38 protein-coding genes and 3 tRNA genes are annotated in these 40,803 nt (G+C 68.6%); 24 read left to right on the top strand and 17 right to left on the bottom strand.

The features are described from left to right. The 6 genes from PKD89_RS16085 to PKD89_RS16060 form a co-directional block, all read left to right on the top strand. Positions 1-1,070: fasciclin domain-containing protein (locus PKD89_RS16085; RefSeq protein WP_324332534.1), on the top strand; the 1,070-nt coding region annotated here is incomplete at its 5' end. Positions 1,071-1,220: 150 nt separating this feature from the next. After that, complete coding sequence (locus PKD89_RS16080) at positions 1,221-2,627, top strand: NAD-dependent malic enzyme (protein WP_289011195.1); 1,407 nt, start codon at positions 1,221-1,223, stop codon at positions 2,625-2,627. A gap of 34 nt (positions 2,628-2,661) precedes the next feature. Continuing rightward, a complete protein-coding gene (locus PKD89_RS16075; protein WP_289011196.1) occupies positions 2,662-3,360 on the top strand; it encodes an HAD family hydrolase in 699 nt (232 codons plus the stop codon). A gap of 157 nt (positions 3,361-3,517) precedes the next feature. Continuing rightward, a tRNA-Glu gene (locus PKD89_RS16070) sits at positions 3,518-3,590 on the top strand. A gap of 236 nt (positions 3,591-3,826) precedes the next feature. After that, a tRNA-Asp gene (locus PKD89_RS16065) sits at positions 3,827-3,904 on the top strand. Between the two features lie 56 nt (positions 3,905-3,960). Further along, positions 3,961-4,036, top strand: a tRNA-Phe gene (locus tag PKD89_RS16060). Positions 4,037-4,130: 94 nt separating this feature from the next. On the opposite strand, the gene PKD89_RS16055 is transcribed toward PKD89_RS16060, so the two are convergent. Genes PKD89_RS16055 through PKD89_RS16045 form a run of 3 tightly spaced genes read right to left on the bottom strand, consistent with a single transcriptional unit; the run spans position 4,131 to position 6,429 of the window. Next, positions 4,131-5,099, bottom strand: coding sequence for a DUF2017 family protein (locus tag PKD89_RS16055; RefSeq protein WP_289011198.1), 969 nt, complete (start codon positions 5,097-5,099; stop codon positions 4,131-4,133). Further along, complete coding sequence (clpS, locus tag PKD89_RS16050) at positions 5,096-5,389, bottom strand: ATP-dependent Clp protease adapter ClpS (protein ID WP_287375507.1); 294 nt, start codon at positions 5,387-5,389, stop codon at positions 5,096-5,098. Before clpS ends, PKD89_RS16055 begins: the two co-directional genes overlap by 4 nt. Then, positions 5,386-6,429 (bottom strand): COX15/CtaA family protein, encoded by a 1,044-nt coding sequence (locus PKD89_RS16045; protein ID WP_289011199.1) that lies wholly within the window; start codon positions 6,427-6,429, stop codon positions 5,386-5,388. Before PKD89_RS16045 ends, clpS begins: the two co-directional genes overlap by 4 nt. Positions 6,430-6,520: 91 nt before the next feature. On the opposite strand from PKD89_RS16045, the gene PKD89_RS16040 reads away from it, so the two are divergent. The 8 genes from PKD89_RS16040 to PKD89_RS16005 all read left to right on the top strand — a co-directional run bounded on the left by PKD89_RS16040 (position 6,521) and on the right by PKD89_RS16005 (position 15,173). Continuing rightward, positions 6,521-7,462, top strand: coding sequence for a heme o synthase (locus tag PKD89_RS16040; RefSeq protein ID WP_287375512.1), 942 nt, complete (start codon positions 6,521-6,523; stop codon positions 7,460-7,462). A 147-nt stretch (positions 7,463-7,609) separates the two neighbouring features. Beyond that, positions 7,610-9,241: a cbb3-type cytochrome c oxidase subunit I gene (locus tag PKD89_RS16035; RefSeq protein WP_289011200.1), complete on the top strand. Its 1,632-nt coding sequence runs from the start codon at positions 7,610-7,612 to the stop codon at positions 9,239-9,241. Beyond that, positions 9,238-9,816 carry a cytochrome c oxidase subunit 3 gene (locus PKD89_RS16030; RefSeq protein ID WP_287390977.1) on the top strand — a complete coding sequence of 193 codons (579 nt, stop codon included), beginning with the start codon at positions 9,238-9,240 and terminating at the stop codon, positions 9,814-9,816. Before PKD89_RS16035 ends, PKD89_RS16030 begins: the two co-directional genes overlap by 4 nt. Before the next feature lie 13 nt (positions 9,817-9,829). Then, on the top strand, positions 9,830-10,720 hold the full coding sequence (locus PKD89_RS16025) for a hypothetical protein (protein WP_289011201.1): 891 nt from the start codon (positions 9,830-9,832) through the stop codon (positions 10,718-10,720). Between the two features lie 34 nt (positions 10,721-10,754). After that, positions 10,755-11,918 (top strand): cytochrome c oxidase subunit II, encoded by a 1,164-nt coding sequence (gene coxB, locus PKD89_RS16020; RefSeq protein ID WP_289011202.1) that lies wholly within the window; start codon positions 10,755-10,757, stop codon positions 11,916-11,918. A 22-nt stretch (positions 11,919-11,940) separates the two neighbouring features. Next, complete coding sequence (ctaD, locus tag PKD89_RS16015; protein ID WP_287390983.1) at positions 11,941-14,040, top strand: cytochrome c oxidase subunit I; 2,100 nt, start codon at positions 11,941-11,943, stop codon at positions 14,038-14,040. Further along, positions 14,033-14,683, top strand: coding sequence for a cytochrome c oxidase subunit 3 (locus PKD89_RS16010; protein WP_289011203.1), 651 nt, complete (start codon positions 14,033-14,035; stop codon positions 14,681-14,683). The genes ctaD and PKD89_RS16010 overlap by 8 nt, the downstream gene beginning before the upstream one ends. Before the next feature lie 13 nt (positions 14,684-14,696). Continuing rightward, on the top strand, positions 14,697-15,173 hold the full coding sequence (locus tag PKD89_RS16005) for a cytochrome C oxidase subunit IV family protein (RefSeq protein WP_287375532.1): 477 nt from the start codon (positions 14,697-14,699) through the stop codon (positions 15,171-15,173). Positions 15,174-15,194: 21 nt separating this feature from the next. Here PKD89_RS16005 and PKD89_RS16000 read toward each other — a convergent pair whose 3' ends face one another. The 3 genes from PKD89_RS16000 to PKD89_RS15990 are packed head-to-tail and all read right to left on the bottom strand — an operon-like array spanning position 15,195 to position 17,993. Further along, positions 15,195-15,920: an ABC transporter permease gene (locus PKD89_RS16000; protein ID WP_287375535.1), complete on the bottom strand. Its 726-nt coding sequence runs from the start codon at positions 15,918-15,920 to the stop codon at positions 15,195-15,197. Further along, positions 15,917-16,903, bottom strand: a complete 987-nt coding sequence (locus PKD89_RS15995; protein WP_287375538.1) for an ABC transporter ATP-binding protein — start codon at positions 16,901-16,903, stop codon at positions 15,917-15,919. Before PKD89_RS15995 ends, PKD89_RS16000 begins: the two co-directional genes overlap by 4 nt. A gap of 49 nt (positions 16,904-16,952) precedes the next feature. Further along, positions 16,953-17,993: an alpha/beta hydrolase family esterase gene (locus tag PKD89_RS15990; protein ID WP_289011205.1), complete on the bottom strand. Its 1,041-nt coding sequence runs from the start codon at positions 17,991-17,993 to the stop codon at positions 16,953-16,955. 127 nt (positions 17,994-18,120) lie between these two features. On the opposite strand from PKD89_RS15990, the gene PKD89_RS15985 reads away from it, so the two are divergent. Next, the gene (locus PKD89_RS15985; RefSeq protein WP_287390987.1) at positions 18,121-18,825 is read left to right on the top strand and encodes an HAD hydrolase-like protein; all 705 of its coding nucleotides are present in this window, start codon (positions 18,121-18,123) and stop codon (positions 18,823-18,825) included. A gap of 18 nt (positions 18,826-18,843) precedes the next feature. Beyond that, complete coding sequence (serS, locus tag PKD89_RS15980; RefSeq protein WP_289011207.1) at positions 18,844-20,136, top strand: serine--tRNA ligase; 1,293 nt, start codon at positions 18,844-18,846, stop codon at positions 20,134-20,136. Here serS and PKD89_RS15975 read toward each other — a convergent pair. Further along, positions 20,133-20,738 (bottom strand): Maf family protein, encoded by a 606-nt coding sequence (locus tag PKD89_RS15975; RefSeq protein WP_289011208.1) that lies wholly within the window; start codon positions 20,736-20,738, stop codon positions 20,133-20,135. The two genes, serS and PKD89_RS15975, sit on opposite strands and share 4 nt — an antisense overlap. Before the next feature lie 3 nt (positions 20,739-20,741). Then, positions 20,742-21,953 carry a tRNA dihydrouridine synthase gene (locus PKD89_RS15970; RefSeq protein ID WP_425591258.1) on the bottom strand — a complete coding sequence of 404 codons (1,212 nt, stop codon included), beginning with the start codon at positions 21,951-21,953 and terminating at the stop codon, positions 20,742-20,744. A 119-nt stretch (positions 21,954-22,072) separates the two neighbouring features. On the opposite strand from PKD89_RS15970, the gene pdxH reads away from it, so the two are divergent. Further along, the gene (gene pdxH / locus PKD89_RS15965) at positions 22,073-22,729 is read left to right on the top strand and encodes a pyridoxamine 5'-phosphate oxidase (RefSeq protein ID WP_287390993.1); all 657 of its coding nucleotides are present in this window, start codon (positions 22,073-22,075) and stop codon (positions 22,727-22,729) included. Here pdxH and PKD89_RS15960 read toward each other — a convergent pair. The 4 genes from PKD89_RS15960 to PKD89_RS15945 form a co-directional block, all read right to left on the bottom strand. Beyond that, on the bottom strand, positions 22,681-23,694 hold the full coding sequence (locus PKD89_RS15960) for a cytochrome c biogenesis CcdA family protein (protein WP_287375555.1): 1,014 nt from the start codon (positions 23,692-23,694) through the stop codon (positions 22,681-22,683). The two genes, pdxH and PKD89_RS15960, sit on opposite strands and share 49 nt — an antisense overlap. Positions 23,695-23,722: 28 nt before the next feature. Beyond that, positions 23,723-24,499: a TlpA family protein disulfide reductase gene (locus PKD89_RS15955; protein ID WP_289011209.1), complete on the bottom strand. Its 777-nt coding sequence runs from the start codon at positions 24,497-24,499 to the stop codon at positions 23,723-23,725. Positions 24,500-24,607: 108 nt separating this feature from the next. Further along, positions 24,608-24,982 carry a WhiB family transcriptional regulator gene (locus PKD89_RS15950; RefSeq protein WP_287390996.1) on the bottom strand — a complete coding sequence of 125 codons (375 nt, stop codon included), beginning with the start codon at positions 24,980-24,982 and terminating at the stop codon, positions 24,608-24,610. A gap of 165 nt (positions 24,983-25,147) precedes the next feature. Beyond that, positions 25,148-25,327: a hypothetical protein gene (locus PKD89_RS15945; protein WP_287375561.1), complete on the bottom strand. Its 180-nt coding sequence runs from the start codon at positions 25,325-25,327 to the stop codon at positions 25,148-25,150. Between the two features lie 329 nt (positions 25,328-25,656). On the opposite strand from PKD89_RS15945, the gene PKD89_RS15940 reads away from it, so the two are divergent. Continuing rightward, positions 25,657-26,439, top strand: coding sequence for an acyl-ACP thioesterase domain-containing protein (locus PKD89_RS15940; protein ID WP_287391000.1), 783 nt, complete (start codon positions 25,657-25,659; stop codon positions 26,437-26,439). Between the two features lie 56 nt (positions 26,440-26,495). On the opposite strand, the gene orn is transcribed toward PKD89_RS15940, so the two are convergent. After that, positions 26,496-27,044, bottom strand: a complete 549-nt coding sequence (gene orn / locus PKD89_RS15935; protein WP_287391002.1) for an oligoribonuclease — start codon at positions 27,042-27,044, stop codon at positions 26,496-26,498. A 131-nt stretch (positions 27,045-27,175) separates the two neighbouring features. Between orn and dut the strand changes: the two genes are divergently transcribed. After that, on the top strand, positions 27,176-27,604 hold the full coding sequence (gene dut / locus PKD89_RS15930) for a dUTP diphosphatase (RefSeq protein WP_349257369.1): 429 nt from the start codon (positions 27,176-27,178) through the stop codon (positions 27,602-27,604). Here the strand turns inward: dut and PKD89_RS15925 are convergent. Then, entirely contained in the window at positions 27,589-28,209 is a 621-nt protein-coding gene (locus PKD89_RS15925) for a hypothetical protein (RefSeq protein WP_289011212.1), read from the bottom strand. The two genes, dut and PKD89_RS15925, sit on opposite strands and share 16 nt — an antisense overlap. A 74-nt stretch (positions 28,210-28,283) precedes the next feature. Then, positions 28,284-29,711, bottom strand: a complete 1,428-nt coding sequence (locus tag PKD89_RS15920; RefSeq protein WP_289011213.1) for a hypothetical protein — start codon at positions 29,709-29,711, stop codon at positions 28,284-28,286. Between the two features lie 266 nt (positions 29,712-29,977). Between PKD89_RS15920 and PKD89_RS15915 the strand changes: the two genes are divergently transcribed. Further along, positions 29,978-30,832, top strand: coding sequence for an SDR family oxidoreductase (locus tag PKD89_RS15915; protein WP_287375574.1), 855 nt, complete (start codon positions 29,978-29,980; stop codon positions 30,830-30,832). A 135-nt stretch (positions 30,833-30,967) separates the two neighbouring features. On the opposite strand, the gene PKD89_RS15910 is transcribed toward PKD89_RS15915, so the two are convergent. Further along, entirely contained in the window at positions 30,968-31,447 is a 480-nt protein-coding gene (locus PKD89_RS15910) for a MauE/DoxX family redox-associated membrane protein (RefSeq protein ID WP_287391007.1), read from the bottom strand. 304 nt (positions 31,448-31,751) lie between these two features. On the opposite strand from PKD89_RS15910, the gene leuA reads away from it, so the two are divergent. Next, positions 31,752-33,431, top strand: a complete 1,680-nt coding sequence (gene leuA, locus PKD89_RS15905) for a 2-isopropylmalate synthase (RefSeq protein WP_287375578.1) — start codon at positions 31,752-31,754, stop codon at positions 33,429-33,431. A gap of 123 nt (positions 33,432-33,554) precedes the next feature. On the opposite strand, the gene PKD89_RS15900 is transcribed toward leuA, so the two are convergent. Continuing rightward, the gene (locus PKD89_RS15900) at positions 33,555-33,962 is read right to left on the bottom strand and encodes a nitroreductase/quinone reductase family protein (protein WP_349257367.1); all 408 of its coding nucleotides are present in this window, start codon (positions 33,960-33,962) and stop codon (positions 33,555-33,557) included. Positions 33,963-34,208: 246 nt separating this feature from the next. On the opposite strand from PKD89_RS15900, the gene PKD89_RS15895 reads away from it, so the two are divergent. The 3 genes from PKD89_RS15895 to PKD89_RS15885 all read left to right on the top strand — a co-directional run bounded on the left by PKD89_RS15895 (position 34,209) and on the right by PKD89_RS15885 (position 40,555). Next, positions 34,209-34,967 (top strand): TetR/AcrR family transcriptional regulator, encoded by a 759-nt coding sequence (locus PKD89_RS15895; RefSeq protein WP_287391011.1) that lies wholly within the window; start codon positions 34,209-34,211, stop codon positions 34,965-34,967. 64 nt (positions 34,968-35,031) lie between these two features. Further along, entirely contained in the window at positions 35,032-35,835 is an 804-nt protein-coding gene (locus PKD89_RS15890) for a VIT1/CCC1 transporter family protein (RefSeq protein WP_287391013.1), read from the top strand. A gap of 13 nt (positions 35,836-35,848) precedes the next feature. Then, entirely contained in the window at positions 35,849-40,555 is a 4,707-nt protein-coding gene (locus tag PKD89_RS15885; RefSeq protein ID WP_425591257.1) for a DEAD/DEAH box helicase, read from the top strand. Positions 40,556-40,803 lie beyond the last annotated feature (248 nt).

Raw genomic sequence — 40,803 nt, 5'->3', positions numbered from 1 at the left:
CGGCGTCCGAGACCACCTCGGCATCCGCCGACACGACCGCCGCCGGGTCGGCATCCGCTGCATTCTCCGAGGACAACTTTGGCCCCGGTTGCGCCGACGTGCCAGCGGAAGGCGAGGCCGGCAGCTTCGATGCGATGGCCCAGGATCCGGTGGCTACGGCTGCGTCGACCAACCCGCTACTGTCCACCCTGGTCACCGCGGTTGACGCCGCCGGCCTGGTCGACACGCTGAACTCGGCCGAAGCCCTCACCGTGTTTGCCCCGGCGAACTCGGCGTTCGAGGCCATCCCCAAAGAGACCCTCGACACGCTGCTTGCCGATCCGACCGGCGATCTCGCCACGATCCTCCAGGTGCACGTGGTCGAAGGCAAGATGAGCGCCGACGACCTCATCGACGCCGGCACCGTCACGAGCCTCGAGGGCAGCGAGCTGAAGATCAGCGCCGAAGACGACACGATGATGGTCAACGACGCCAGCGTGGTCTGCGGCAACGTGCAGACCGCCAACGCCACCGTCTTCATCATCGACTCGGTCCTGATGCCCGGGGATGCCGGTGCTGAGGCTGGCGGCGAAGAGGCCTCGGCGTACTCCGAGGACAACTTCGGCCCTGCCTGCGCTGATGTGCCAGCAGACGGCTCCGGCAGTTTCGAGGGCATGGCTGCGGATCCCGTGGCCACCGCTGCGTCGAACAACCCGGCGCTGTCCACCCTGGTCACCGCGGTTGACGCCGCCGGCCTGGTCGACACGCTGAACTCCGAGGAGGCACTCACCGTGTTCGCCCCGGCCAACTCGGCCTTCGAGGCCATCCCCAAGGAGACCCTCGACACGCTGCTCGCCGACCCGACCGGTGATCTCGCCACGATCCTCAAGGTGCACGTGGTCGCTGGCAAGATGAGCGCCGACGAGCTGATCAAGGCCGGCAAGGCCACGAGCCTGCAGGGCACCGAGCTGAAGATCACCGCCGACGGCGACACGATGAAGGTCGACGACGCCAGTGTGGTCTGCGGCAACGTGCAGACCGCCAACGCCACCGTCTTCATCATCGACTCGGTCCTGATGCCGGCGAAGTAGTCACCGTCCTCCCAACGAAATGGTTGGGATGGTGCACGCGTCGATGCCGGAGGCCGCAAGGTCTCCGGCATTGGCGCGTCCGGAGGGAAAACCCCCCCCTGCGATGGTCGACTTCCGTGGCACCTCGCCCGTGCAAGTAGCGTGAGAAAAATGGCTGACACTCCCACACCCGCCTATTCGCTGCGCATTCGCGTCCGCATGGAAAACCGACCCGGCATGCTGGGACGGCTGGCCATGGCGATCGGGGAGGTCGGCGCCAACATCGCAGCCCTCGATGGCTTCGAGGTGAAGACCTCCCACCTGGTGCAGAACGCTGTTGTCTACTGCTCGGGCGAGGCCCATCAGAAGGAGGTGCTCGAGGCGGTCAATGCCATCGACGGCATCGTGGTGCTCGAGTGGTCCGACCAGGTCTTCGACCTGCACGAGGGCGGCAAGATCGAGCTGAGGTCGCTGTCGGAGCTGCGCGACATCGACGACCTGTCGATGGCTTACACCCCTGGCGTGGCCCGGGTCTGTATGGAGATTTCGAAGAACCCGATGCGCGCCCACGACCTGACGATCAAGGCCAACACGGTGGCGATCGTCTCCGACGGCACCGCCGTCCTCGGCCTGGGCGACATCGGCCCCGAGGCCGCCATGCCGGTGATGGAGGGCAAGGCGCTGCTGTTCAAGCACTTCGCCGGGGTGGATGCCTTCCCGATCTGCCTCAACACCAAAGACCCCGCCGAGATCATCGAGACGGTGGCCCGGCTGGCGCCGACCTTTGGCGGCATCAACCTGGAGGACATCGCCGCCCCCGGCGCCTTTGAGATCGAGGCGGCGCTGGTCGAGCGCCTCGACATCCCCGTGTTCCACGACGATCAGCACGGCACCGCCATCGTCACCCTGGCCGCGCTGGACAACGCTCTGCGAATCGTCGGCAAGCGCATGGATGATCTGAAGATCGTCGTGTCCGGGGTTGGGGCCGCCGGGGTTGCGGTGTCCAAGATCCTGATGGATGCCGGCGTCTCCAACGTGGTCGGGGTCGACTCTCAAGGTGCGGTGCACACCGGCCGGGAGAACTTGAACCCGTCCAAGAGGTGGTTCGCCGAGCACACCAACCCGGAGGCGCTCGCCGGCAGCCTCACCGACGTCATGGGTGGCGCCGACGTGTTCATCGGGCTCTCCGCCCCGAACGTGTTGACCCGCGAGGACGTGCTGAGCATGAAGGCGGACCCGATTGTGTTCGCCATGGCCAACCCCGACCCGGAGATCCGGCCCGAGTTGATCGCCGACATCGCAGCGGTGATCGCCACCGGCCGCTCGGACTTTCCCAACCAGATCAACAACGTGTTGGCGTTCCCCGGAGTGTTCCGTGGGGCGCTCGACGCCAGGGCCACGGAGATCACGTCTGGCATGAACCTGGCGGCCGCCCACGCCATCGCCACGGTCGTTGGCGACGACCTGGCCGCCGACCACATCATCCCCTCGGTGTTCGACACGAGGGTCGCCGATCGCGTGGCGGCAGCGGTGAGCGCGGCGGCGCGCAGCGAAGGGGTGGTGCGAGATCGCGCCTGAAGCTGTTCGGGCTGGCCGTCCACCGTTGCGGGCGGTGACCTATGACTTCTGGAACACCCTGATCGGGGAGCACCATTCGCCGTCGGATCAGCGGGTTGACCGGGTGATGGTGGCCCTCGCTTCGGTCGAGGCCGACGTCGCCAGGGAGGCGCTGCTGGCCGCCACCGCCGCAGCGGAGGACTTCTACGAGGTTCGCTGGCGGGAGAACCGTCCGTTTTCGCCCGAGGAATGGTCGGCCCAGGTGCTCGGCGAGTTGTCGATCGATGACCCGTCCGCCCACGATGCAGTTGCCGCTGAGCTTCGCCGAGGCCTGTCCGTCACCGAGCGGACGCTGGCCCCGAACGCCGAAGCCACGCTCCGCACCTTGAGTGACGCCGGGATCAAGCTGGGCATCGTCTGTGACGTCGGCATCACGCCGTCGGTGACGTTGCGGGGCTACCTCGAGCACTTTGACGTACTGAAGTACTTCGACCACTGGTCGTTCTCCGATGACGTCGGCGTGTACAAGCCCGACCCCCGAATCTTCACGCACGCTCTCGAGGGGCTCGGCGTGGAGCCTGTCGAGGCGGCCCACGTCGGGGATCTGCGTCGCACCGACGTGGCTGGTGCTCTGGGCATGGGTATCACGTCGGTGCGGTATCGCCACTGGCGCGACGATGTCACCGAGGCGCCCGAGGCCGAGGTGCTCCTCGACGACCACACCAACCTGCCCGGCATCCTCGGCGTCGCCTGAACAAGGACTCCTCAGCTGCGTCGCCGAGCTACATCGCTCCAGCGGCTGCGGTGGAACTCGGAAGCCGAAATCGAGACCACCCACCGTGCGGTTCACGGCGCCGGCTACCGGACGGGGGCCGGGCGAAGCTATGATCGGCCGTTCCCGCGCGGGACTGGCCCCCATCGTCCAGCGGCCTAGGACACCGCCCTTTCAAGGCGGCAACACGGGTTCGAATCCCGTTGGGGGTGCTCACCGTCGTCGGGATCCCTGGTAGTGCGCCTCTGCTCGCTGGGTCGTGGATGGGGGTGCCCGTCGAGCCCTCGTCGAGGACCATCGAAGCGAGATTCGGTGTCTCAACGCCTGACCGAGGAGACCACGACGTCGCACTGATTTTGGCAGCTGCGCTGTCAACTGGCGGAGGGCAGGTGGGGATCGGGTAGAGTGTCGTCTCCCGAGCGGGCCTGGCTCGTTTGGGATAAGTGCTGGTCCCGTGGTGCAGTTTGGAGTGCACGCCGGCCTGTCAAGCCGGAGGTCGCGGGTTCAAATCCCGTCGGGACCGCCACCACAGTTACCGGATCCGAGGGCCTTTCGGCCCCCGGGACCGGCTTCTGTGGTTACGGTCGGGTAGCTCAGTTGGTAGAGCGGTCGCCTGAAAAGCGATAGGTCACCGGATCGACGCCGGTCCCGACCACCAGATGACAAGGCGGGCCGAACCTCCGGGTTCGGCCCGCTTCGCGTCTCGTTCGCTGTGGAGCGCTGCGTCCGTTGTTCAACCTGCGTTCGCACTGTCAGAGCTGCGTTCGCAGTGCGAGGACGGCCTCATGCACCAAATTGCCGAGCACGGCGTAGGTGCGCCAGGCGGGAAACGTGGCCGACCAGGGCGCCGGCGGCGCCTGCTCGTCGTCGGTGATGTCCAGTTCGGCTGCCATCACCAGGCGCACATCGTTGAGGGTGCGCATCCACACAGCCAGGGTTTCCGCGTCGATCTCGCGGTCCTCGAGGGAGGCCTGAACCCGTTCGAGCGCCGAGCTGCGCGTCGCGGTCAGGTCGACCTTGGTCAGCGAAGAGAATTCGACGGAACGAGCCGCTGATGCGTCGTCGCCGTCGCCATAACCGGGCGGATACAGCGGTGCCAGCGACGGCCCGTCCTCGGACAGCCGCTGGTGCTGTTCGGCGAGGACCCTGCGCAGCAGGGCACGTTCGCCTCTTCGCAGCCGCACCCGGAACCGGGAGTCTCCCACCGGATGAAATCGTCTCCACATTGCTCGATGGACCTCCTCGCCGGTACGGCGTAACCAGGCGCTCTGTTGGGTGACCGCCGACTCGTCGGTGGCCTCGGCGACGATGGCGGCGATCACCGCACCGTCGTGGGTGGCGCCGAGCAGCCTGGCCAGATCGTCCCCGGCCAACTGCCGATCGTCGGCCAGTTCGACCACGACCCCCAACGCGTTGGCCAGGACGGCGATCAGCTGGGCATGTTCGAAGCGTTCGCCGCCGCCAGGGTTCTGATGCGACAGTTCGGGCAGGGCTTCGGTCAGGCGGAGCGCCAGCGCACCGGCGGCGGCGGCCAGCCGACGGGGCACCTGCTCTTCGCCCGCCCACGAGCTCCAGGCCAGGGTGGTTCCGGGCGCCACCTCGGAAACGTCGGAGTCGTCGGCGTCGTCCTCGGACCCGTCACCGTGCTGGGTGTCGTCGAGGGCGAGCACCGGCACGAACCACGGCTCATCGGTGTCTGGCGGGCCGCCCGGCGTAGTCACTTGTCGTGTTCCATCGTCGCCCACAGCCCATGTTCGTGCAGGCGCAGAACATCGAGCTCGCAGCGCTCCCGGGTGCCGGTGGCCACTGTGGCCCGGCCGAGTTGGTGGACATCGAGCATCAGCTTGGTCGCCTTCTCCTTGGAGAAGCCGAAGAGGCTCTGAAAGACGAACGTCACGTACTCCATCAAGTTGACCGGGTCGTTCCACACGATCACCACCCATGGCCGGTCAAGATCGAACGACTCGTCCACCTCGACGCGTTCAAGGGTGTCCGGAGCGGACGTGGTCATGTCGCCTCCGGGGCGTGAAAGGCGGGGCCGGGGGTTAAGAGTGCCGTTCGGGTGATTGCCACGACCAGGAGGGTGACCCCGACGATGTGGGCGGCCACCAACACCGGCGGCACTCCCAGCGCGTACTGGGTGTAGCCGACGGCGCCCTGGGCGAGGGTCAACAACACGATCACCTGCGTGCGGAAAATCGTCGGCCCGTCCTTGCTGCGGGCTGCTTCAAACGCCAGCCACACCACCGCGCCGACCAGCAACCAAGCGGTGGCCGAGTGCACACGCACCACCGATGAGATGTTGAAACCGAACCGTGGGGCGTTCGCGTCGCCGGCGTGCGGCCCGGTTCCCGTGGCAATAGGGCCGGTCACCAGCACGGCCAACAGCGCTCCGCCCGCCGCCCAGGTCGCCGCGGTGACCCGCGGAAAAGCGCCGACCGGCTTGGGCATCGGGCCGCCGGCGTCGTCGAGCGATCCGGCGCGCACATGAAGCACGGTGGCCGACCAGACGAGCACCATCGAGATGAGAAAGTGACCGATGACCACGGCAGGGTTGAGGTCGGTGAGCACCGTGACGCCGCCCCACACGATCTGGGCGACCACGCCGGCGACCAGCGACCATGCCCACAGGGTGAGGTTGCGCCGGTAGGGCCGCCGACGCAGAGCGCCGAGAACCGCAGCGATGACGGCGACCGAGACGGCGCCGGTGAAGAGGCGGTTGGCCTGCTCGATGCCCTTGGCCCCCGACAGCTCCCCGATCACCTCGGTATCGGAGCACCGCGGCCAGTCCTCGCAGCCCAGGCCTGACCCGGTCAGGCGCACGGCTGCACCGGTGAGCACGATGATGCCGAGCAGGAGCAGCGCTGCGAAGGTGAAGCGCCGATAGGCCCGGGGGCTGACCGGTTGGCGAATGAGCGCCGCGACTTGCTGAGCAACGCGACGGAGGCGGTGGTCGGCATCAGGTGCTGCATCACCCTTCCGGGCCATAGCGCCGTCGGATCCCTGTCCGATCGGGGGCGACGGTGTCGGAGAAATCGGCCCTGGGTTCACGGCGATCAGGCTAGTGCTGGGTGGTGTGAGCTCCAGCGCTGACGCATCGTTGCTTGGCCACCGGCCGTCCTGGGGGCGTACCCTTCGGACCATGCGGACGGCCAGCACCCTCACCAACCATGCGCCGTCGGGCAACGGTGCGGCCAGCGCCACCGGCTGGAGAGCGGTGGCGGCCTATGTGGCGCTCACCAAGCCCCGCATCATCGAGCTGCTGCTCATCGAGACCGTGCCGGTGATGATCGTTGCCCAGCGGGGCCTGCCATCGCTGTGGCTGATCCTGGCCACGGTCGTCGGCGGCACGCTGTCGGCGGGTGGCGCCAATGCCGTCAACATGTATATCGACCGCGACATCGACGCCAAGATGGAGCGCACGGTCAATCGCCCGTTGGTGACCGGGGCGGTGACGCCTCGCAATGCGCTGGTTTTCGCACTGGTGATCGAGGTGATCGCCATCGCCCTGCTGTGGTTTGCGGTCAACCCCCTGAGCGCCCTCCTGGCGTTCGCGTCCTTCGCCTTCTATGTCGGCATCTACTCGATGTGGCTCAAGCGGCGGTACAGCTCCAACATCGTGATCGGCGGTGCCGCCGGGGCCGGCCCGGTACTGATCGGCTGGGCGGCCGTCACCGGATCGCTCGGCTGGGCACCCTGGCTGATGTTCCTGCTGATCTTCCTGTGGACACCGCCCCACTTCTGGGCGCTGGCGGTCAAGTACCGCGAGGACTACGCATCGGTCAACGTGCCGATGCTGCCGTCGGTGGCCAGCTTGAACACCACCGCCCGCAAGATCCTGGGTTACACGCTGGCGCTGGTCGCCGTGTCGCTCGTGCTGGCCCCGGTCGCCGACCTGGGTTGGGTCTACCTGGCCGCAGCTGTGATCAGTGGAGCGGTGTTCCTCTGGTCTGCGGTGGCCGTGCTGCGGTCCCCAACACCCGCCACGGCGATGCGGCTCTTCGGCTGGTCGATCACCTACATCACCGTGCTGTTCGGGGCGATGGCCGTCGACCAGCTCGCCGGGTTCGCCTGGCCGCTATGAGGCAACCACGTTGGGCTGGCCCCGGGACAGCGCACGGTTTTCCACCCTCCACCCCCCCGGGAGTAGTGTCGTGTCGTCCGCGCTGCCGGATGCAGCACGGATGTACGCCGCTGAGCGATCTTTCTGACGTCGAGGTAGGGAACGGATATGGCAGTAACCGAATCTACGGTTGAGGCGCCCCCTGCCGCACCGGCTGAACTTGGCCCGGCGGATCGGGATGGTTTCATTTCGTCGGCGCAGGCCGAGCTGACGGCGATCGAGCGCTTCATCGGCACGGTCGACCACAAACAGCTTGGGCGTCGCTACACCGTGACCGCCTTGGTGGTCACCGCTGTGGGCTTCATCGTTCGTGCCCTCGGGTGGGCCGGCGCCAACGGTGGCGACGCCCTGCTGGGCGACTGGTCGCTCCAGGTGCGCGAGTCGGCCGATATTGCCGTCGTCGTGCTCGGCGTGCTCGCACTGATCGTCGGCATCGCCGTGTACGTCGTACCGCTGCAGATCGGTGCCCGCGGTATCTCCTTCCCCCGCCTGGTAGCGCTGTCGTACTACTCCTGGCTGGTGTCGACCGTGCTGTTCGCCGCCTCGATGCTCGGCGATGGCGGCATCGGTGGAAATTCCCTCGAGATGGGCCGGTTGGGCGTGTTTGCGCTCATCGCCGGTGCGGTGTCGATCCTCGGCGGCATGATCGCCGTGATGACCACGGTGCTGACGCTCCGTGCCCCGGGCATGAGCCTGGCACGCACCCCCATGTTCGCCTTCTCAATGCTGGTTTCGGGAGCCCTGTGGCTGGCGACGGTGCCGGCGATCGTGGCGGTCGGCGTGCTGATGCAGGCCAATCGCTCCAATGCCGGGGCGATCAAAATGGATTCGGTCGACAACCTGCGCTTCCTCGGCTGGCAGCCCACGGTCTGGATCCTCGCCATCCCGGTCATCGGGCTTGCCGTCGACATCGTCCCGGTCGCCACCGGCAGCCGGCTGATGCAGCGCTTCGCCTTCCGCGGGCTGCTGGTCATCCTTGGCGTCGCCTCCTTCGGGGTGTGGGCGGTCGACCCCGCCCTGAGCTTCAACACGTTCGTGTGGATCGCCTTCTCCGGCTTGGCGCTGTTGGCGGTGCTGGCCAGCCTTGGGGGCCTGCTTCCCGAGCTCCGTCGCCTGGACGGGGCACCGTCGGCCCCCGGCGCCCTGATCGGTTCGCTGGCGGCGTTGGCGCTGCTGACGCTGGCCGGCATCCTCGGTGGCCTGGCAGCGGTCAACACCATCGGCAGCGGAGAGGACGGCCTGTTGGGCCTTCCCGCCATCAACGGCCTGATCAGCGCACAATCCAACGTCATCCTGGGAGCATCGGTCGTCGGGCTGCTGACCGCCCTGGCCTTCTGGGGGGTCAAGTTCACCGGAACCCTTCCCGCCATGGGTGCAGCTGCCGGCTTGGCCCTGCTCGCCGGGTTGGGTGCAGTGATCGCCGGTGCCGGTGGCGTCGTCGACGCCATCGCTTCGATCGACGGTGGAACGGGTTCCGGTGAGTTGGCCGCTTGGCTGATCGCCGCCGGCTCGATCGTGCTCGCCCTCAGCCTGCTCGGTGCGGCGGGCGTTCTGATCGTTGGGCTGCGCGCCGGCGAGACCGGTCCCGCCGACCCGTTTGACGGACACACCCTGGAGTGGCTGACCGCGTCACCGCCGTCCACCATGAATTTCGATGACGAGTTGCCCGAGGTGACGTCCGCCTCGCCGCTGCTGGATGCGCGTGAGAAGGCAGCGGACGTCGAAGGGAGCGACCGATGAGTTCCATTCCCGCCGAGCTGGCGCCACCTGTCCTGCCCAAGCGTCGCCAGACGGTGATCGGCGCGGCGCTTGCGGCCGGTTCATCCGCCATGTTGGTGGTCATCCTGTTGGGTAACTACCTGGAGATCCGGTCGGCGTCGGACAACTTCTTTGATGGCGTGTCGATGCCGCTCACCCAGCCCAACGTGATGTTCTGGGGTCTCGGCCTGTCGGTGTTGTCGATGCAATGGGCGGTCTGGGCGATCGCCCGGGACGAACGGTCTCAGGCCTACTGGGCGATTGGGATCACGGCGTTGCTGGGGCTGGCATTCCTCAACAGCACCTGGTACCTCCTGGCCCAGAGCGACCTGGCGGTCGGCACCCAGCCCGAGGCCGGTGCCACTTTTGCGGTGGTCGGCGCCCACGTGGCGATGACGATCGCCGGTCTCCTCATGCTGGCGGTGATGGCGTTCCGCACGTTCGCCGGACAGTTCTCGAGCCGCTACCCCGACGGTTGGTCGGCGACGGCGGTCTATTGGCACACCATGGTCGGCGTGTTCGTACTCGTTTGGTACGCCGTCTACATCACCAAGTGAGGCGAACGATCTCATGATCAACACAGGGTCTCGTACCTATTTCGGTCTTGCCATCGGCGCCTTCATCTCGGCTCTGCTGTATGGCTTCATTACCAACACCATGGACGTCGGTGCGTGGACCACGCTCGGTGGATCGGGTGGGGTCGACGCCATCCTCGGGCCGCTCACCTTTGGCTACAAGGGCGGGGTGGGTGACCACTTCGGTTACGCCGCCCTGATGGGTTTTGCCGGTCTCAGCGTCGGCTTGGGCGCGATCACGACGGCGTTTCGGGACGGCGACGCTGAGGCGATCGTTCAGGTCGAAGCGTCCGACCAGGCCTTCGCCGATCAGCCGCCGATGGGCGTCGTGCCCTGGCCCGCACTGTTCGCCATCGGCATCGGCATCGCCGTCGTCGGTCTGTCCTTCTCACCGTTTCTGTTCGGCCTGGGGCTCTTCGTGGCGGTGTTGGTCGGTGCCGAGTGGACCCTAACCGTGTGGAGCGAGCGCACCTCGTCGGACCCCGAGGTCAACCGGGCCGTACGCGGCCGGGTGATCTGGCCGCTCGAGGTGCCGGTCGGTGTGGCCGCAGGCCTGGCGGTGATCGTCTTCTCGATGTCTCGGCTGTTCCTCGCCACCGCCGGCCTCGGCGCAGCGATCATTGCCGGAGCGCTCGCGCTCATCGTGTTGACCATGGCCTTCGTGCTGTCGGCCCGGCCGTCGATCAACCGTGGCCTGGTGCTGGCGGTCGTGTTGGTGTTCGGCGTCATCGTGATCGGCGCCGGCATCTGGGGTGGGGTTGCCGACAACAACAAGGATCACAACACTGAGGAGGGGGCCGCCTCGTCGACGGCGGCACCCGGGGGCCAGACTGTTGGCTCGTTGCTGTACCCGTCCGCTTCCGCAGCATCCGCTGCGGCGTCCTGACCTGATCGATCCACCCCTACCGATGGACCATTCGATGAACTTTCTCAGCAGACTCCCAGCACCGGCCCGCCGGGCTGGCCATGTCCTCCTTGGCGTCGCCTTGGTTGGCGTGCTCGTGTCATGCGGCAACCAGGACACCTACCCGCTGACGACCCTGAGCCCCAAGGGCAAGCAGGCCGATCAGATCCACACGCTGGTCAAGCCGATCTTCTTCATCGCCGCCATCGTCTTCGTGCTGGTGGAGGGCCTGATCGTCGTCATCGTGATCAGGTACCGCCGTCGGCGCAACGAAGGCGACGGTGAGGGCGATCCCAAGCAGGTTCACGGCAATACGCCGCTGGAGCTCACCTGGACCGCGCTGCCCGCTGTCATCCTCGCCGTGCTGTCGGTCACCAACGTTCAGACGATCTTCGCCTTGCAGGATCGCGAGCCGGACGCCGTCAAGATTGACGTCTTCGGCCAGCAGTGGTGGTGGGAGTACCGCTACGACACCAACGACGATGGTGAGTTCGACATCATCTCCGCCAACGAAATGGTGATCCCGGCCGGCCGCCCGATCGAGCTGAACGTTCAGAGTCGGGACGTGATCCATTCCTTCTGGATCCCTGCGCTGAACGGCAAGATGGACTCCGTCCCCGGCCGCACCCAGTTCCTGGGCTTCCAAGCCAACAAACCTGGAGTGTTCCAGGGCCAGTGCACCGAGTTCTGTGGGCTCTCCCACGGCTACATGCGCATGGAGGTCAAGGCGCTACCGCCCGCCGAGTATGAGGACTGGGTGCAGAGCCAGCAGGCGCCGCCGGCCGAGCCGGCGGGCGAGCTCGCCAAGGAGGGTCGCACAGCGTTCCTGGCCCAGTGCGCCTACTGTCACCAGGTCAACGGCCTCACCTCCGAGGGCGAGTATTCCGATGAGGGCCCGGTGAACGACTACAAGGGTCTCGACGGTGCGGCGCTGCCGACCGTGCGACCCGGCGTGGCACCCAACCTGACCCACCTGATGAGTCGGAACCGATTCGCAGGCAACATGTTCCCCCTGTACTACGAGGATGGAACGCCTGACGAAGGCAAACTCAAGGAATGGCTGGCCAATCCGCAGGCGATGAAGCCGATGATGCCGGACAACCTCCAAGGAATGCCGAACCTCAACCTCGACCCGGCAACGATTGATGCCTTGGTCGCCTACCTGATCACACTCGACTGAGCAACGGATCGAAGGAACCACCATGACGATCGTTGAACCAGAAAAGACCAACCTCCCCGCCACAGTCGACCCAGATGGGCCTGGCTCGGGCGATCTGGTACCAGCCGGCAACGGCACGGGTCCCAGCCGACCGCTGGGCGTGTTTACCCGCCCCAGCAGCACCACCGGGTGGCGCTCGTGGATCACCACGGTGGACCACAAGCGCATCGGCATCATGTACAGCTGCACGGCGATGGTGTTCTTCATCGTCGGCGGCGTCGAAGCACTCCTGCTGCGCACCCAGCTGGCTGCCCCGAACCAGACGCTGTTGTCGGCCGACCTGTACAACCAGGTGTTCACCATGCACGGCGTGACGATGATCTTCCTGTTCATCATGCCGATGGCCTCTGGCTTCATGAACTACCTCATCCCGCTGCAGATCGGCGCTCGGGACGTTGCGTTCCCTCGCCTCAACGCGCTCAGTTATTGGATCTACCTCTTCGGCGCCCTCTTCGTGAACACCTCGTGGTTTCTTGGCGGCGGTGCCAACGGCGGCTGGTTCAACTACGCACCCAACTCCAGCGTGGTCTTCTCGCCGGGTCACGGCATCGACTTCTACGCCGTTGGCCTGCAGATCGTCGGTCTCGCCTCGCTGATCGGTTCGATCAACCTGATCGTCACCGTGTTCAACATGCGGGCTCCCGGCATGACCTGGTGGCGCATCCCGACCACCACCTGGATGTCACTGGTCACCCAGTTCCTGTTGGCCTTCGCCATCCCGGTCATCTCGGTGGCGCTGTTCCTGTTGACCTTCGACCGTCGCTTCGGTGCCACCTTCTTCAACGGCGCCAAGGGCGGTGACCCGCTGCTGTGGCAGCACCTGTTCTGGATCTTCGGCCACCCGGAGGTGTACATCATCGTGATGCCGGCCTTCGGGATGGTGTCCGACATCATCCCGGTGTTCAGCCGCAAGCCGCTCTTCGGTTATCGCTTCGTCATCTTCTCGGGGATCGCGATCGGTTTCCTCGGCTTCGGCGTGTGGGCCCACCACATGTTCGCTTCGGGCATGGGCCCGATGTCGGTCACAGCGTTCTCGCTGGCCACGTTGACCATCGCCGTACCCACCGGTGTGAAGGTCCTCAACTGGATGGCCACGATGTGGGGCGGACGCATCCGCATGACGGTGGCGATGATGTACGCCATTTCCTTTGTGGCGATGTTCACCATCGGCGGGTTGTCAGGCGTGACCCACGGGTTCGCTTCGGCCGACACCCAGCAGACCGACACGTACTACATCGTCGCCCACTTCCACTACGTGATCTTCGGTGGTGGCGTGCTCGGCTTCCTGGCGGCCACCTACTACTGGTATCCCAAGATCTTTGGGTACATGCTCTCCGAAGGCGTGGGCAAGGTGGCGTTCTGGTTCGTGTTGATCGGATTCAACGCCACGTTCGGCCCGATGCACGTCCTCGGCATGGAAGGCATGAGCCGGCGGATCTTCTCCTACAGCGACTACCAGGGCTTCAACCTCTGGAACTTCGTGGCCACGCTCGGCGCCTACACGATGGCGATCGGTGTCGCCCTGTTCCTGTGGAACGTGTACTCGAGCTACCGGGCGCACAAAGCCAACCCGGTCGATGTCGGACCGGACCCCTGGGACGCCCGCACGATCGAGTGGACCATCCCGTGCCCGACGCCGGTGTACAACTACGACCCGATCCCGACCGTGCACGAGATCGACGAGGCCTGGCACCTCAAGTACGGCCACGACGAGGACGGCCGCCCGGTGCGTATCGCCAACATGGAGGATGTGGCCCAGAAGGGCGATTCGGTGGGCGTGCACCTGCCCTCGCCGTCGTTCCAGCCCATCCTGTTGGCCTCGAGCCTGCCCTTCATCGGCTACGGCGTCATCTTCAACCTGTGGTTCGCCGTGCTGGGCGGGGCCCTGTTCATCGCCGGCTTCGTCGGCTGGATCCTGGAACCGTCGGATGATCCGGACGCCGGTCACACCGGGCTTGACGGGCACGACCACGACCCCTCCGACGACTCCAAAGCGGCTTTGCCCGAGGGCAACGAGGCGGAGGACGGCGATGACGTCGAAGCCGAAGACGTCGTGAGTACCAAGGAGACCGCCAATGTCTGACACCCTCACCGCTTCCGGGGCTTCGGCCCCGGCATCGGCGGAGCCCGACGACTACAGCGGGCATGCCACCAACACCGGCATCTCCAACCCGAAGCTGGGCATGTGGGTGTTCCTGGGGTCGGACTGCATGCTCTTCGGTGGCCTGATCGCCACCTACATGCTGTACAAGAACCGTCCCATGGCGCCGGGCATCGTCGGTAACGCCGAGCCCATCTCCGACGTGTTCGACATCGCCTTCACGTCGGCCAGCTCGTTCGTGTTGTTGATGAGCTCGCTGACGATGGTGCTGGCGGTCACGTCCATCGCCCGCGGTGACCATCACAGGCTGCGCCTGTGGCTCGGCACCACGGCCTTCCTCGGCGCCATCTTCATCGGCGGGCAGGTGTACGAGTTCACCGAGTTCGTGCGCGAGGGCTTCGGCTACACCACCAACGTTTCGACGTCGTCGTTCTATACCCTCACCGGGTTCCACGGCGTCCACGTCACCTTCGGCATCCTCATGTTGTTGACGATGATGGTGTTGTCCTTCAAGGGCCGCATCCCGCAGTCCAAGGCCGAAGGGGTCGAGATCGTCGGCCTGTACTGGCACTTCGTCGATGTGGTGTGGATCCTCATCTTTACCGTCGTCTACCTGATCAATTAGTAGGAGCGTCCACGTGAGCACGTCCAGCCCCGATGAAGGCACCGAGACCCTGCCGAGCTCGCCGTTCAGCGAGCACGACACCCTGACCGCCGAGGAGGCGGCCAACCTGAGGGCCGATGAAGGCCTCAACCGGATGGTGCACCATTCCGACATGATCTACATCAAGGTCGGCGCAGTGCTGGCGGTGCTGACCGCCATCGAGATCGCGCTGCCCGAACTGCTCAACAACGGCAAGATCTACGGCCCGCTGCTGATCGCTTTGATGATCATCAAGTTCGTCATGGTGGCCGGGTTCTTCATGCACCTCCGTTACGACGGCAAGGAGCTGAGCGGCCTGTTCTACGGCGGCGCCATCCTGGCGGTCATCGTCTACGTGGCCGTCCTGTCGACGTTCTCGTTCTGGACGGACTCCGGCAACCAGAACTTCACCTCCCCGCCGCCGATCCAGACGACGGTGCCGCTGGAAGACCCGGCCGCCCCGGGCGGCTAGCGAGCCCGGAGGGGCGGCGCTTCAGCCGTCCCAGCGGAACGTACGGGCGGCTACGAGTGGCGCGATGATGGCCCATCCGGCCAGCACGCCCCAGAGCCAGCCGGTGGCGAAGCTCTCGGGACCCATCGTGGTCACGGTCAGGCCGGCCAGCGGAGCTGCGGGAAGAGCGTGTGCGACCGCTGCAAGCGGCGCCGGGAACTTGTCGATCGGGACGACCATGCCCCCGATGAGCAACAGCACCAGATACAAGCTGTTGGTCGCTGCAAGGTTGGCCAGGGCGGGTAGGCGTCCGGCGAGAGCCAACCCGATCCCGGCAAAAGCTGCGGTGCCGAGGGCGAGTGCGACCAGTCCGAGCGGCCAGGTCGGGGGTGGGCGCCATCCGAGCGCAGCGCCCACCATCGCCAGCACGGCCACCTGACCGACCTCGATCGTGGCCACCGTCGCCACCTTGGCTGCCAACCAGCGACCCCTGCCCAGCGGGGTCGAGCCGAGCCGCTTGAGGACGCCGTAGTTGCGATCGAACCCGGTGCCGATCCCTAGGCTGACCATCGAGGTGGACATGACCGCCAGGGCCATCGTCGCCGGCGTCAGGTAGTCGACCGCGTCGACCCCGTCGAAGCGCACGACATCGATCTGGGAAAAGAACACCAGGATGCCCAGTGGGATGCCCACCGACACGAGCAACTGTTCGCCCTGGCGCATCGCCAGGCTGAATTCGGCCCGCCACTGCGAGAGGAACGGCCTCATCGGGACTCCTCGCCTGGAGCGGATCCCGACGGATCCGGTACGGGCGGGTCGGACGCTCCCGGGGGCTGTCCTGCGTCGGTCACCTCGCCCGTCAGGCGAAGGAACACGTCATCGAGGCGTTTTCGGCCCGCCCGAAGATCGGCCAGGCTTACGTCCCAGTCCGCCAGGGCGGAGGTGAGCGTGGCGACGAGCCGGGGCGTGCCTGCCGCCGCTACGACGTACTCACCTCGGCTTGCCTCGGTGACGAGGGCGCCGAGGCGGCTGGACAGCTCGGCGGTGTCCAGGCCGGGGTCGGCACCGAAGCGCACCTCGTCACCCGATTCGAGGCGCAGGAGGTCGTCCGGGGTGCCAGAGGCGACCGCCACGCCCCGGTCGATGATCACGATGTGATCGGCCAGGCTTTGGGCCTCGTCCAGATCGTGGGTGCTCAGCACGACGGCAACCCCGTCGTCGCGCAGCTGCGCAATCAACGAACGGATCAGTAGTCGTCCTTCGAGGTCGACGCCGGCTGACGGCTCATCGAGAAAGGCGATCCGGGGCCGCCCGATCAGTGCGAGGGCAAGGGAGAGGCGCTGCTGTTCGCCGCCCGACAGCTTTCCCCAGGTTGAGCGGGCCCGATGGGCCAGGCCGACCTGCTCGAGCAGACGGGCAGGATCGAGCGGGTCGGGGTAGAAGCCGGCGAACTGCGCCAGCACGTCGCGGGGGCGCTGGTGGCGGGGAAGCCCCGCGCCCTGCAACATCACCCCGATGCGCTCGGTGAGGGCCTGGTGATCGGCCACCGGGTCCAACCCGTCGACCCGCACCTGGCCCGACGACGGCCGGCGGTATCCCTCGCAGCATTCGATCGTCGACGTCTTGCCCGCTCCGTTGGGTCCCAGAACGGCGGTGACGGCACCGAAGCCGGCGGTGAGCGACAGGCCGTTGACCGCGATGATTCTGCCGTAGCGGACCGTGAGGTCGTCGACCTCGACTGCGATTGTCACGATCGCTGACGTTACTGCCGGCCGCCGAGGGACCGGCAGCCGGCTCCCGTCAGTCGGTCGGCAGCTGGAAGCGACCGAAGAACTCCCACATGGCGGCCGAGGCGTCCAAGTTGGTCGTGGTCGGCCCCATGATGGCGCCGAGCTGAGCGTTGAGCTCGCTGCCGGGCCAGGTGTGGCCGCCGCCCTCGACGATGTCGAAGACGACGTCGGCGTCCTTCGGGCAGTCATAGGTTCGCCGCACAACGTCGTCTTCGATCCGGTCATCGATGACGTCGTCCTCACAGCCGTTGCGGACGGCCCATTCGTCAACCGACTGCGGATAGCCCTCGCCCTGCAGGTCCGCCTCTGGCACGTTGGAGACGTCCGCGTCGCCGCTGAGCAGACCTCCGAGGTTGCCCACCCCGCCGTTGAACAACAAGATCGGGTCGGCGGTGCCGTGGAAGGCCAACACCGGCACCGGACGCTTGGTGGAGTCGCAGGTCGCCATGACCCCGGCCACCGGAGCGACGGCAGCGAAGCGGTCGGGGTAGGCGCAGGCGATCGCCGAGGTCATCATGGCGCCGTTGGACAGCCCAGTGGCATACACCCGGGAGGTGTCGATGCACTGCTCAGCACCGATGGTGTCCAACATGTCGCCGACGAAGGCCATGTCGGGGTTGGCTGCGGGGTCGGGGGCGATATCCCAGCTGATCGGATTGCCCCGCCCGTTGGGGACGACGGTGATGAACCCTTCCTCGGTCCCCAGCTCGGGCAACCTGCTGGCCTTGGCCGCCAGCTCGGCACCTTCCATCAGGCCGTGAAAGTCGAAGACGACCGGCGCCGGCGCCTCGTCGGTGCCATCGGGAACGGTCAGCAGGTAGTAGCGCTCCTCGCCTGCCACCTCCATCGTGGTCTTCGCTGCCTTGACCGCAGGGTGCGGGCCCGAGTCGCACCCTGCCGACGGCGTGGCCGCTCCGGGTTCGGCCACGTCCTTGGACCCGCCTTGTGCGTCGTCCGCCTTCGAGTCGCGTCCGGCGGCCGCTGTCTCGTCCATCGGCTTGGCGGTGGTCTCGCCGTCTCCCGAACACGAGGCCATCAGCACCAGCGCCACGGCGGCCGTCGCAGCTCGACCGACGGGGACACAGCGACCGACCGAACGGCGCGACGGACCGGTTGACTTCGACCTCGACAACATGGCTCACAGCGTAGGGGGAGACCTCCTCCCATAACGTGAGCGGATGCAGCACGAGTCCATGGTTCCCAGAATCGCACCTTCGCTCGGCCCTCTCGACGGAGCCATCGTGTTGCTCGACGTGGACGGCACACTGGTCGACTCGGCGCCGGCGATCACCTGGTGCCTGGCCCGGGCCATCGAGTCGGTCGGCCTGGACGCGCCCCCGGTCGACGTGTTGGCGGCCGACATCGGCCCCCCGCTCGAGGACACGCTGGCCGCCCACGGTGTCGCCCCGGCGGGCTTTGAGACGGCCAAGGCGACCTACCGCAGTTGCTATGCCACCGAGGGTTTGGCGCGCAGCGTGCTGTACCCGGGCATCGTCGAGGCCCTGTCCAACCTGCGTAGCGGCGGGGCTCGCCTGGCGACGGCCACGTCGAAGCGGGTGGCGATGGCCACCGATGTGTGCCGCCACCTGGGTATCGCTGACTACTTCGAGGTGATCGGCGGCGCCGGCGAGTTCGATCGGCTGCACAAGCCCGAGATCCTCGGCTGGACGCTGGAGCGGATGGGAGGGGAAGCACCGGGCCGCACAGCGATGGTCGGCGATCGCCGCTACGACGTGGCCGGGGCGCTGGCCCTCGGCCTGCCCGCCGTCGGCGTCGGGTGGGGATACGGCACCAGCGACGAGCTGGTCGCTGCCGGCGCAGCCATGGTGCTCGATGCCCCGGAGCAGCTTCCCGCCGCCCTGGCGACCGTCCTCACCGGCTGAGCCACTACCGTCTCGGTCATGCTGGACGTCCGCTCACTTCGTAACGATCTCGACGGCGTGACCGCGGCGTTGGCCCGTCGGCGCGACGAGTCACTGGGAGCAGAGGTGGCCACCGCAGCGGCGCTCGATGCCGAGGTTCGCGCCCTCAACACCGAGCGGGACCAGCTCCGTAGCCGGATCAACGCGCTGTCACAGCAGGTTGGTGCGCTCTTCCGCGACGGCCGGCGCGAGGAGGCCGAGGGGCTCCAGGCGAAGAGTCGTGCGCTGGGCGACCGCGAGCGGGAGCTCGACTCGGCGGCCGAGACCAAGGCGACCGAGCTGCGGTCCCTGTTGCTGGTCATCCCCAACGTCCCCCATCCCGACGCCCCCGACGGTGCCTCCGACGGCGACAATCCGGTGCTCACCAGCGGCGGTCCAGCGATCGACAGCTACGGCGAGGCCCAACGCGTGCCCCACTGGGACATCGGGGCGGCGCTTGGCATCCTCGACACCGAACGGGCCACCAAGTTGAGCGGCGCCATGTTCAGCCTGCTGCGGGGCCCCGGCGCCACGCTCAGCCGGGCGCTCACCCAGTACGGGCTCGACCTCAACGCCGATGCCTTCGTCGAGGTTCGTCCGCCGTCGCTGGTCACCTCCGAAACCCTGACGGCAACCGGCCAGCTGCCCAAGTTTGCCGACGACGCCTACCACCTCGAGCGCGACGACCTGTGGGCGATCCCCACCGGGGAGGTGCCGCTCACCTCGATGCACCGCGACGAGACGCTGGCCGAGGCCGCGCTGCCGATCCGCTACATGACCGCCACGCCGTGTTACCGGCGCGAGGCGGGATCGGCCGGCCGCGACACCCGGGGCATGCTGCGCAGCCACGAGTTCGACAAGGTCGAGATCCTGGCGCTGACCACCCCCGAGCAGGCGCCCGCCATGTTCGACGAGCTGCTCGCCCGCGCCCTGGCCGGCATCGCCGGGTTGGGATTGACGTGGCGCACGGTCGACATCTGCACCGGTGACCTGGGCCAGAGCCACCATCGCAGCATCGACATCGAGGTGTATGCGCCGGGTGCCGACGCCTGGCTGGAGGTGTCCTCGGTGTCGTGGTTCTCCGACTACCAGGCCCGTCGCGCCAACGTCCGCTACAAGGCCGAGGGCGGCAGCGGCACCCAGCTGGTGCACACCCTCAACGGCTCGGCGATGGCGGTCCCGCGGGTGTGGGCGGCGATCCTGGAGGCCTACCGTCAGGAAGACGGCTCGGTGCGCGTGCCCGAGCCACTGCTGCAGTACATGCGGGGCATGACGACGATCGAGGCGCCCTAACGGGTTGAGCGCTCCGCCCGGCGTTCGATGCCGGCGCCGTCCAACAGGCGGAGGGTCCAGCTGAGGTCGAGGCCGATCACCGTGTCGCGGCGGCCTTCCAGGCGCTGGATCAGTACCCCGCCGGCATCTTGGATGGCGTAGGCGCCCGCCTTGTCCATCGGCTCGCCGGTGGCGACGTAGCCGGCGATTTCAGCGTTGCCCAGCGTTCGGAAGCTGACCCGGGCGATCGAGAGGGCGCTGGCCCGCGTCGAGATCGCCCCGGCATGGTCGCGCCCGACGAGCGCTTGGGCGCTGAGCACGCGGTGGGTGCGGCCCGACAACCGTGCCAACATGTCGGCCGCCTCGGCGGGGTTGCCCGGCTTGCCCAGCAGCGTGTCGCCGAGCACGACGACCGTGTCGGCGCCCAGCGACACCTCGTCGGCCTGCACGTCGGCTCCGGCCTTCTCGAAGGCCAGGCGCGTGACGTAGGCGTCGGGCGACTCGTCCGCGTGCGGGGTTTCGTCGACGTTGGGGGGCCGCACTTCGGGGTGCAGGCCCAGCTCGGCCAGCAGTTCCCGGCGGCGGGGCGAAGCGCTGGCCAGCACCAGCCTGGGGTCGTTCATCGGTCAGCCTCCTGAACTGAAAGCTTCGGCTGCGGGGTCGAGGCGTGGGTCGTCATCGGGGTCGCCCAGCCACCCGGCGGGGAGGGCCACCCGGCGGGGACCCCCGGAATGGGAGCGCACCAGCCGTTCGTTACCCACCAACAGCTCGGCGTCCGGGTCGAGGCCGGCGAGCAGCAACTCGACCTCGGTCAGCGAGGTCACCAGCGAGGCCGCCCGCCGGACGTCGCCGCCCACCGGGTAGCCCTTCAGGTACCAGCTGAGGTGCTTGCGGAAGGCGGTGATCGCCCGGGTTTCGGGACTCTGGGGAATGGCGGAGCGGCGGGCGGCCGCCCGGCTGCGGCGGGGTGGGAGGGCCTCGTGGGCGCCCCGCCAGGCCACCGCCTCCCGGGCGTGCTCCCACGCGGTGGCGGACACCTCGCGCAGCGTCGGCGGCGGCGGCACCTCGTGGCCATCGAAGACGGCGCGCAGGTCGGAGAACAGCCACGGCTTGCCCAGACAACCCCGGCCGATCACCACGCCGGCACAGCCGGTTCGGTCGATCATGTCGATGGCGTCGGACGCCTCGAAGATGTCGCCGTTGCCCAGCACGGGCACGTCGAGCGCCGACACCAGCTCCCCGATCGCGTCCCAGCGCGCTGATGGGGCATAGAGCTGCTCGGCGGTGCGGGCGTGGAGCGCCACCCAGGCGCTGCCCTCATCCTGGGCGATGTGGCCGGCGTCGAGGTAGGTGAGGTGGTCGTCGTCGATACCCATCCGAAACTTGACCGTCACCGGAATGTCGCCGGCGGCGGCGACGGCCGAGCGGATCATGCGGGCGAACAGCGGCCGCTTGAACGGCAGCGCCGCGCCACCGCCCAAGCGGGTCACTTTGGGTGCCGGGCAGCCGAAGTTGAGGTCGAGGTGGTCGAGTGGGCGGCTGTCGACCAGAAAACGGACCGCCTCGCCCAGGTAGTAGGGGTCGGTGCCGTACAGCTGCAGCGACCGCAGCGGTTCGGACGGATGATGGTCGAGCATCGCCAGGGTGGGCGCGTGGCGTTCGACGATCGCCCGGGCGGTCACCATCTCGTTGACGCACAGTGGAGCCCCCCGGCGGGAACAGACGACGCGGTAGGGGGTGTCGGTCACGCCGGCCATCGGTGCCAGCACCACCGGCGGCCAGATCCGGTGTGTGTCCAGTGAGAGCGGGGTCGCGCCTCCGGCCGGACCGGCGCCCACGGGGGCGCTGAGGACGGGCGCTAGGGCGGCGTTCACCACACCAGTATGGCGGCGGCTGCGGGCCCGACCCCATGCCGCGCGGCTCCACCGGGCGGCGGCCGGTGGGCAAGACTGGGCAGATGGCCCCCTCCGACCCGGTTGTCGACCCCATCTCGTCCCGACTCGACTACGACGTCGGCGAGCTCAGACGAGCCGAGTTGGCGGCGGACCCGGTCGCCCAGCTGCGCCGTTGGTTGGACGATGCGGGTCGGGCGGAGGTCCCCGAGCCCAACGCGATGGCCGTCGCCACGGTGGATGCGGATGGTCGCCCTCGCGTCCGCAACGTACTTCTGCGCAACCTGGACGAGGCGGGCCTCGTGTTCTACTCCAACCGGCTGAGCGCCAAGGGCCAGGCGATCGACGCCAACCCGGTGGCCAGTGCGCTGTTCAGCTGGCTGGGCCTGCAACGTCAGGCACGGGTCGACGCCGACGTCGAGGTGATCGACGGCGACCTTGCGGACACCTACTGGGCCAACAGGCCCCAGGGCAGCCAAATTGCTTCGGCGGCGTCGCCGCAGGGTGAAGTCGTTGCCGACCGGGCCGAGCTCGAGGCGCTGGTCGAGCGCTACGAGCGCGACGCTGAAGGTTTGGACATCCCTCGGCCCGAGCACTGGGTTGGCTACCGGCTGGTGCCCCACACCTTCGAGTTCTGGCAGGGGCGTCGTGCCCGGCTGCACGACCGGTTTCGTTACCGGTTGACCGGTGGCTCCTGGGAGATCGACCGGCTGGCACCCTGATCGGGGTTCGTCGCCGCGGTCACTCCGCCCGCTGCGGCGTCGGCGTGAGCAGCTGCGGTGGGCGGCCCGTCGGGGCTTGAGCGGTCGGAAGGAGTGCCGTCGCTCCCGGTGCGGTCCCGACGAATGCGGGCGGCCATCACCCAACCGATGGCGGCCACGACGAGCGCCCCGCTCACCCAGCCCAGCGTGGCCTGGTGGGTCACCACCCAGGTCTGCACGCTGCCCTGCCAGCTCTGAGCGGTCACGCTGAGGCCACCGTCGATGCGATCGCCCCGGGTGATGCGGTACTCCGTCCAGCCGTAGTAGCCGACGAACAGCCCGGCGAGGATCAGTAGGCCGCCCGAGATTCGGTGGATCCAGGGCAGCACCCGGCGCATGTTGCGGACGATCGACGTGCGGCCCAGGGCGACGGCCATCGTCAGCACCGCCAACAGCAGGCCCATGCCCAGCCCGAAGGTGGCCACCGTCAGCCCGGCGGCCAACGGGCTGGAGTTCTCCAGCGTCGAGGTCAGCACGCCGGCGAACAGGGGCAGGGTGCAGCTGAGCGAGGCCACCGCATAGCTGATGCCGTAGAGGAACATCGAGGACAGCTGCCGGTCGCCCACCGACAACTCCAGGCGGGGAACGCCGATCGTCGGCTCGTAACCGGCCAGCATGGCCACCCCCAGCCCGATGACCAGTATGCCGATGCCGATCGTGATGAACGGCAGGTTGGGCTGGAGGAAGGTGCGGATCGAGCCCCACAGCAGCCCCATCGTGCCGAAGACCACCAGGAACCCGGCGGTCATCGCCCCGGAGACCTTGAGCGCCCGCCCGATGGCGGTGGCGGTGGACGCTTGGGCACCGTCCTCGCCGTCATCGAGGCCCAGGTAGTACGTGAGGTAGGTGGGCAACAGTGCAAAGCCGCACGGGTTGACCGTGGCGGCCATGCCGGTGGCGAAAGCCCAGGCCAGAGGGGCGTCCATCAGCGCCGCCGAGGGACGTGGGGAGCGGTCACGAGGCGACGCCCAGGTACCGCTCGATGTTGGAGCGCAGCTCGGCCTCGTCCATCGCTCCAAGCTGCTGCCCGGCCACCGTGCCGTCCGCATCGACGAACAGCGTCATCGGGAGGGCGACCAGGCCGAGCGCAATCGAATGGGCCTGATCGGGGTCCTCAGCCAACGGGTAGGTGGCGCCAACCCGCTCGGCGAAGGGGGCACCTTGGGCCTCGGTCTCGCCCGAATCGATGCCGAGCATGCCGACCCGGTCGCCCAGGTCGTCGTGGACGCGCTCGAAGTCGGGCATCTCGCGCAGGCACGGGGCGCAGGTCGACGCCCACACGTTGATGACGGTGGGGCGATCGATCAGCTCGTCCAACGTGGTCGTCGTCCCATCGAACATCCGAAGGTCGAGGTTGGGCACCGGCTCGCCAACCTCGGCGGAACCCGACGTCGCGCCGGGATCCTGTGGCTCGAGAAACTCCTCGACCGAGAGGATGTCGTCGTCGGTCTTGCCGCCCGTCAACGTCACGATGACGGCGGCGGCGATCACGGCCACCACCAGCGAGATGGCGCTGATCAACACCAGGTCGCGGCGCGACAGTCCCCACCGGCCTCTGGAGGCGGGCCGGCCGGGCGGTTTGGGCTCTTCGGTCGGGGTGGCGCCGTCGTCTTCGGGCTCGGCGTCGCCGGGCGCGTCCTCGGAGGGCCCGGTGCCCTCGGGAACAGCGTTCTCGGACACGTCATCTCCGCCGGACGGCCGGGGCTCGGGGGTGGGGGTGGCTCCGCTCACGAATGTCACGGTACCGCCCCCAACGACCCCGACCCCTTCGCCCCTCACACCGGCGGCGACGCCGGGTTGGACGTAGCGCCGACCTGGGGTGAGGCGGCCCGAAACGGCTCAGGCGCTGAGCCGCTCCCGGAGGTGCTCGGGGATCGGCACCTTGGGCAGGTGCTCCTCCGGCCGAGGGTTCTTGGGTGGGCGGCCGCGCGCCCGCTTGAAGTGCACGACCTTCCCTCCGACGAACAGCTGCCCTCCCCACACCCCGAACTGCTCGTTGCGGGCGACGGCCGCCTCGAGGCAGTCGAGGAGCACCGGGCATCCGGCGCACAGCCGCTTGGCCAGGGCGATGTCGGGCAGTTCATCGGAGAAGAACAGCTTGGTCACCTCGCCGGTGGCATCGGAGCAGGCCGCCCGGGACTCCCACCCTGGGGTGCCCGCGACGGCGGTGGTACAGAGCTCGCTGTGTTCGCTTCTACTGACTTCGGTGATCATCATCATGGTGCTTTCTCGGCGTGGTGACTGTGTGTTGATTGGCGATGGCCGGTGGGTTCTCGGCGGTTGTCGATCGGTGAACCTCGGCCGAAAAGCAGAAAAGCCGCCGGTTCCCGTGATGGGATCCGGCGGCCTCGAAAGAGGTTCTTGGTCGATGCTGTTGCATCAACCGGTACCTCTCGACACTCGGATCCCGTCACCAATCGGGTTGTCGTAGCCCGGCTTGGCGGTGGCGTGCGCACACGCTGTGCCGCGCGTGACCCAAACGTTGCGCTTGGCGACGACGGTGAGGTTGCCGACGACCGGGTTGTCAACGGCACAACGTCCAACGACGCGGTTGCTCACGGGGAAAAGCGTCGAAGCTGCCCGTGGCTGCACCGGCATCTCGCCGAGCGCGCAACCGGTCGCCGCGTCGAGGCGGCTGGTCGTTGCGTGAAGCGGGGATGCGGACATGATGGGCCTCTCGGGTGGCCGCCCGAGAGGCGACCGTGCTGGAACGTCAACGAGGAAACCACCTGCGGCGTGCAGCGTCAATGTATTTAACAAGATTTCTGTCGGGTGCAGCGTGGGGTGACGGGCGAGCGTTCACCGCAGCGTGGTGGGTGGGCCGCCCTGACGACCGCGCCCTGAGGCCCGTTCCTCCGCCGTGACCCGCCACCGCTACCGTGCCGGGTGTGGCCAACGACGACACTGCACACGGGGCGATGGTGGGAGCCGTCGCAGCCGTCGGCCCCGAGCGGTCGGGAGCGGTCGCCATCGTCGATCCGCCCGCCGGCGAGCGTCCGACGACGACCATGCGGGTGCCGCCCGCCGGATGCGCACCGGACCGAAGGGCCCGCCTCGATACGTTGTTGCGGCTCTGCGACGTTGCCCTGTGGGACCTCGATGTCCCCATGCGACCGGCGCCCGGAGCGGTGTGGGTCGTGCGTCGCACCACCCTGGAGGTGCGCCGCTGGCCCACCGCAGCCGAATCGGTCGCCGTCGACACCTGGTGCTCCGCCGTCGGTCGGGTGTGGGCCGAGCGGCGCATCGATCTCGCCGGCGGCGAGGGTGGTGACGTGAGGGTGGCCACCCTGTGGGCGTCGCTCGACCAAACGGGCGCCCGCCCGGCCCGGCTGGCGCCCGAGCTGGTTGAGGCCGGACCAAAGCGACGGGTGCCGATCGGGCTTTACCACCCCGCCCCGCCCGGCGAGGCCTCGGTAGCGCCGTGGCCGATCCGCCGCAGCGACATCGACGTGCTGGACCATGTCAACAACTCGGTGATCTGGACCGCTTTCGAGGACACCGAGGCGGGAGCGACGGCAAGCGTTGGCGACGGGGGCGGGCGCTTCGAGGCCGAGTACCGCGCCCAGCTGTTTTACGGCCCGGCCGAGCTCACCTTGTCTCCGGACGGCGATCAGGTGTGGCTCAGTGCGCCGGATGAAACGCCGGCGGTTTCGCTGCGCTCGCTGGACTGAACGGCAGGCGTCGTCACCGTTCCGGTCGGCACCGCTCCAATCGGCTGCGGCGCCGCTCAGGCGTCCGTCGTCACCGGCAGGAACACTTTGGAGCGCCAGTAGCGCAGCTCCTCGATGCTTTCCTTGATGTCGTCGAGGGCGCGGTGGCTGGTCGCCTTACGTGGCAGGTCACCGAGTGCCTCCGGATACCAGCGCCGGGCCAACTCCTTGATCGTGGTCACGTCGACCGAGCGGTAGTGCAGGTACTCCTCGATCTCGGGGAGATAGGCGGCGAGAAAGCGGCGGTCGGTGCCGATCGTGTTGCCGCACAGCGGCACGGTGCGGGCCTTGGGGGCATGGGCCTTAATGAACTCCAGCGTCGCAGCACCCGCCTCCTCCAAGGTTGTCGTCGACGCGGCGATGGCGTCGAGCAGCCCCGAGCTGGTGTGCATCTTGACCACCACCGGGTCCATGTCGGCCAGGGCCTCCTCGGGCTGGTGAATCACCAGCTCGGGGCCCGCAGCGACGATGTTGAGTTCGTCGTCGGTCGCCAGGGTGGCGATCTCCACGATGACGTCGGAGGTGTGATCCAACCCCGTCATCTCAAGGTCCATCCAGATGAGCACGACGAGATCGTACGCCGACTGGGCCCCGGGCGCGTTGGGGAGGCCAAGATGGCCACATGGCGATGCCCACCGACGACCGACCCAACGACCGACCCGACGGCTCTGGGAATGCTCACGACCGACGAGTCACGATGGAGGTCCAGCAGCTCGACCCCGGGCTGGAGCTGCCCAGCTACGCCAAGCCGGGCGACGCTGGGCTGGACCTACGGGCGCGGGTGGACGTCACGCTGGCTCCGGGCGGCGCCCGGGCGCTGGTGCCCACCGGGCTGGCGGTCGCCATCCCGGAAGGCCACGCCGGGTTTGTGTTGCCGCGGTCTGGGCTGGCCCTGCGCTCCGGGGTGACGGTGACCAATGCGCCCGGGTTGATCGACGCCGGGTACCGGGGCGAACTGCAGGTGATCCTGGCCAACACCGACCCGGACACGGCCGTGGAGGTTCGCCGCGGCGACCGCATCGCGCAGCTGGTCGTCCAGCGGGTCAGCCAAGTGACGCTCCTCAGCGTCGACGAGCTGCCATCGAGCGAGCGGGGCGATGGCGGGTTTGGTCACTCCGGCCGCTGAGCGGTCCCGGCCGAGGGCAGCTCGATCGTGACCCGAACCGACACGATCGACGGTTGTCGGGGCGGCTCGCTGAAGCCCACCCCGACCGGGCGCTCGAAGTGCCGGGGCTCACCCAGGTCGACCCCGTCGACGTGGGCGTTCCCGGCACTCACCCACCGCCAACCGCGGGTTTGGTACCACTCCCGGGCGCCGGTCGGTGAGGTGCCGTAGGTCTCGACCCCCATCAGGGCCCGTGCCAGCGGGGCCTCCACCCATCGGGTAACCGCCAGGGGACGCCACAGCGGCACCGGCCTGAGCCGACCGCCGATCAGGTCGAGACGAAACCGGGCGGCGCTCACCGTCGTGCGGCGCCCATCGGACACCACCTGCAACGGCTCGACCGACACCTCATCGAACTCATAGATCGATCCGATGAACTCCGCGCCGGCCTGGTCGCCGACCACCAGGGTTCGTCGATCGTCGGGATCGGTCCACATCACGTCGACCAGATCGCCGACCGGGGAAGTGGCCCAGCAGCCGATGACGAAGCGGTGCCCGCCTGCGAACGCCGCCGACGAGATCGTGCCGGCCACCACCGCCCGTCGGTCGGACGCACGGCGCTTCACACCCGGCATCGCGCTCGCGTCCGGGACGGCGTCGGGTGCGTTCGGCCTGCGCCGCAACGGCCCACGGCTCAGCGCTACCCGGCGAAGACGGCGCTGAGGGGCGGCACCGTGGCCGGCGCTCGCAGCACAACCCTGACGACCGGCTCGCCATCGAGCGACCCGATCGCGGTGCGCTCGCCCGCCCGAAGGGCAATGCGGTGCGCCGGGTCGGTCTGCTCGGGCCCGGCGTCGACCGGATCGAGGTCGCTCATCCGGGCGATCGCCACCAGGATCGGACGGCGCTCGGCTGCGCCGCCGTCCCACTCGACTGCCGTTATGACCCGCTCGGCGACACCTGAGCCGCTGTTGACGTAGCGCTCGTAGCGGCTGTTGGTCCCCGGGTCCCAGGGGCCATCGCCGGGCACATGGGTGTGGCCGAGCACCAGCCACGGCCCGGCGTCCTCGCCGAAGTGACCGGCAAAGGACTCGTGCAGCTCGGTCTCGTTGAGGGTGAACTGGTCGCGGTCGACCGAGAACGGCCCACGGATTGATCGCAGCCGATTGCCGGCACGCCCGGCGAGAAGCGCGGTTCGGGCGGCCGCCCCGGTCAGGCCGGGCTCGTCGCCGCTGAGGTCGGCGAGCGCGCTCGCCAGCCAGGTGACGAACCGGCCGCGCCAAGCCCCGTTGGGACTGTTCCACGGGTCGGTGAGATGCCCGTGGGTGATCACCGCTTCCGGGATCTGGCCGGGATTGCCCAGCGACACCAGGTCGTGAACGACGGCCCCGGGAAGACGGCGGGCCAAAGCCGAGGCGACCTCCGGGCGGATCAGCGGGTCGTCATGGTTGCCGCTCAGGCGCCAGTATCGTCCCGGCCCGACAAACTTCTCGGCGATCGCCGAGTACGTCGCTCCATAGTTGTCAATGATCCGCTGAAGCTGGTTGCGGGCCGTGGCATGGCTCAGCCGCCGGTCGATCGGCCACAGCGCCGCACCGAGCATGCGAAGTGCGTCGATGGCGACGCCCAGCGCCGAGCCGCCCACCATCCAGAAGTCCTCGACGTCGCCGGCCTCGATCAGCCCCCACCCCTCGGCCCCGTAGTGGTCGAGGGCGACGCGATAGAGGTCGTCGGTCGCCTGCTGGCGGGGCCAGTCACGACCGCCCGGAATGCAGCGGTGCAGGTCGCTGGTCACCAGGTATCGCCCGGCCGGATCCAACCGGGCGCTGGCACCCACCACGTCGGGGTCGTCGGTGCGCAACGCCTGCGGCATGCGGCGAGCCCGGCGGCGACACCGGGCGGTCTCGAGCGGCAATGTGGCGAATAGCCCTGGGCCCAGCAACGGCGACGCGAAAATGACGGCAAACAGCTTGAGCGACGCCCAGGCCCTCGTCGCTGGAGGGCCGGGCAGCGAGCTGCTTCGACGCATGATTCCGTCGACGGTGCGATCGAGCCAACCGGTCGGCTCGGGCCGTTCGGCGACGCGGCGCGAGGTCACCTGGGTCAAGCCGCTGGGGAGCAGGCTCATGTTCGATCCGAAGACCGTTCGGCGACCGGGACAGGGTGACTCACCAGGCAAAGCTACCGCCGTCGAAGTGGGGTGCATGACCGTCAGCGGGCCGCGAACGGATGTGGTGAGAGCCCGCCTCCACCGTCGATGAGACCCTTCACCCGTCGCCCTCGACATGGTTATGAATCAAGTTTGAATGTCTCTTGAGTAGGTTTCCCGGAAGGGAAGCGAGGCGATCCGACCCGATACCGAGGGGGTCTCGCATGACACCAAGGGGATTTGAGATGGTCCAACGCTCGGCCGACCGACCGACGCTTCAAGGGCGCTCGGCCCTCGTCACCGGAGGGGGCAGCGGCATCGGGTTGGCCGCCGCAGCTGCGCTGGTGGCCGACGGCGCCGACGTCACGCTGATGGGCCGCACCGCCGACAAGCTCGAAGCCGCCGCCGAGCAGCTGCGCCAACAGGCGCCCGAAGGCGTTCGGGTGCGCACGTCCGCCGGCGATGTCACCGCCGATGCCGACGTCGCCGCAGCGGTCGCGCTGGCCGACGCCGACCAAACGCTCAGGATCGTCGTCGCCTCAGCGGGCGACGGGACGATGGGGCCGGTGGTGGCCACCTCCACCGAGGAGTGGAACCGCATCCTCGGCGTCACGCTCACCGGGGTGTTTCTCGTTTTTCGTGAGGCTGGTGCGGCGATCGTGCGCAACGGCGGCGGGTCGATGGTGGCGGTGTCGTCGGTGGCCAGCCGACTGACCCACCGGTTCATGGCGCCCTACTCGGTGGCCAAGGCCGGGGTGGACATGCTGGTGAAGGTCACCGCCGACGAGCTGGGCCGTGCGGGCGTGCGGGTCAACGCCGTCAACCCGGGCATCATCCGCACCGACCTGGTGGCGATGATCGAGGAGGAGTCCTCGGTGGGGCAGAGCTACCTGAACAACACGCCGCTGGGCCGCTTCGGCGAGGTCGGCGACGTGGCACCGCTCATCCGGTTTCTGTGTGGGCCCGAGTCCGGCTTCATCACCGGTGAGACGGTGGGCGCCGACGGCGGGCATCACCTGCGCGATGGGCCCGACTATCTGGAGTGGGCCGAAGGGTTGTACGGCGATGCCGCCCACGGCCGGGTTCCTGCGCCTGAGTGAGCGACCGGGGTTGGGGTGTGGGCGATACCGCCATGGCACCGCTTCGCTATGCGCCCTGGCGGCACCACCCACACCCCAACCCCTCTGGTGGGAACAGGAATTCGGCCGTGGTGGCTCTCCTCCTGAGGGCTGGAATCAGCCGGTGTGGGCACGACGAAGTGCCGCGACTCCTACTGCGATGCCGACGATGAGGAGGGCGGTGATCGCTGGGCTGCGGTCGGCGCCGAACAACCCGGGCGTGCTGATCACCACGCCGATCGCCGCCAGGCCGGCGGTCCCAAGGTCGGCCAGCACCTGTCGTCGGCCCACCGGCGTCGAGCGTTGACCGAAGCATCCGCAGCTGACCTCGGCATCGTTGCGGGTGAGCAGTGCGAGGAGCGCAGCGAACGCCAGGTAGAGGGCGGTGACCAACCCCCACAGCACGAACCCGCCGAACACCATCGCCGCGGCACCGACCACGATCTCGATCAGGCCGAGGATGAACGGGGCGTGCGGGCTGGTCACGCCGATGACGGCCAGGACGTCGGCCATCGTGTCGGGGTGGCGCACTTTGGACGCCCCGGCGACGAGCAACAGCCCGGCGGCCAGGTAGGGGAGTAGGTCCAACGCCGCCATGTGGTCGGAGGTTACCGACCCACTGCCGAGTCACCGAGCCAAGGGTGGCAACCCGTCCCGCTCTCACCTGATTCACCGGTTGAGGTTCCATCGGGCGGCTGACGTGTCTAAACTGTGCGACGTGACCACTTGTACCGGACTGCTTCTTAGCTAAGGCGGGACTTACCAAGAGCGCGCCCGCCCGCACCCCCCGCCCTCCAGGCCGGGGGGTTTGTTGTTTTTCCCGACAACCAGCCGGCCCGCCGCTTTCACCAGTACGACCAACCGCACCCATGCAATCGGACCCGCAACAAGGAACTCAGCCATGCCACCAGCAAACGTGACCCCAAAGAAGATGCACTTCGAGAAGTACGAGCCGTGGATCCCGGTACAGCTCACCGACCGCACATGGCCCGACCAGCGGATCGACCGAGCCCCGACCTGGTGCTCGGTCGACCTGCGCGACGGCAACCAGGCGCTGATCGACCCGATGGACCCCGCCCGCAAGCTGGCGATGTTCAACGAGCTGGTCGCCATGGGCTTCAAGGAGATCGAGGTGGGGTTCCCGTCGGCCTCCCAGCCCGACTACGACTTCGTGCGCCAGTTGATCGAAGAGGACCTGATCCCCGACGACGTCATCATCCAGGTGCTGGTACAGAGCCGCGCCGACCTGCTCGAGCGCACCTACGAGTGCCTGGAGGGCGCCCCCCGGGCCATCGTTCACTTCTACAACTCGACCAACCCGTTGCAGCGGGAGGTGGTGTTCGGGTTGGATCGCGACGGCATCGTCGACATCGCCACGACCGCTGCGCGCCTGGCCCGCAAGCTGGAAGATCGCATCCCCGGCACCGAAGTTCGCTACGAGTACTCGCCCGAAAGCTTCACGCTGACCGAGCCCGACTTTGCGATCGAGATCTGCGAAGCGGTCATGGACGTGATCGAGCCCACCCCCGATCGGCCGATCGTGTTGAACCTGCCGGCCACGGTCGAGTGTTTCACCGCCAACGTCTACGGCGACTTCATCGAGTGGTTCGGACGCACGATCTCCCGGCGGGACTCGGTCGTCATCTCGCTGCACCCCCACAACGACCGGGGCACCGGCGTGGCCGCTGCCGAGTTTGGGCTGATGGCCGGGGCCGATCGGCTGGAGGGCACGCTGTTCGGCAACGGCGAGCGCACCGGCAACCTCGACCTGGTCAACGTCGCCATGAACCTGTTCGCCACCGGCGTGGACCCACAGCTCGACATCACCGATATCGACCGCCTGCGCCGCACCGCCGAGTACGCCAACCGGTTGGAGGTGCACCCGCGCCACCCCTATGCGGGTGACCTCGTCTACACGTCGTTCTCCGGCAGCCACCAGGATGCGATCAAGAAAGGCTTTGCAGCTCTGCCCGACGACTACGACACATGGGCCGTGCCCTACCTGCCGATCGACCCCCACCACGTGGGGCGCACCTACGAGGCGGTCATCCGGGTCAACAGTCAGAGCGGCAAGGGCGGGGTGGCCTATGTCATGTCCGAGGAGCGCGGCCTCGACCTGCCGCGGCGCATGCAGGTGGAGTTCTCCAAAACGATCCAGAACATCACCGAGGATTCGGGTACCGAGATCGACCCGGCGACGATGTGGGCGGCATTCCGGCACGAGTACCTGCCCGAATCACCCGAATTCGAGCTGGTCGGCCACGAGTTGCACACCAAGGAGGGCCTGACCAAGGTGACCGCCCAGGTGCGTCGCAACGGATCGCATCACACCGTGGTGGGGGAGGGGTCCGGTCCCATCGGCGCCCTGGTGCTGGGCCTGCGCTCCGAGTTCGACGTCGACCTGGACGTTGTCGATTACGAGGAGCACGCCATCGGCGCCGGTTCGGATGCCACCGCTGCCGCGTATGTGGAGAGCATCGGCCACTCCGGCCGGCCCCGCTGGGGCATCGGGTTGGACCCCAACATCACCACAGCGTCCTTCAAGGCCGTCCTCGGTGCCCTGGAGCGTCAGCTCCGATAGGTGCTGAGGTGGGGGGCCCGCTCCGGTAACCGTTGGCCCGCGCCAAAGCCACCCACGGTCGCACTGGGTGGCTTTACTGCACCCCCTCGGGAGTAAAGCCACCCAGCTCATGCATGGGTGGCTTTACTGTGTGCCGTGCGAGAGGTGGAACACGGGGTGGTTCGGAGCGATACGCGCCAGTTCCGCCGCCGAAGCGTCGCCGTCGACCCCGTCGAAGAACGCCCCCACCTCGAACGCCCAGCGCTTCAGGTAGGCGCGCAGGATCGGCTCCTTGTCGGCGTCGGCCACCTCGCTGGCGGTGAACGCTTCGATGGACCGGCCGACCCGCAGTTCCCCTCCACCGGTGACCCGCAGGTTGCGGACCCACTGGGTCTCGCCCCGCGGCGCCACCAGGTAGCGCTCTTGACCGATCTTCAACGGGTTGACCGGCGCGGAGCGCCACTCGCCGCTGCTGCGACCCCGAACCCGCAGCTCGCGGGCACCCCACACCGAGATGCCGACCCGGGTCAGGCGCCGTACGAGCCGGTTCATCAGGTTGCGGCTGAGCCATCCCGGCGCGGCGTAGTGCGTTCGGGGTAGCCCGGCGGCAGCTGGCCGTTCGGGTGTTGGCGAGTCCGAGGCTGTCGGGTGGGCGGTGATCGAGTTCATGGATCGCTCCTGCCAGTAACCCGAGAGCACCGCTCTCGGTTCGTCCATCGTGAACTCTCGTCCCGATAAAAGCAAGAGCACTGCTCTTGTTTGTTGGCAGTGTTCTCGCTCGTCGGTCATCATGTATCGATGGAGCCCAAGCCCACCGGGGTACGCGCCCGGGCCCGCGCCGAGTTCGTCGGCGAGATCAAAGCGGCCGCCAGGTCGCAGCTGCGCACGGACGGGGCCGACTCGCTGTCGCTCCGGGCGGTCGCCCGACAGCTGGGCGTGGCCTCCTCGGCGCTGTACCGGTACTTCCCGAGCCGCGACGACCTGCTGACAGCGCTGATCTCCGACGCCTACGGCGATCTCGCTTCGGCGGCAGAACGTGCCACCGTCGAATCGGCGGGAAAGCCGTTCGTCGAGCGGTGGGTCAGCCTTGCTCGAGCGATCAGGTCGTGGGCGCTGAAGCACCGACATGAGTACGCACTGATCTACGGCAGCCCCGTGCCCGGCTACGTGGCACCCCCGGAGACCGCCAAGCCGGCCCGGCGCCTCACGTCGACATGGCTGTCGGTGCTGACCGATGCGGCTGCGGACGGTGAGCTTCTCCAGCATCGGTTCGACGCACCGCCGGCCACGGCGGAGGCCCTTGATGTCATCCGATCGCTGTCCCAGGACGCCATCGGCCGCTCGTCGGCCGCACACCCGGACGGGGCGGAGCTGAGCGATGGGCAGCTGAGGGCGGCGACCGGGGTCTGGACCCAGCTGTTCGGCCACCTCAGCTTCGAGCTGTTCGGCCAGTTCCAGAACGTGGTCGCCGATCCGGAGGAGTTCTTCGACGTGCAGATGCGGGAGGCGGGGTGCCGCCTGGCTGGACCGTCGGCGTCCGGCGACGGCCGGGACTGACCAGCGCCGAACGGGCTGGGTATCCTGCGGGCTAACCACGGCAGGACCTACCTTCGGAGCACGCATGCCTGCACAGCCAGACATCGGCGAATCGGCGCCAACCCAGTCCAGCCCCGACGACGACCACGCCCACGCCAAGGACCGCACCCACTCCTCGGGTCGTTCCGGCGCGAACTGGCAGGTGCACCATCACCGAGACGTCTCCGGGGGCGCCGCCAGGGCTGCGGTGTTCGGTATCTCCGACGGGCTCGTGTCCAACACTGCGCTCATCCTTGGCGTTGCGGGCGCCAACCCACCGGCCAACACGGTGCTGGTCGCCGGCCTGGCCGGGTTGATCGCCGGAGCGGTGTCGATGGCCGCCGGCGAGTACGTGTCGATGCAGGCGCAAAAGGAACTGATCGAGCGTGAGCTGAGCGTCGAGGCTGAGGCGATCAAGAATCATCCGGAGAGCGAACATCGCGAGCTGGTCAGGCTGTATCGGTCCCGCGGTGTCGACCGTCAGACCGCCGAACGCATGACCACCCAGGTGATGGCCGACCCCGAGCTGGCCCTCGAGGTCCATGCCATGGAGGAACTGGGCCTGCACGCCGAGTCGATCGGCTCGCCATGGCAGGCGGCCGGGTCGTCGTTCGTGGCGTTCACGGTGGGCGCCATCGTGCCGCTGGTGCCGTGGATCATCGGCTCGGGCACCGGCGCCATCGTGGCATCGGTGGTCGCCGCCACCATCCTGTCGGCCGTGGTCGGAGGTCTGCTGGCCCGGTTCACCGAACGGTCGGTGGTGCTCTCCGGGGCGCGGCAGGTGTTGATTACCGCCTTCTCGTGCGTCATTACCTACGGCATCGGTTCGGTGGTGGGTGCCAACGTCTAAGGCCGCCGCCGAAGTGGGCGGTGCACGCGCCGACCGAGCGGCGAAGGCCCAACTGGAGGATGCCGGGGCGGCATTTTCCGAGCCGGTGCGGACCTGGTTTGGCGCGGCCTTTCCCGAGGCGACCCCCGCCCAGGCCTTGGCGTGGCCGCCGATCGCGGCCGGCGAGCACACCCTGTTGTGCGCCCCGACCGGGTCGGGCAAGACGCTGGCGGCATTCCTGTGGGCGATCGACCGGCTGGGTACCGATCCCCGGCCGGACGGAGTTGGCACCCGGGTGGTGTACCTGTCGCCGCTGCGGGCGTTGGCGGTCGACATCGAGAAGAACCTGCGCAGCCCGATCCGGGGCATCGAGCTGGCGGCGCAACGGTTGGGCGGGTCGTTCACCGCGCCTTCGGTGGGGTTGCGCACCGGCGACACCTCGCAGGAGGACCGGCGCAAGATGGCCCGCCACCCGCCCGACATCCTGGTCACCACCCCCGAGTCGCTCTACCTGCTGCTGACGTCGGCCGCCCGGGAGGGACTCTCCGGTGTGCAGACGGTGATCGTCGACGAGATTCACGCGCTGGCGCCGACCAAGCGGGGCGCCCACATGGCGTTCAGCCTGGAGCGTCTCACCGCGTGGGTGACCGGCCACGACCACCCGGCCCCGCAGCGCATCGGATTGTCCGCGACGCAGCGGCCCCTCGAAACCGTGGCCGGGTTTCTCGGGGGTCGGGAGGTGAATGGGGCGGCCTCCAAGCCGCGCCCGGTGCGCATCGTCGACGCCGGTATCACCAAGGAACTCGACCTGGAGGTGCGGGTGCCGATCGAGGACATGGCGTCGCTCGGCACGATCGTCGAGGAACCCCAGGCGGGTGCGGCCGCCGCCGGGCCGCAGCGGCGCAGCATCTGGCCCTCGATGCATCCGGCCCTGCTCGAGCTGGTGGAGCAACATCGCTCGACGCTGATCTTCGTCAATGCCCGGCGCATGTCCGAGCGTCTGGCCAGCCGACTCAACGAACTCCACGACGAGGCCAACCTCCAGGCGGAGGCTGCGACGGCGACGGGCCGCTCCGACGTGGTCGCCGCCGGCGCCGAATCGATCGGTACGTCCAACCCGGACGGGATCGAGCTGGTGAAGGCCCATCACGGGTCGCTGTCGCGCGAGCGACGGCTGCTGATCGAGGACGAGCTGAAGCGGGGTGAGCTCGCAGGCCTGGTCGCCACCTCCAGCCTGGAGCTGGGCATCGACATGGGCGCGGTCGACCTGGTGATCCAGGTGGCCTCCCCCGGCTCGGTTGCCGCCGGGTTGCAGCGCATTGGCAGGGCCGGGCACCAGGTGGGCGTGCCCTCGCGTGGGCGCATCTTCCCCCGTCACCGGGCCGACCTGCTCGAGACGGCGGTGGTGGCCGAGCGCATGCACTCTGGCGAGATCGAGCACACCAAAATTGTGCGCAACCCGCTCGACGTATTGGCCCAGCAGCTGGTGGCCACGGTGGCGTTGGACGACGCCACCGTCGACGAGCTGTACGGCATGGCCAGAGCGTGTGCCAACTTCGCCGAGCTGTCCGAGGCCCAGTTTCGCAACACGTTGGACCTGGTGTCGGGCCGCTATCCGGCCGAGGAGTTCGGCGGCCTGTCGCCCCGGGTTGTGTGGGATCGTACCGACGATGTCGTCCGGGCCCGGCGCGGGACCCAACGCATTGCGGTCACGTCGGGCGGCACCATCCCCGACCGGGGGCTCTATGCGGTGGTTCTGCCCGACGGAACCCGGGTGGGCGAGCTCGACGAGGAGATGGTCTACGAGAGCCGGGTGGGGGAGACCTTCCTGCTGGGCGCCACCACCTGGCGCATCGAGGACATCACCTTCCAGAAGGTGGTGGTCACCCCGGCGCCCGGTGTGCCGGGCAAGATGCCGTTCTGGCACGGCGACGGGCCCGGCCGCCCCGTGGAACTGGGCCGTGCGGTTGGAGCGTTTGTACGCGAGGTGCGCTCCGCCAAGCGCAGTGAGGGCACCGCCCGCCTGCGGGCGGCAGGGCTGGACGAGTGGGCCACCGACAACCTGCTCGGCTACCTCGACGATCAGGCCGAGGCCACCTCGGTCGTCCCCGACGACCACACGATCGTCGTCGAACGGTTTCGCGACGAGATCGGTGACTGGCGCATCTGCGTGCTGTCGCCGTTCGGCGGCCGGGTGCACGCCCCCTGGGCGGTGGCGCTGCGCCAGCGCCTGGCCGACCGCTGGGACGAGGAGCTGGGCGAGGGCGCAGTCGAGGTGATGTGGGCCGACGACGGCATCGTCATCCGCCTGCCCGAGGCGGTCGAGGAGCTGCCGCTCGAGGAGCTGATGATCGACCCGGACGAGGCCGAGGCGCTCGTCGTGGCGGCTCTGCCGTCGACGGCGGCGTTCGCCTCGGCGTTTCGGGAGTCGGCCGCCCGGTCGTTGCTGTTGCCCAAGCGCCGCCCCGACCAGCGCACCCCGCTGTGGCAGCAGCGCCAGCGGGCGGCCGACCTGCTGGGCGTCGCCGCCAAGTATCCGCAGTTCCCCATCCTGTTGGAGGCCACCCGGGAGCTGCTGGAGGACCACTTCGACCTGCCGGCACTTCGCACCCTGCTCGGCGATCTGGCCCAGCGCCGCACCCGGCTGGTGGCCGTCGATACCGACACCGCCTCGCCCTTCGCCCAGTCGCTGGTGTTCGGCTGGGTGGCGGTGTACCTGTACGAAGGCGACGCCCCGCTGGCCGAACGTCGGGCCGCGGCGTTGGCCCTCGACCGTGACCTGCTCGCCGACCTGCTCGGCTCCGAGGAGCTGCGCTCGTTGCTCGACGCCGACGTCGTCGCCCAGGTGGAGCTGGAACGCCAGCGCCTGGCGGACGGCCGCCGGGCCCGGGACGCCGACGAGGCCCACGACCTGCTGCGCTCCATCGGGCCGCTGGCGGCCAGCGATATCGAGGTTCGTAGCGAGGCCGATGCGGCGACGGTGGGCGCCTGGATCGAGCAGCTGGTCACCGCACGACGCGCCTACGACGTGTCGATCGCCGGCGAGGCCAGGCTGGCGGCGGCCGAGGACGCCGGGCGGCTCCGCGACGCACTCGGCGTGCCTGTCTCCCTTGGGCTCCCCACCGAGTTCACCGACGCCGGTCCCACCCCGGTTCGAGACCTGGTCGGTCGCTACGCCCGCACCCACGGCCCGTTCACCGCCACCGAGCTGGCCGCCTGGTTCGGCTTTCCGCTCGATGTGGTGCGGGTGACGCTGGAGGGGTTGGCCTCCGACGGGGTGGTCAGCTCGGGCGAGTTCCGCCCGGGGGGCGCCGGCAGCGAGTGGGTGGATGCCGACGTCCTGCGCCAACTGCGGCGCCGCAGCCTGGCCGCCCTGCGGCGCGAGGTGGAGCCGGTTGATGGCGACGCCCTGGCCCGGTTCCTGCCCTCCTGGCAGCACGTCGGCAGCCGCCGCACCGGCGTAGACGCGGTGGCCGATGCCGTCGAGACGCTGGAGGGCGCCGCACTGGCCGTGTCGATCCTCGACGTCGACCTGCTGGGCGTGCGGGTGCGCGACTACTCGCCGGCGATGCTCGATGAGCTGTGCACGTCTGGCGAGGTGGTGTGGGCCGGCGCCGGGTCGCTGGGGGCCAGCGACGGTCGCATCCGGCTGGCTTTTCGAGACCGGGCGGCGCTGTTGCTGCCCGAGCCGATCGAGTCGCCCGACGAGCCGCACCACCGGGCGATCACCGAGCGTTTGGCTGCATCCGGTGCCTCCTTCTGGGGCGATCTTCAGGCCGCCGTAGCCGCCGCCGAGCTCCCCTACGACGATCCGACCGTGCTCGAGGCGCTGTGGGACCTGGTGTGGGCGGGTGTGGTCACCAACGACTCGCTGGCCCCGGTGCGCTCACGCGTGGTGGCCGGGCCGCGCCGTCGCCTGTCGTCGGGCGGTGGCGGCCGGGGACGTGGCGGTCGCGCAGGCCGGCGGGGCGCTGGCCCCCCCCGGGGGGCGCGTGTTTCCAGGCTGGGCCCGCCCGCTGCGGCCGGCCGTTGGTCGCTGGTCGCCGGGCTCACCGGTGGCGCCGCAGCGCCGTCCGGGTCCGGTCCTGGCTCAGCCTCGGTGGAGGTGCGCACCGCGCGGGCGATGAGCCTGCTCGACCGTTACGGCGTGCTCACCCGGGAGATGGCGCTGGCCGAGGGGGCCGAGGGCGGCTTCGCCGGGGTGTACCCGGTGCTCAAGTTGTTGGAGGAGCGGGGCGAGGTGCGCCGGGGGTACTTCGTCGCCGGGTTGGGCGCCGCCCAGTTTGCCCACGAGGGCGCTGCCGAGCGGCTGCGAACCGAACGGGAGTCAGCGCCCGCCGAGCCCCAGGTACGCACTCTGGCGGCGGTCGACACCGCCCAGCCCTACGGCGCCGCTCTGGCCTGGCCCGCGTCCTCCGGCAACCCCACGCGTACGGTTGGTGCCCACGTCGTGCTCATCGACGGCATCCCCGCTGCCTACCTCGACCGCGGCCAGCGCAGCCTGATCACCTTCAGCGGCGACGACGGCAACGACACCAGCAACATCGGCGACAGCCGTGGAGGAGCGACCGCCCGCACTGAGCTGTGGGTGCCTGCGATGGCGCAGCTGGTCGAGGACGGCCGGGTGTCCAAGATGGAGCTGACGACGATCGACGGCGAGCCGTCGTCCTCCCATTCGCTGGCACCCAGCTTCAAAGCGGCCGGCTTCCAGACCGGCTACCGGGGCCTTACCCTCCGCTGAGCATGGAATCGACCCTTAGGCTGTCGGGCTCCAGAGATACGAGGGTCGCAGTCGCTTTCTGATGCTCAAGTGCTCCCGAGCATGAAGATGGCGAGCTTCGTGGCAGCAGTGTGAAACCTGCGAGGGAACTGTGAATTTCGCCCAGAGTGAGCTGGGCCAGGCGTGGTCGTGCAATCCCAGTAGCGCCGCGACGTGTCATGCGCCAGTTGATAGGGACCAGGGCTGCGCCAGCTGCATGGGACCACTTG

This window comes from Candidatus Neomicrothrix sp. (assembly GCF_035329545.1).
Taxonomy (GTDB): Bacteria; Actinomycetota; Acidimicrobiia; order Acidimicrobiales; family Microtrichaceae; genus Microthrix; species Microthrix subdominans.
This window is presented reverse-complemented; position numbering and strand designations above follow the sequence as displayed.

Coding starts and splice junctions, on each gene's coding strand:
- PKD89_RS16080 (WP_289011195.1), top strand. CDS start 1,221: ATGGCTGACACTCCCACACCCGCCTATTCGCTGCGCATTCGCGTCCGC.
- clpS (WP_287375507.1), bottom strand. CDS start 5,389: ATGACCACGTCCGCTCCGGACACCCTTGAACGCGTCGAGGTGGACGAG.
- PKD89_RS16040 (WP_287375512.1), top strand. CDS start 6,521: ATGCGGACGGCCAGCACCCTCACCAACCATGCGCCGTCGGGCAACGGT.
- PKD89_RS16035 (WP_289011200.1), top strand. CDS start 7,610: ATGGCAGTAACCGAATCTACGGTTGAGGCGCCCCCTGCCGCACCGGCT.
- PKD89_RS16030 (WP_287390977.1), top strand. CDS start 9,238: ATGAGTTCCATTCCCGCCGAGCTGGCGCCACCTGTCCTGCCCAAGCGT.
- PKD89_RS16025 (WP_289011201.1), top strand. CDS start 9,830: ATGATCAACACAGGGTCTCGTACCTATTTCGGTCTTGCCATCGGCGCC.
- coxB (WP_289011202.1), top strand. CDS start 10,755: ATGAACTTTCTCAGCAGACTCCCAGCACCGGCCCGCCGGGCTGGCCAT.
- ctaD (WP_287390983.1), top strand. CDS start 11,941: ATGACGATCGTTGAACCAGAAAAGACCAACCTCCCCGCCACAGTCGAC.
- PKD89_RS16010 (WP_289011203.1), top strand. CDS start 14,033: ATGTCTGACACCCTCACCGCTTCCGGGGCTTCGGCCCCGGCATCGGCG.
- PKD89_RS16000 (WP_287375535.1), bottom strand. CDS start 15,920: ATGAGGCCGTTCCTCTCGCAGTGGCGGGCCGAATTCAGCCTGGCGATG.
- PKD89_RS15985 (WP_287390987.1), top strand. CDS start 18,121: ATGCAGCACGAGTCCATGGTTCCCAGAATCGCACCTTCGCTCGGCCCT.
- serS (WP_289011207.1), top strand. CDS start 18,844: ATGCTGGACGTCCGCTCACTTCGTAACGATCTCGACGGCGTGACCGCG.
- PKD89_RS15975 (WP_289011208.1), bottom strand. CDS start 20,738: ATGAACGACCCCAGGCTGGTGCTGGCCAGCGCTTCGCCCCGCCGCCGG.
- pdxH (WP_287390993.1), top strand. CDS start 22,073: ATGGCCCCCTCCGACCCGGTTGTCGACCCCATCTCGTCCCGACTCGAC.
- PKD89_RS15960 (WP_287375555.1), bottom strand. CDS start 23,694: ATGGACGCCCCTCTGGCCTGGGCTTTCGCCACCGGCATGGCCGCCACG.
- PKD89_RS15950 (WP_287390996.1), bottom strand. CDS start 24,982: ATGATCACCGAAGTCAGTAGAAGCGAACACAGCGAGCTCTGTACCACC.
- dut (WP_349257369.1), top strand. CDS start 27,176: ATGGAGGTCCAGCAGCTCGACCCCGGGCTGGAGCTGCCCAGCTACGCC.
- PKD89_RS15920 (WP_289011213.1), bottom strand. CDS start 29,711: ATGAGCCTGCTCCCCAGCGGCTTGACCCAGGTGACCTCGCGCCGCGTC.
- PKD89_RS15915 (WP_287375574.1), top strand. CDS start 29,978: ATGGTCCAACGCTCGGCCGACCGACCGACGCTTCAAGGGCGCTCGGCC.
- PKD89_RS15910 (WP_287391007.1), bottom strand. CDS start 31,447: ATGGCGGCGTTGGACCTACTCCCCTACCTGGCCGCCGGGCTGTTGCTC.
- leuA (WP_287375578.1), top strand. CDS start 31,752: ATGCCACCAGCAAACGTGACCCCAAAGAAGATGCACTTCGAGAAGTAC.
- PKD89_RS15900 (WP_349257367.1), bottom strand. CDS start 33,962: ATGAACCGGCTCGTACGGCGCCTGACCCGGGTCGGCATCTCGGTGTGG.
- PKD89_RS15895 (WP_287391011.1), top strand. CDS start 34,209: ATGGAGCCCAAGCCCACCGGGGTACGCGCCCGGGCCCGCGCCGAGTTC.
- PKD89_RS15890 (WP_287391013.1), top strand. CDS start 35,032: ATGCCTGCACAGCCAGACATCGGCGAATCGGCGCCAACCCAGTCCAGC.